Annotated in this window: 40 protein-coding genes (1 of these 40 only partly in view); 13 read left to right on the top strand and 27 right to left on the bottom strand. The window is 30.2% G+C overall.

The genetic code is table 11. The annotated features are described in order from the left end of the window. From ACH5TW_RS09645 to ACH5TW_RS09630, 4 genes are all read right to left on the bottom strand, one after another. A protein-coding gene (locus tag ACH5TW_RS09645; protein WP_439336290.1) for a SusC/RagA family TonB-linked outer membrane protein crosses the window boundary here: on the bottom strand, positions 1–1,180 show its beginning. Its footprint begins 1,847 nt before the window's first position; 1,180 of the gene's 3,027 nt are visible here — the first part of the coding sequence; its start codon is at positions 1,178–1,180; its stop codon lies off the left edge, out of view. 229 nt (positions 1,181–1,409) lie between these two features. Beyond that, complete coding sequence (locus ACH5TW_RS09640; protein ID WP_439336289.1) at positions 1,410–4,193, bottom strand: helix-turn-helix and ligand-binding sensor domain-containing protein; 2,784 nt, start codon at positions 4,191–4,193, stop codon at positions 1,410–1,412. A 252-nt stretch (positions 4,194–4,445) separates the two neighbouring features. Beyond that, positions 4,446–5,120, bottom strand: coding sequence for a head GIN domain-containing protein (locus ACH5TW_RS09635; protein ID WP_439336288.1), 675 nt, complete (start codon positions 5,118–5,120; stop codon positions 4,446–4,448). A gap of 94 nt (positions 5,121–5,214) precedes the next feature. After that, the gene (locus ACH5TW_RS09630) at positions 5,215–5,514 is read right to left on the bottom strand and encodes a heavy metal-binding domain-containing protein (RefSeq protein WP_439336287.1); all 300 of its coding nucleotides are present in this window, start codon (positions 5,512–5,514) and stop codon (positions 5,215–5,217) included. 172 nt (positions 5,515–5,686) lie between these two features. Between ACH5TW_RS09630 and ACH5TW_RS09625 the strand changes: the two genes are divergently transcribed. Beyond that, entirely contained in the window at positions 5,687–6,229 is a 543-nt protein-coding gene (locus ACH5TW_RS09625; RefSeq protein WP_439336286.1) for an ester cyclase, read from the top strand. 78 nt (positions 6,230–6,307) lie between these two features. Here ACH5TW_RS09625 and rnr read toward each other — a convergent pair whose 3' ends face one another. Beyond that, complete coding sequence (gene rnr / locus ACH5TW_RS09620) at positions 6,308–8,503, bottom strand: ribonuclease R (protein WP_439336285.1); 2,196 nt, start codon at positions 8,501–8,503, stop codon at positions 6,308–6,310. 878 nt (positions 8,504–9,381) lie between these two features. Here rnr and ACH5TW_RS09615 point away from each other — a divergent pair. The 3 genes from ACH5TW_RS09615 to ACH5TW_RS09605 are packed head-to-tail and all read left to right on the top strand — an operon-like array spanning position 9,382 to position 11,242. After that, positions 9,382–9,816 (top strand): RpiB/LacA/LacB family sugar-phosphate isomerase, encoded by a 435-nt coding sequence (locus ACH5TW_RS09615; RefSeq protein ID WP_439336284.1) that lies wholly within the window; start codon positions 9,382–9,384, stop codon positions 9,814–9,816. An 11-nt stretch (positions 9,817–9,827) separates the two neighbouring features. Then, on the top strand, positions 9,828–10,745 hold the full coding sequence (locus tag ACH5TW_RS09610; protein ID WP_439336283.1) for a cation diffusion facilitator family transporter: 918 nt from the start codon (positions 9,828–9,830) through the stop codon (positions 10,743–10,745). A 53-nt stretch (positions 10,746–10,798) separates the two neighbouring features. Then, a complete protein-coding gene (locus ACH5TW_RS09605; protein WP_439336282.1) occupies positions 10,799–11,242 on the top strand; it encodes a GNAT family N-acetyltransferase in 444 nt (147 codons plus the stop codon). Here ACH5TW_RS09605 and ACH5TW_RS09600 read toward each other — a convergent pair whose 3' ends face one another. From ACH5TW_RS09600 to rnpA, 4 genes are all read right to left on the bottom strand, one after another. Then, a complete protein-coding gene (locus ACH5TW_RS09600; protein ID WP_439336281.1) occupies positions 11,243–12,649 on the bottom strand; it encodes a T9SS type B sorting domain-containing protein in 1,407 nt (468 codons plus the stop codon). Then, positions 12,639–13,484, bottom strand: a complete 846-nt coding sequence (locus ACH5TW_RS09595; RefSeq protein ID WP_439336280.1) for an OmpA family protein — start codon at positions 13,482–13,484, stop codon at positions 12,639–12,641. Before ACH5TW_RS09595 ends, ACH5TW_RS09600 begins: the two co-directional genes overlap by 11 nt. Before the next feature lie 65 nt (positions 13,485–13,549). Then, positions 13,550–15,184 carry a S41 family peptidase gene (locus tag ACH5TW_RS09590; protein WP_439336279.1) on the bottom strand — a complete coding sequence of 545 codons (1,635 nt, stop codon included), beginning with the start codon at positions 15,182–15,184 and terminating at the stop codon, positions 13,550–13,552. Between the two features lie 5 nt (positions 15,185–15,189). After that, positions 15,190–15,567, bottom strand: coding sequence for a ribonuclease P protein component (gene rnpA, locus ACH5TW_RS09585; protein WP_439336278.1), 378 nt, complete (start codon positions 15,565–15,567; stop codon positions 15,190–15,192). A gap of 185 nt (positions 15,568–15,752) precedes the next feature. Between rnpA and ACH5TW_RS09580 the strand changes: the two genes are divergently transcribed. Next, the gene (locus ACH5TW_RS09580; RefSeq protein ID WP_439336277.1) at positions 15,753–17,612 is read left to right on the top strand and encodes a glutamate-cysteine ligase family protein; all 1,860 of its coding nucleotides are present in this window, start codon (positions 15,753–15,755) and stop codon (positions 17,610–17,612) included. After that, on the top strand, positions 17,609–18,799 hold the full coding sequence (locus tag ACH5TW_RS09575; protein ID WP_439336276.1) for a succinylglutamate desuccinylase/aspartoacylase family protein: 1,191 nt from the start codon (positions 17,609–17,611) through the stop codon (positions 18,797–18,799). Before ACH5TW_RS09580 ends, ACH5TW_RS09575 begins: the two co-directional genes overlap by 4 nt. Before the next feature lie 53 nt (positions 18,800–18,852). Here ACH5TW_RS09575 and ACH5TW_RS09570 read toward each other — a convergent pair whose 3' ends face one another. The 13 genes from ACH5TW_RS09570 to ACH5TW_RS09510 all read right to left on the bottom strand — a co-directional run bounded on the left by ACH5TW_RS09570 (position 18,853) and on the right by ACH5TW_RS09510 (position 36,791). After that, positions 18,853–19,305 (bottom strand): DoxX family protein, encoded by a 453-nt coding sequence (locus ACH5TW_RS09570; RefSeq protein ID WP_439336275.1) that lies wholly within the window; start codon positions 19,303–19,305, stop codon positions 18,853–18,855. A gap of 62 nt (positions 19,306–19,367) precedes the next feature. Then, entirely contained in the window at positions 19,368–19,934 is a 567-nt protein-coding gene (locus ACH5TW_RS09565; RefSeq protein WP_439336274.1) for a Crp/Fnr family transcriptional regulator, read from the bottom strand. Positions 19,935–20,090: 156 nt separating this feature from the next. Then, a complete protein-coding gene (locus ACH5TW_RS09560; protein ID WP_439336273.1) occupies positions 20,091–20,738 on the bottom strand; it encodes a DUF3826 domain-containing protein in 648 nt (215 codons plus the stop codon). A 141-nt stretch (positions 20,739–20,879) separates the two neighbouring features. After that, on the bottom strand, positions 20,880–22,190 hold the full coding sequence (locus tag ACH5TW_RS09555) for an alpha/beta hydrolase (protein WP_439336272.1): 1,311 nt from the start codon (positions 22,188–22,190) through the stop codon (positions 20,880–20,882). Positions 22,191–22,245: 55 nt separating this feature from the next. Beyond that, positions 22,246–23,700, bottom strand: a complete 1,455-nt coding sequence (locus ACH5TW_RS09550; protein ID WP_439336271.1) for a DUF1593 domain-containing protein — start codon at positions 23,698–23,700, stop codon at positions 22,246–22,248. Positions 23,701–23,715: 15 nt separating this feature from the next. Then, positions 23,716–26,466: a nucleoside hydrolase-like domain-containing protein gene (locus ACH5TW_RS09545; protein ID WP_439336270.1), complete on the bottom strand. Its 2,751-nt coding sequence runs from the start codon at positions 26,464–26,466 to the stop codon at positions 23,716–23,718. Between the two features lie 73 nt (positions 26,467–26,539). Further along, entirely contained in the window at positions 26,540–27,787 is a 1,248-nt protein-coding gene (locus ACH5TW_RS09540; protein ID WP_439336269.1) for a PA14 domain-containing protein, read from the bottom strand. Positions 27,788–28,010: 223 nt separating this feature from the next. After that, positions 28,011–28,994 (bottom strand): hypothetical protein, encoded by a 984-nt coding sequence (locus tag ACH5TW_RS09535; protein ID WP_439336268.1) that lies wholly within the window; start codon positions 28,992–28,994, stop codon positions 28,011–28,013. A 183-nt stretch (positions 28,995–29,177) separates the two neighbouring features. Then, a complete protein-coding gene (locus ACH5TW_RS09530) occupies positions 29,178–31,037 on the bottom strand; it encodes a M1 family metallopeptidase (RefSeq protein WP_439336267.1) in 1,860 nt (619 codons plus the stop codon). 58 nt (positions 31,038–31,095) lie between these two features. Further along, positions 31,096–32,706 (bottom strand): S8 family serine peptidase, encoded by a 1,611-nt coding sequence (locus ACH5TW_RS09525; protein WP_439336266.1) that lies wholly within the window; start codon positions 32,704–32,706, stop codon positions 31,096–31,098. Between the two features lie 28 nt (positions 32,707–32,734). Then, a complete protein-coding gene (locus tag ACH5TW_RS09520; protein ID WP_439336265.1) occupies positions 32,735–33,595 on the bottom strand; it encodes an MBL fold metallo-hydrolase in 861 nt (286 codons plus the stop codon). A 155-nt stretch (positions 33,596–33,750) separates the two neighbouring features. Next, complete coding sequence (locus tag ACH5TW_RS09515; RefSeq protein WP_439336264.1) at positions 33,751–35,946, bottom strand: SulP family inorganic anion transporter; 2,196 nt, start codon at positions 35,944–35,946, stop codon at positions 33,751–33,753. Then, positions 35,943–36,791: a universal stress protein gene (locus ACH5TW_RS09510; RefSeq protein WP_439336263.1), complete on the bottom strand. Its 849-nt coding sequence runs from the start codon at positions 36,789–36,791 to the stop codon at positions 35,943–35,945. Before ACH5TW_RS09510 ends, ACH5TW_RS09515 begins: the two co-directional genes overlap by 4 nt. A 103-nt stretch (positions 36,792–36,894) precedes the next feature. Between ACH5TW_RS09510 and ACH5TW_RS09505 the strand changes: the two genes are divergently transcribed. Beyond that, positions 36,895–38,718, top strand: a complete 1,824-nt coding sequence (locus tag ACH5TW_RS09505; protein WP_439336262.1) for a cation:proton antiporter — start codon at positions 36,895–36,897, stop codon at positions 38,716–38,718. 52 nt (positions 38,719–38,770) lie between these two features. On the opposite strand, the gene ACH5TW_RS09500 is transcribed toward ACH5TW_RS09505, so the two are convergent. The 4 genes from ACH5TW_RS09500 to ACH5TW_RS09485 all read right to left on the bottom strand — a co-directional run bounded on the left by ACH5TW_RS09500 (position 38,771) and on the right by ACH5TW_RS09485 (position 45,887). Next, entirely contained in the window at positions 38,771–41,167 is a 2,397-nt protein-coding gene (locus ACH5TW_RS09500; RefSeq protein WP_439336261.1) for a glycoside hydrolase family 31 protein, read from the bottom strand. Between the two features lie 125 nt (positions 41,168–41,292). Then, the gene (glgB, locus tag ACH5TW_RS09495; RefSeq protein ID WP_439336260.1) at positions 41,293–43,203 is read right to left on the bottom strand and encodes a 1,4-alpha-glucan branching protein GlgB; all 1,911 of its coding nucleotides are present in this window, start codon (positions 43,201–43,203) and stop codon (positions 41,293–41,295) included. 3 nt (positions 43,204–43,206) lie between these two features. Next, entirely contained in the window at positions 43,207–44,472 is a 1,266-nt protein-coding gene (locus tag ACH5TW_RS09490) for a glucose-1-phosphate adenylyltransferase (protein ID WP_439336259.1), read from the bottom strand. A gap of 2 nt (positions 44,473–44,474) precedes the next feature. Beyond that, positions 44,475–45,887 carry a glycogen synthase gene (locus ACH5TW_RS09485; protein WP_439336258.1) on the bottom strand — a complete coding sequence of 471 codons (1,413 nt, stop codon included), beginning with the start codon at positions 45,885–45,887 and terminating at the stop codon, positions 44,475–44,477. Positions 45,888–46,321: 434 nt separating this feature from the next. Here ACH5TW_RS09485 and ACH5TW_RS09480 point away from each other — a divergent pair, with 434 nt between their 5' ends. After that, complete coding sequence (locus ACH5TW_RS09480) at positions 46,322–48,385, top strand: tetratricopeptide repeat-containing sensor histidine kinase (protein ID WP_439336257.1); 2,064 nt, start codon at positions 46,322–46,324, stop codon at positions 48,383–48,385. Between the two features lie 2 nt (positions 48,386–48,387). Further along, positions 48,388–49,065, top strand: a complete 678-nt coding sequence (locus ACH5TW_RS09475) for a response regulator (protein WP_439336256.1) — start codon at positions 48,388–48,390, stop codon at positions 49,063–49,065. A 194-nt stretch (positions 49,066–49,259) separates the two neighbouring features. Here the strand turns inward: ACH5TW_RS09475 and lepA are convergent, their stop codons facing one another. Next, positions 49,260–51,056, bottom strand: coding sequence for a translation elongation factor 4 (lepA, locus tag ACH5TW_RS09470; RefSeq protein WP_439336255.1), 1,797 nt, complete (start codon positions 51,054–51,056; stop codon positions 49,260–49,262). A gap of 244 nt (positions 51,057–51,300) precedes the next feature. Between lepA and ACH5TW_RS09465 the strand changes: the two genes are divergently transcribed. The 4 genes from ACH5TW_RS09465 (at position 51,301) to dusB (ending at position 57,574) form a co-directional block, all read left to right on the top strand. Further along, a complete protein-coding gene (locus ACH5TW_RS09465; protein ID WP_439336254.1) occupies positions 51,301–53,760 on the top strand; it encodes a TonB-dependent receptor in 2,460 nt (819 codons plus the stop codon). A gap of 114 nt (positions 53,761–53,874) precedes the next feature. After that, positions 53,875–55,731 carry a sensor histidine kinase gene (locus tag ACH5TW_RS09460; RefSeq protein WP_439336253.1) on the top strand — a complete coding sequence of 619 codons (1,857 nt, stop codon included), beginning with the start codon at positions 53,875–53,877 and terminating at the stop codon, positions 55,729–55,731. A gap of 2 nt (positions 55,732–55,733) precedes the next feature. Then, the gene (locus ACH5TW_RS09455) at positions 55,734–56,495 is read left to right on the top strand and encodes a LytR/AlgR family response regulator transcription factor (protein ID WP_439336252.1); all 762 of its coding nucleotides are present in this window, start codon (positions 55,734–55,736) and stop codon (positions 56,493–56,495) included. 83 nt (positions 56,496–56,578) lie between these two features. Continuing rightward, positions 56,579–57,574, top strand: a complete 996-nt coding sequence (gene dusB / locus ACH5TW_RS09450) for a tRNA dihydrouridine synthase DusB (protein WP_439336251.1) — start codon at positions 56,579–56,581, stop codon at positions 57,572–57,574. Positions 57,575–57,671: the final 97 nt, after the last annotated feature.

The following is a 57,671-nucleotide window of genomic DNA, read 5'->3' as shown; positions in this document are numbered from 1 at the left end:
TTGTATAATCGCCATTTTCATCATATACCGAAAACGTTGGCGCCATATTTAGCGCATTAAATAGTACCGATGCATTGGAGTTTTCTGGAAGGTTTCTTTTACTTGTTCTAGTTAATGTAATTCCCGTCTTGAATTTAAAATTATCTAGAAAATCTAAATTATAATTTAAAGTATTTGTAAAACGGGTGAAATTTGATTTTGGCCCACCAACAATACCATCTTGAGTTAAAAATGAACCACTATAGGAATATGAAGATTTTTCTTTACCTGCTCTAAATGAAATATTATGGCTATTTATCTGAGCTGTTTGAAATATTTCATCTTGCCAATCTGTACCAACACCTAAAACAGATAAATTATCATATGGTGGTGTATTGCCACCAGCAGCAAAGGCTTCATTTATAATAGCACCATATTCCGAAGCATTCAATACAGGCATTTTACGTGTTGTTTCCTGAAAACCAGTGTAGGCATCATATTGAACAGTAAGTGGCATTTCTTTTCTACCTGTTTTTGTAGTAATAAGAATGACACCGTTTGCAGCTCTTACACCATAAATACCAGCTGTTGCATCTTTAAGTATATTCATACTTTCAATGTCATTTGGATTTATTACACTAAGGTCTTCAACAACATTACCATCAACTAATATTAAAGGCCTACTATCACCATTTGTAGATACACCACGAATACTAATGGTAGAAGCTCCTCCAGGAGACCCTGTATTAGTTGTGATATTAACCCCAGCAACTTGACCTTGTAATGCTTGTTCAATTCGTGTTGGCTTTAAAGCTTCAATGCTTTCACTAGAAACCACACTTACCGCTCCGGTAATTTCCTTTTTGGTTTGAGTTCCATATCCAATTACAATAACCTCGTCTAATTGAGCGAGATCTTCTTCTAATTGAATCGTTAATTTAGTATAATCAGTTATAACAATTTCTTTTGTTATATACCCGATGTAACTAAATGATAGAGTTGTACCTACTTCGACATTGGTAATTATAAAATTACCATCAAAATCTGATACCGCTCCTTTACTTGTGTCCTTTACTAATACATTAACTCCTGGTATAGGGAATCCTGTATTGTCTTGAACATTTCCACTTATATCTTTACTCTGCCCACTAGCGTATGCAAAAAAGAATAAGGTTAAAATTTTTAAGAGTGTTTGCCTCATTTTAATATAGTTTGTTTAGTTTCCATAAAACTAATCCTACTAATTGTTAATTTATAAATTTTTACCTCAACAAAAAACATACATGATAAAAAAAACATATAAATTTTATTAAAATACTAACAATTACAAGGGTTTTTAAGAATACTGCATTTAAAGAAATAACCTTTAAAACAAAAAAACACAACAATGTTGTGCTTTTGTATAGGTAAAAATTAAATGTGTTATATGTCTAAATTTCCAAAATATAATCTGTTAGGCTTGACTCATGGGCTAAATTCATTTTTTTACGTAATCTGTAACGTTTAACCTCTACACTTCTTGGTGATATATTAAGCAAAGGCGCAATTTCTTTTGAAGATAAATTTAAACGTAAATAAGCACATAATCTTAAATCGTTTGAGGTAAGCGATGGATGTTCTGCTTTAATTATTTTAAGAAAATCTTTATCGGCATTATTAAAGGCTTCTTGAAACAAATTCCAATCATCTGTATTATTTAAATTTTTATCAATTATTTTAATAACATACTTTATTGTATTATTAGTATCATCGGCATTTTTAAGCTCCTTTTTAATATTATTTAAAAACTCATTCTTTTTAATTAAACTCATTGTTGAAATACCAAGTTCACGGTTTTTATTTTCTATGTTTTTTCTTAAATTATCATTATTAAAACGCATTAACTGTTGCTTATTTTCAAGTTCTTTTAACTCTAAATCTCGCATTGCTTTTTGTAATAACTTTTCTCTTTGTTTTCTGTAATAGCGTTTGTACACATTGTGCATAAATAATGAAAACAACAAAACAATAAGAATATAAATTGTAATAAATAAGTTTGATAAAAACCATGGTCTTTCAATATTAAAACTATAAGACGCTACATTAGTACTAACGTTATTACCTGTTTTAGCCCGAACATTAAAAATATAATCGCCATGCGGAAGGTTTTTAAAATAAACTTTAGATTCTTGAGACCACTCACTCCATTTAGGATACATGCCTAATAATTTATATTGATACTTAGTACCTAAAGATTTTTCAAACTCAGGAACACTGTAACTAAACTGAAAATTATTCTCATTATTTTTAAAAAATCCTTCACTTTCTTTATTAATAATTTTAGGAGGAGAATTTAAATCTGTTTCAATAATTGAATTAATAGAAATATTATAATTTTTATTAGGTATTTTATTTAAGTCTAATAGTAAATAACCTGAAGACGTTCCTATTAAATATGTTTCATCATTTATATAAGTAATATTTTCATATCCTGTTTGACCTACAGGAAAAGATTCAGAAAAAGATATTTTATTAAATTTTAGCTTGTCACTTAATTTACTTGTAATTACATAGTTTAAATTGTTTTTAGAAAAACCCCATAATGTATTTGCTTGTTTACTAAAAACAAGTTTTCCTGACGTGTAATTTTCTTTATCTAAAATAGTGCTTAAAAGAGAATCTTTTACAAAAGAATTAAAGTTACTATCATATTTAAAAACACCTTTACTATAGCTATAATAAATATTATTATTATAGTTAGCTAAACTAGAATTTAGTTCTTTATCAACATTTAAATTTTTATTGGTTTTAATAATTTTTGTAAAATCATTATTTACTTCAAGAATAAAAACACCTTTATATTCATGACTTACCAAAATTTTATTTCCAGTAATTTCAAAAAACTTACTAGAAAAATTAAACCCTTCAATTTTATTTTTTAAAATCCAGCTATTATTCTTTCTTTCAATTATATACAAGCCATCATAATTACCTTGTAATAATAAATTTTTACTTATTGGCTTAATACTCCAAGTACCTTGTATGTCTGCAATTTTTTCAATTTTGTCGTTATTAATAATAAATGTTCCTGAATCGTGACCGCAAAACAATTGATTATTAATTTCATTTAAACTCCAAACAGCTCCTTGAGAATTTTTAATAAATTTAAACTCATCTTTGGAATCTAAAATTTTATAAAATAAACCTTGGTTAGTGCCTAAATATATATTGTTATTAAAAACAATAGACGTATAAACGGTACCAATTTTTCCATCTTTATCATTGTAAATGGTAAAAGGAGATTTAATATTTACACAGTTAATTCCATTATTTAAAGCGAGCCATATGTTATTATCAAAATCTTCAAATACATAATGAATGGAATTATTACTTAAACCATTGGTAATATTAGTTTGATAATCTATCTCTCCGTTAACAGTTATATGAATAATACCATTAGATCGTGTACCTAGTAAAAAACTCTTATCTTTTAGTTGTGTACTTCTATAAACACTAACTTTAGAAAGTAAGGGGTTCGCTTCTATATTCCATTTTAAAAGTGTATTGTTTTCTTCCAGAATATAAAATCCATTAGATTCTGTTTCTATTAATAGTTTATTATCATGAAAAAACATGTTAACCATCAAATTATCATTAATTATATCATGATTAGAAACTAATTTAGCCTGTCCTTTTTCTATAGTATATAAACCATCTTTAGCCTTTTGAAAATATATAGCATCTGAAACTTTAAATATTTTATGAATTAAAGTTTCAGATGCTATAACATCAAAAGACTGATCGTTTTTGTGATAAATATAAATTCTGTTTAAAGATTGAAATAAAATAGAATCATCTAAACTAATGATGTTCCAAAATTCTTCATCCTCAATAAATTCTATATTTAATTCTTTTGATAATGAAGTATAAAATAATACACCTAAATCGTTCTTTTGCCAATAACCAAACTCTTGATTACAACCTGTATAAATAATATCGTCTATAATATTTACTGAGCGTATTATAGATTGATTGGGTGAATTATATAATTGCCATTCTGAACCATTAAATTCTAATAAACCTTTATTATTGGCAACATAAATATATTTATCTTTAGATTGGGTTATAGACCAATTTTGTGTTTCAGCACCATAATCATTTGGATAATAAATTTGAATTGGAGGTTGCTCTTGAGCTTTCAAACTAATAAAAGCTAAAAAACACACTAACCTCATGAATAGAATAGCATTTTTCATTTAAATAAAAATAAATGTTATGCTACTAATATAGATTAAAACCTTTTAAAATAAGGGATTAAATATAAATTGTATGGTTTTTGTATGGGTAAATGTGAAGTTTATAAGTAATATTTAATAACAATACATAAAAAAACCAATACTTACAGTATTGGCATTTTTATAAGAAAGATTCTACTTTAATAAATAATTGGTGTTTAAATACTTTGTGAATTTATTTAAGGTTATTTATTAATCCATTCGTTTAATTCTACCACCTAAAACTTTACTTTCATTAACAGTTTCTGGATCACCATAAATAAATACATCACCTCCAACTCTAATTTTAACATCTACTAATTTTGATGCATTTACATAAGCTTCTCCAGCTGCTTTAATATTTACTTCTGTTTTATCGGTTTTAAGTTCTTTTCCTTCATAAACACCGCCAGTAGAAATTGAAATATTTTGACTTTTAGACTTACCTGTAACTGAAATTACGCCTCCTGTATCTGCTTTAATGTTTGCATAAGTAACATTTACCGGAACATTAATTTTACCACCTTCTTGAGCCTTTAAATCTATTTCAAATTGTTTTATAGTATCATCAGAATGTACTTTAGCTCCTTCATTAACATCTATAATATCAATAGTATTGTAATGTAAAATAACTTTTGTTTTATTACCGTCAAAAGATTCTTCAAGCTTCATTTTAATTTTTAAAGTGCCATTTTTATTATTTATTATAACATCTTCCTTATTATCTCCAGTTATAATGGCTTTATTTTCGTTAGATTTTACTAATTCAACTTCTATTAAATCGTAAACTTTAAGTTCGCTAAAATCTCCAACATTTTTCTCTATTGGGTTTTGAGCAAAAATGACTGTAGTAATAAAAAGAATAAATACTTTAACTAAGGTTTTCATTGAATTTATATTTTTTTGATATAACGCAAAACTATCAATAATTATTCCGTTGTTAATTCACTTTATGAAAACTTTATAAGAAACTTAAAATATTTTAAGAAACCTTTACTGCTGTACCTGTTATAGAAACCATAATTAAACCAGTAGTAGTTGAAGTTTCAATATCTAGGTTAATACCAACAACTGCATTTGCATGTAACTTAACAGCATTGTCTTTTAATTTTTGAAAAGCAGCTTCTTTAACTTCGTTAATCTTATTTTCATACGAATCGTAATATTTTTTCATATTAAAACTTAGTGTTGCTTTTGGTATATCTACATCTACACCTGTTACAATACCTAAGTAATCTTGAATAACATGGTTTTCTATGGAATTGGTTGTTGTTAGTATCATTGTGTTTTATATTTTACTTATTAGTGTTTAAATTGATGGGAATGTTACATTTTGTTAATTAATAAAATGATAATAACTTCGTTTAAAATTATATAAAAATAATACATGCTATATTTATTTTAGCATTAAAACTATTTTATATAAAACAATTAATAACTGAAACCTATAAATTATGAAAAACCAACTAACTTATTTCTATCCAATTTTAATGCTAATTATTTTAATTACTTCTTGTAATACAGAAAAGGTAGATATTGAAAAAGAAAGACAAAATGCTGTAGAAGAATATCTATCTAATTTAAAAACAGAAAGACAGCAAAAATTAGATGTAATAAAAAAATTTTATAGAGTATTTGAAAATGGAGATATGTCTGTTTTGTCTGAAATTTTAGCTCCAAACTACACACAATATCCATCAGATCCAGGGCAAACTCCAGATATTAAAGGATTTATAAAACATGCTAAAGACTTTGCTAGTATGTTTTCAAATTTAGAACAATCTTCATCACATATTTTAGTAGATGGAGACCTTGTATTTGTACGTAGTGATATTGAAATGAAAAATTCTGGTCCTGTTTTTGGAATTCCAGCAACAAATAAAATTATTAAAATTAATGCTTTCGATTTACACCATTTCAATAAGGAAGGTAAGATTGATAAGACTTGGCATTTAGAGGACTTTGCAGGTGTTATGGCTCAAATAAAATCGAAATAATAACTAACTATTATTAAAACAAAAAGCCTCAAATTATAATATAATCTGAGGCTTTTATTTTTACTTAAATCTTATAAATTATTCTTCAGGTTTACCTATTAAGTTAAAATCGAGATGTTTTTTAACTAAATCGGTGTTTTTAACTTTTACAATAACTTCATCACCAAGTTGATACATAACTTTAGAGTTTTTACCAACCATAGCATAAGTGTCTTGATCGAAGGCATAATGATCGTCTTTCATATCACGAACACTTACCATACCTTCACATTTATTAGAAATGATTTCTACATAAATTCCCCAATCGGTTACTCCAGAAATAACACCTACAAATTCTTCATCTTTATGATCTTGCATAAATTTAATTTGCATGTATTTTATAGAATCACGCTCTGCTTTAGTAGCCAAGTTTTCCATGTTACTGGAATGGTTACATTTATCTTCGTAAGCATCTTCGTTGGCCGATTTTCCGCCATCTAAATACTGTTGCAATAAACGATGTGCCATCACATCTGGATACCTACGAATAGGCGATGTAAAATGACTATAATAATCGAAAGCTAAACCGTAATGTCCAATATTTTTGGTAGTATATTCGGCTTTACTCATGGTTCTAATAGTTAAAGTATCTACTAGATTTTGTTCTTTTTTTCCGTTTACTTCTTTTAATAAATTATTTAAAGAATTAGATACCGTTTTTCGGTCTTTAAAATTTAATTTATAACCAAATTTACCAACTACATTTTGTAAAGACGCTAATTTACTATCGTCTGGCTCGTCATGAACACGATATACAAAGGTTTTTTTAGGATCTTTTTTACCAATAAATTCCGATACTTTTCTATTAGCAAGTAACATAAACTCTTCAATAAGCTTATTAGCATCTTTACTGGTTTTAAAGAACACGCCTATTGGATTCGCCGCTTCGTCTAAATTGAATTTTACTTCTACTTTATCAAACGAAATTGCACCAGAACTCATACGCTTATTACGCATTTTTTTAGCTAGCTCATCCATTTTTAAAATAGCATCTGCAATTTCTTGCGATGTATTATAAGTTTCTCCTGTAAGAGATACTTCTTTAGGAATTGTATTTGTTTTATATTCTATAACTGCTTGCGCTTCTTCGTATGCAAAACGTGCATCACTATAAGTTACTGTACGTCCAAACCATTCGTTTTTTATTTCACATTTATCATTCATTTGAAACACAGCAGAAAAGGTTAGTTTTTCTTCATGCGGACGTAATGAACAGGCATTGTTTGATAAAACTTCTGGTAGCATTGGCACCACACGATCTACTAAATATACCGATGTGGCACGTTCGTAAGCTTCATCGTCTAATACAGTACCTTCTTGTAAATAATGCGATACATCGGCTATATGAATACCTATTTCATATAATCCATTTTCTAAAACTGTAAATGATAAAGCATCATCAAAATCTTTAGCATCTTTCGGGTCGATGGTAAAGGTTAAATCTTTACGCATATCGCGACGTTTACTAATTTCTTCTTCAGTAATAGACGTATCTAAATTATTAGCAAATGCTTCTACTTCGTGTGGAAATTCGTGTGGTAAACCATATTCTGCTAAAATAGCGTGAATCTCTGTGTTATGATCGCCTGGTTTTCCTAAAACTTGCACCACTTTACCATAAGGAGAATCGGCTTTTTCTGGCCAATCTTCAAGTTTTACAAGTACTTTATCGCCATCTTCGGCTTTGTTAATTTTATTAATAGGAACAAAAATGTCTTTATACATTTTATTACTATCAGCTATTACAAAGGCAAAATTCTTCTTTTCATGAATTTGAATAACACCAACGTATTCGCTTTTTTCACGTTTTAAAATCTGTGTTATTTCGCCTTCTAATTTTCCTCTATGGCGACGTTTGTAAACGTAAAATTCTACTTCATCGCCATTTAAAGCTTTATTTATATTATTAGATGCAATAAATACATCGTCTTCAAATTCGTCGCAAATAATATAACCGTTTCCTTTGGCAGCTAAATCTAATCTACCTGTATAATACTCAGCATTAACAATGGCTTTAAATTTACCACGTTCTACTTGTTCTATCTCTTGTTTAGCAGCTAATTTTGCTAAAGTTTTTATAATTTGATTTCTACTGCTAGCATCATTAACTCCTAACTTAGCAGCTATTTGTTTGTAGTTAAAACTTTGGTTTCTGTCTTTTTTTAAAATACCTAAGATTGTATTTGTAAGGTTGGAAATACCTTTTTTGGATTTCCCTTTTTTCTTTCTTGTCATTTAATTTTTGTAATCATATTCATTTCCTAAGATACTGGAAATTCTGTTATTAAATAGCTTTAATTTAGGAGAAGGTTTGCTATTTATTTTATTCAAAGTTACAACTAAATTATTTAATGATATTTTCTTAGTGTTAAATTGAAGTTATCAACTATATATATATTATAATTCTTTTTCTTTTAAAATTTAAAAAAATAATAGTGGTTATTATAGCTTGTTAATATCTGGTATAACTTTTTTAAATTTTATTTTGATTACAATAAATTTACATTCTGTTAATAGGTAATTAACAATAGAAATTATATTAATAGGTTCATTTTTAATGATTTTAATTTTTCTATGAACAGTTGTTAACAACTAAAAAGTACTGTTAATTATTAATAAATATTTATTTTTTCATGTTTATATCTATCAATTTTTAGTCTAATAACATTGCTAAAAAAAAGTGCTTAAATTTTAGGTTATTTGATTGTGATTTTTGATTCGAAAAATAAATGGATATTCAATATTTTTCTTTTAAAAACTAATCAACAGTTATTAACAAGTAATGAGTACTAAAACGATGAGTAATGAACAGTGCTCTATTTTAGATTAAGAAATAAAATTAAAAACTTTAAAAATAATGGAGTAACATATTGATTATTAGTTATAAATATTTAATAATAGCACTTATTAACATTTAAAATTAACTAAACTAATTTTTTAAAATTTCTATTGAAATAGTTATTCTGAAAAGCATGAGAATTTATAATTAGGTATTTTGATATTATAGAATGAAATAATGATTGATTAAAAGGTATTCTTTATTTGTAACTTATTAAGTTATAATAAATAGAGTTTCATTAACTTTGAAGCTTAAATTATATTTTACTTTTATTATGACAATTTCTATAGGAAACGATCACGCAGGAACCGATTATAAATTTGCTATCATAAAGCATTTAGAAGCTAAAGGGTATATTGTTAATAACTACGGAACCGATGCAAATGATAGTGTAGATTATGCTGATTTTGTACATCCTGTTGCTGAAGATGTTGAAACTAAAAAAGCCGATTTTGGTATTTTAATTTGCGGTAGTGCAAACGGTGTTGCTATGACGGCTAACAAACATCAAGGTATTCGCGCTGGTTTATGTTGGACAAAAGAAATTGTACATCTTATACGTAGTCATAATAATGCGAATATATTATGTATTCCTGCAAGGTTTACAGCCATTAAACAAGTTATAGAAATGGTAGATGTATTTTTTAATACCGAATTTGAAGGTGGACGTCATCAAAATAGAATAGATAAAATTCCTTTATCTTGTTAATAACATTGTAAATGGGACATCATCATGCTCATAATAACAATCATGATTACCCCGATTTAAAAGGACGCAATCTTTTTATATCTATATTATTAAACATTCTTATTACTGTATCACAAGTTATAGGTGGTATAATATCTGGTAGTTTAGCGCTTTTAAGTGATGCCCTTCATAATTTTAGCGATGTACTTTCTTTAGTTGTTAGTTATATAGCTAATAAACTTTCGAAAAAAGAAGCCTCTATTTATAGAACTTTTGGTTATAAACGTGCCGAAATTTTAGCTGCTTTTATAAATGCTTCTACTTTATTAATTGTTGCTATATTATTAATAATTGAAGCTATTAAACGGTTTCAAAATCCAGAAGAAATAAAATCTAATTTAGTTATTTGGTTGTCTCTTTTAGGTATTATTGCTAATGGTATTAGTGTGCTTTTACTTAAAAAAGATTCAGAGGCAAATATGAATATGCGTAGTGCTTATCTACATTTATTTACCGATATGATGGCGAGTGTTGCAGTACTTATTGGTGGTTTATTAATGAAGTTTTATCATATTTATTGGGTAGATAGTGCTTTAACTTTAGTTATTGCTATTTATTTAATTTGGATGGGTTTCGATTTATTAAAAACATCTACCAAAGTACTTATGTTGTTTACTCCAGATAACATTCCTATAAAACAAATAGTTGAAGAAATAAATGCTTTTGAATCTATTAAAAACTTTCATCATGTACATGTGTGGCAGTTAAATGAAGATGAAGTACATTTAGAAGCGCATATAGATTTTAATGAAGATATTACATTATCAGAATTTGATACTGTTTTAAATGAAATAGAAAACTTAGTGTATAATAAATACCATATAAATCATGTAAATATTCAACCAGAATATAGAAAACCAGATGTTAAAGACATTATTGTACAAGACTAGATTAATTTTTTTATTTCCGATAAAACGGAAACCTTTTTTGAGTAAATAGAAAGATGATAGAAATTCAAGTAAAAACCTTTTCAGAATTAACCAAACAAGAACTTTATAATTTACTACAATTACGTAGTGAAGTATTTGTTGTTGAGCAAGATTGTGTATATCAAGATATTGATGGAAAAGATGAAAAAGCACTACATATTTTAGGTTTTAAAAACGAAAAAATTATTGCTTATACTCGAATTTTTAAACCAGGCGATTATTTTGAAGATGCTAGTATTGGTAGGGTAGTGGTTGCAAAAAACGAACGTACTTTTAAATATGGTTATGATATTATGAAAGCTTCAATTGAAGCTATAAAAAATCATTTTAAAGAGAAAAAAATAAAAATTTCCGCGCAAGCGCATTTAAAATCATTTTATAATAATTGTGGGTTTAAAGAAATTGGAGAAGAATATTTGGAAGATGATATTCCACATATAGCGATGATAAAAAATTAATTATCGTTTTAAAGCAAAGTGTCCTTTTATAGCTTCGCCTGTATTTAATACAACTACATACCAATAACTATCGCTAGGTAGCAGAGATCCTTTATAAGTACCATCCCAACCAGGAGTATTAGGTAATAAAAACTTTAAAAGTTTACCATATCTATTATAAATAGTAATATTATTAATACTGTTATTGTTATCAATTACTTTCCATAAATCGTGACTTCCATCATTATTAGGCGTAAAGTATTTTGGTATATAATATTCTGCATCAGTAATTAACACATTAAAACTAGATTCATTATTGTTACAAACCGTTTCATTATAAATATAAATAGTTTGTCGAGTAGTAATTATATCTCCAGCATTAAGTTGCGTACCCTTACCTCCAGTTGCTGTATAATAATTTCCGTTGTTAAGTATTGGTAAGTTGTAAGAAGGCCCAATAAAATCATCTAAAGTATCAACCAAAACAAAATTACTACATGCATCTTCTGTGTTTACATAATTAGAAAAAGAAGCGGGTTGCCAAGTGCTATGATCTTGATTTATATTATCAACAACAACACAGTTTAAATCTGGGTTTAAATTAAAATCCATGAAAACTATATTATTATTATTTCCATTATTGATATTTAAATAACATAATTGATTATTTCTACAGTTTAAACTTGTTAAAGAATTATTTTGAGTAAGATTTAATTCTGTTAATTGATTACTAAAGCAAGTTAATGTGATTAAGCGGTTATTATTAGTAACATCTAAAATACTTAATGAGTTTTGATTACAGGATAAAGTTGTTAAGTTTGTATTATTAGTAACATCTAAATTTGACAATAAATTATTACCACATCTAAATTCGTTTAAGGAACTAATATTAGAAACGTCTAGGCTTATTATTTGATTGTTTTCACAAACAAAATCAACTAAGCTACTGTTATTTGAAACATTTAAATTTATTAAATTATTGTTTTCACAACGCAATGCTCTTAAATTAATGTTTTGAGAGATATTTAATGTAGATAATTGATTATTAAAACACCATAAAACTTCTAAGTTATCGTGTAAAGTAACATCTAAATTTGTTATTAGATTATCGTTACAAAACAATTGTAAAAGATTAGTATTGTTTGTAATATTTAAAAAAATTAATTGATTTTCTTCACAATTTAGAATTTCTAGTGCTATAAAATCTTCAATACCAGTAAGGTCTGAAATATTAGAATTTGAAACATCTAAATTGGTTAAGCCACTTATATTTGAGGTTAATACAGAACCGTTAATAATTCCAGAATCTATTCCAGAATCTATTAAAGTTTGTTCAAAATTAGCATCAGGAATAGCTGTGGTTTGTGCTATACCAATAAAACTTATAAGTATAAATAAAACAGAAAATGTTATCTTTTTAATTGCCACCAACATAGGTAATTAAAATTTCGACACGTCTATCAAATTTTGGGTCGCCACCAAGTGGAAATTTTCTTCGCATTCCTAAATGACGCATGCGTTTTTTACTCACTCCTTTTTTTACAAAATAATCGTATACATATTTTGCTCTGGTTTCAGATAGGTTACGAAGTTTTGTTTTTCTATCTACAGCATCTCTACTATTTTGTGTACAACATACATGCCCTTGAATAGTAAAATAAATATCTTCTCGTTCTGCAAGTACTTCTGCAATTTCGGTTAATATTTTTTTAGAATCTGGTGTTACTGTACTATAACCTGTTTTAAATAAAATATTTTTAAAAATGATTTTATCACCTTTTGTACTTTCTTTTATTAAGTCTACAACATTTTTTTCTTTAGCTATAGGTTCTTTTTTTACAATTACAGGCTTAGGGGTTTTAGGTTTTACAATTATTTCAACTTTTCTATTTAGTCCTCTTATTTTTAAAAGGTTTTTTTCTTCAATAATTTTTAGAAGTATTTCACCTTTACCATCTACATTGCTTATTAAATTTTCGCTAATTTCATTATTAGAAAATATAGTTTTTATAGCATCAGCTCGTTGTTGAGACAGTCTTAAATTATAAGTGTCTGCACCAATATCATCACAAAAACCATAAATAGAAATAGATTCAATATCAACATTATTTAGTGTAGAAATAAAAAGAAGTAATCGGTTTTCTTCAGTAGAAGGAACGGTATATTTATCGGTATCAAAATAAACTTCGTGGGTTAATTTATTTTGAGAAAATCCAAATTGGCAACAGTATGTAATTAATATTAATACAAATAGTTTATTCATAGTAGGAATATAGAATAAGATTATAAATATACTATTTTAATTTTCGATAAATAAACTTACTCGTTTTATCGTAAATAATCCATATAAGTTGTGATGCTACCTAGTATTTCGTTAGCCTTTTTTATTTTAGAATCATGAATTTTATAGTATTCATATAAGCCTTCTCTATAAGTATAACGTTTTACAATTTCTTCGGTTAATAATTCTAATAAATAGTCTTTATTTTCATCAATCACATCAGATTTAGAATTATTTAAATTAGAAATTAATGTGTTGAAATCTTTTTCAATATTATCATTTAATTCTTCTTTTTGAGAGGCTTCAAAAGCTTTATAAAGTGCTTTTTCTGTTTCTGTTTCAAAAGAAAAATTATTTGTTTTTAGGTAGTTTTTAAAATCTTTAAAATCTGCTTCTGTTAATTTTAACGTATTCACATCTTTTAAATTATGCTTGTAATAATAGTTTGTAGCATAATTAAAAACAAGGTCGTTATTTACTATAGCATTTGTAATTGCAGAGTTTTTTGAAGCGCTAAAAATAGCGTCAGGAAATACGCCACCACCATCAAAAACTTTACGTCCGTTTTTGGTTTTAAATTCGTTGTAATTTTCTTGTTTAACACGAACGGCTTCTCCTTTTTCGTTTCTATGCCAATAATCTAAAGCTTGAATACAACGTCCAGAAGGTGTGTAATATCTAGAAATAGTAATTTTAATTTGTGTACCATAGGTTAGTTTTTTCGGGCGTTGCACTAAACCTTTTCCAAAGCTTCTAGACCCAACAATAACTGCACGATCTAAATCTTGTAAAGAACCGGAAACAATTTCACTTGCCGAAGCACTACCACCATCTATTAAAACAACCAAAGGTATTTCTGTATCTATTGGGTCGTTTTGTGTATAGTAAGTTTTATTGTATTTTTTTACTTTAGATCTTGTGGTTACTACTAATTGCCCTTTTGGAACAAATAAGTTTACAATTTTAATAGCTTCGTTTAATAAACCACCAGGGTTACCACGTAAATCTAGAATAATTCGTTCTGCACCTTGCGCTTTTAAATCGCGTAACGCATAATTGGTTTCGGCAGCAGCTTTTTTATTAAATTTACTTAAAACAATATAGCCTGTTTTATTGTTAACCAGAGAAAAGTGAGGTACTGCACTAATTTCAATTTCAGCTCTTTTTATAGTGGCTGTTTGTGTTTTACCTTGGCGTTTATAAGTAACTTCTACTGATGAACCTGGAGCGCCTTTTAATAAATCGCCGGCATGTTCTTTATAGGTTTCAATTAATGTATTTTCTACTTTAATAATTTCGTCGCCCGCTTTTAAACCTGCTTTGTCAGCTGGATAATCTTTGTAGGGTTCTACAATAATTAGCTTATCTTTTAATGTTTTTACTTTAGCGCCAATACCAGTATAATCGCCTGTATTATTAATTCTAGCCGCTTCTACATCTTGTTCATTATAAAAATTGGTGTACGGATCTAAATCAGCCAACATGCTTTTTATAGCAGTATCCATTAAATCGCCAGGGTTTGTTTCATCAACATAATTCATGTTAATTTCTTTAAACAATGTTGTGAAGATTTCTATTTGCTTTGCTATTTCAAAAAAATCGTTTTTAAAAGCGGTTCCTGTTAAGAATATGATGCAGGCAATAACAGGAATTATAATTTTCTTTTTAAGTAAGTATTTCATTAGAATTATTTTTTAGAAACGTTGTCTTGAAATTTTTCAAATAAAAGTTTCATTCTGTTTTCAACTTGGTCTAAAGTGGGTTTGTCTTTGCCAATGTACAAAATCATAAACGCATGCTGTGTTGTTAAATTGTTAAAATAAGTGACTTTGTTTAATCGGTAAGATTCTCTTAACAAACGTTTTATGCGGTTTCTGTCTATAGCTGTTTTAAAATTTCGTTTACTTACTGAAATACCAGTTTTAGCCATAATATCTTCATCAAAAGATGTAGACATATAAACTAACCGCAACGGATATGCAGAAACCGATTGACCTTCAGTAAACAATAGATCAATGAGCTTTTTGCTTTTTAGTTTTTCTTTTTTATTGAAGGAGAATTTCAAATAGTTTCTTTTAATTTCCAAAGGTAATGAAATAAAAAAATCACTTGGTTTTAATGTTGGTTTTTGGCTATAATCTTTAATTATGGTGCTATTATTTCTTATAAATTTTAAGTCTTTTACATGATATAAATCATAGTTAAAACATTTGAATACTAGTAATTTAACTACTTATAAAAAGAGGTGGTATGGGCGACTTAAATGTTACTAAACTAAGCACAAAAAAGGATAGAGCAAATTATATTCATCACTTATTAAACGATATAAAGGCTCTTGATTTATTGATTGAAAAAGGTTTAATAGAAGATAACCCTATTAGAATTGGTGCGGAACAAGAATTTTTTTTAGTCAACAATCAATTTTTACCAGAAAGTAAATCGTTAGAACTTTTAAAGGATATTAGCGACACTCATTTTACTACAGAAATTAGCAATTACAATCTTGAAATAAATTTAGATGTTTTAGAACTTAAAAAAGAAAGCTTTTCTCAATTACATAAACAATTAGATGCTTTGCTTAAAAAAGCTAAAAAAGTAGTTGGTAAAAAAGGTGTTAAAATTATTCTATCAGGCATTCTACCCTCATTGTCTGTAAATAATGTTGATGAACAAAGTATGACGAATGTTGAACGGTATTCTCATTTAAATGATGCTATTAAACAATGGAGAAGAAAGCAAAGTTTTGATATTCATATTAAAGGTGTAGACGAAATAAATTTATTGCACGATTCCGTAATGTTAGAAGGCTGTAATACCAGTTTTCAAATGCATTTACAACTAAGTCCAAAAATGTTTGTAGATAATTATAATTGGGCACAAGCTATTTCTGGTCCTGTGTTAAGTGCTTGTACCAATTCGCCTATTTTATTTGGCAAGGAACTTTGGAGCGAAACAAGAATAGCTTTGTTTACACAAAGTATAGATACTCGTGCTAATTCATATTTATTAAACGAAAAACTATCTAGAGTTAGTTTTGGTAGTAATTGGCAAACAGGTTCTATTACCGATATATTTAAAGATAATATTTCTAGGTTTAGAAGTTTTTTAACAACAGGTTTTACACGTGATAGTGTAGATATGATACATAGTGGTGAAACACCTAAATTAAGAGCCTTACGTTTACATAATGGTACTGTATATCCATGGAATAGAGTGTGTTATGGTGAAACTAATGGAAAACCAAATTTAAGAATTGAAAACCGATACATACCTTCTGGACCCACAACAACTGATGAAATTGCTAATATGGTGTTTTGGGTAGGTATTATGTTAGGTAAACCTAAAGCGTATAATAATATTCATGAGCAATGGGATTTTAAAGATGTAAAAACTAATTTTTTTAATGCAGCGCGTTATGGAATGGCAACTCAGTTTTATTGGAATGGCAAATATGTTTCTAGTTACGATTTAATTTTAAATGAGCTCCTTCCCATGGCTTATAAAGGTCTGTATGCAGCAGGGATATCGCCAAAAGATGCAGAATATTATTTAAAAGTTATTAAGGATAGAATAAAAGCCTATAATGGTTCAGAATGGCTTGTTAGAAATTATCGAAGCTTGTTAAAAAATCATAAACGTTTTGAATCCATGCAATTATTAACAGCAAAGTTATATGAAAAACAAGAAACTGGATATCCTGTTTCTACATGGAGGATGCTGGATCATTCAGAAGATGTTCATTTTCTAAAAAACCGGTTTGTAAAGCATATTATGAGTTACGATATTTTTTCAGTAGATAAAAAAGACAGTATTGACCTTGTTTTAAATATAATGAAATGGAAAAACATTCATCACATGCCTGTTATAAACAACAATAGAGAGTTGATTGGCTTAATAACATGGAAAGATGTAGAAGCATATATAGATGCCACAAAGCAGAAACATAATAGTGTTGATAAATTAATGAAAACAGACATTGTAACTATTGATGAATATACAGCTATTGAAACAGCTAAAAAACTTATGAAAGACCGTGCTATTGGATGTCTTCCAGTAATTAAAAATAATAAATTAATAGGTTTAATTACTTTAAACGATTTTAATACATGACTGAAGTATATAGCAAAGCGTTAGAAAATAAACTAACTGTTAACAGAATACTCGGAAAAATAGAAGGTTCTCTGCCTGGGCCAACAGTTGTTTTTTTTGGAGGTATTCATGGTAACGAAACGGCTGGTGTTTTTGCGATTAAAGATGCCTTTGCAGGGATAAATGAGTCCTATGTAAAGGGAACCATTTTTGGTGTTTCGGGAAATTTAGAAGCTCTTAAAAAAAACCTGAGATATATTGAAAAAGATTTAAATAGGTTGTGGACAAAAGAAAGTATTGAAGCTATAAAAAATAAGGCAGACTTAAATGCTGATGAAAATGAATTAAAAGAATTATTAGATGTTTTAAATGATATTTTAAAAACCAATAACCCACCATTTTATTTTATCGATTTACATACTACATCTAGTCAAACATTACCCTTTATTACTATTAATGATGCTTTAATAAACAGGAAGTTTTCTAAACAATTTCCTGTACCTATTGTTTTAGGTATAGAGGAATATTTGCAAGGACCTTTATTAAGTTATATAAACGAATTGGGTTATGTATCGTTAGGTTTTGAATCTGGTCAGCATGACGATTTGCGCTCTATAACCAATGGCATAGCCTTTATATATTTAACCTTAGTTTATTCTGGAGTTTTAAAGAAAAAAGGACTTTTAGGGTTTTCTGGTTTTTACAAACAACTCCAAACTCAAGCCATTAATATTATAGATTTTTTTGAAATTATTCATCTTCATAAAATACAGCAACATGATGTTTTTAAAATGTTAAATGGTTTTAAAAGTTTTCAAAGTATTCATAAAGGAACGAAACTGGCAATTAATAATCAAATTGAAATAACATCACCATATAGCGGTCGTATTTTTATGCCTTTATACCAAAAAAGAGGCGCCGAAGGTTATTTTATTATAAAACCGATTAAACCTTTTTTATTAAAATTGTCAATATTTTTAAGAGGCATTAAAACGGATAGTTTTTTGGCCTTTTTACCAGGTATACATTGGTTAAATAAACAAGAGGGTATTTTACAGGTAAACTTAAGAATAGCTAAGTTTTTTGCTAAATCATTTTTTCATTTGTTAGGTTATAGAAATAGGCAAATAACAAACACGCATTTAAGACTAAATAATCGCGAACGAGTTGCTAAAACCAGTATGTATAAAAAAGAACCTTGGTATTAAATTAAGGGTTTTTAGGTGTGTTTTGTTGTAAAGTTACGTACAAACTTTTTTAATCAGATTCGTACTGTACTTATATAAGTCCAAATAACAAATAAAATTTGTAAGGGAATCCTAAACCATAAATATGAAAGACCGTTGCCATCAAATGTTCCTTTTTGATAGTTTATATTATTTATAGAAGCATAAATATTTGCTGGTAACATTAAAAGAAGGAAAATAATTAATGTCCATCCAGATATAACTTTTATTTTAGGAATTAAAATACCTATTGCAAGTAAAACCTCAAAGACTCCTGTTAGGTAAACAAAATTTTCTTTAAATGGAATGAATTCAGGTATCATCATAGACATTCCTTTTGTAAATACAAAATGTCCAATAGCAGTAAATACAAGCATTATCGACATTGCAATTCTTGCAGATAAGGCAAAATCATATTCCTTTTTTATTACTTTAATTGCAAAAAGTGAGATGATAAACGTTACTAAAAGTATAATTAAAGGTTTCATATTGTTCTACATTTGTGAAATACAAAGATCAGAAAAGTAGAAATAAATTAAATGAACCCAAGTTAATTAATCCGTTTTCTTATTCTACTCAAAGCTTGTGGCGTAATTCCAATATATGAGGCAATATATTTCAAAGGAATCTGCTGTAATAGTTTGGGTCTATATGTAAACAAGTCTAAATATCGTTCTTCAGCAGTTTTATTTAATAACGAAATTTCTCTTTTTGATTTAATTAGAAACATTTTTTCAGCCATTTTTCTTCCTATAACATTTCCATTGTTTGTTCTTTGATAGACTTTTTGTAAATCATTGTTTGAAATTTGCCACAAGATTGTTTCTGTCAATGTTTCAATTTGATATTCGGAAGGGCTTTGGGCTAAAAAAGAATCATAGGCGGTAACAAATTCATTTTCAAATAAAAAACCGAAAGTTAAATCAGATTCTTCTTTTGGAATATAAAGTCGTATTATTCCTTTTGAAATAAAGGATAAATAATTTTCAGTTTTACCAATTTCTAATATTGTAGTATTTTTTTCAAGTTCCACTTTTTGTAGTTTAGAAGAGAAAAATTTCCAGTCAGAATCGTTCATTGGAGATATATTATCAATAAACTTTCTGATTTCGTCCATTTTGTTTTTTATTTGTGGTTAACTAGGTTGATATGAAATCGTTTTAATACTGAAATAAATTTATTATAAATGTTTTATATCATACATTAAACAAAGTTATAATTTTTTTATAGCAATGCCAGGTAATTGGATTATTATAAAAAGCGCTTATTTTTCTTATTTCATTGCTTTTTCAGCTTTTCTGCGCTTAACATAGTCTTTGTATAGTTGTCTCCAACTTCTGCCGTTTGAGTTTAAGTATTGCTCATTTTTAGTTTTATAAATTTCAAAAATAGCTGAGATTTGTCTCATACTTTTATAGTCTACAGCCATTTCGCGGGCCTCTTTCAGGTTTTTCAGTATTACAGTTTCTTCTTCTGCTGTAAGATCTGTAACGATGGCATGATATGCTTTTAAAGTAAAAGCTACTTTTCCAATGGTATATTTATCAAGAATTTTTTCAACGTGAGATTCATCAAGATCAGCTCTAAGTCCTGCCATAAGTGCTTCATGCACAGAAAGAGGTATTGCAGAATCTGCAATAATAGAACGATCTAAATCGGTTAGTTTATTTCCTGTTCTTGGGTTGATTCCTGCAGGAACAGCATCAAATGGATGGCTATTGTGCCAATTAACTACTGCAGTACGATGTTTAGCAATGACTTCTGTAATTCTAGCTTCTTTTTTTTCGTCACCTAAGTTAAGCTCTTTAACCCAGTTTTCAGATTTTTCCCATATTTTAGAATCTTTATTTACTTGAGCTAAACAGATGTTTGTTGTAAATAAAAAGGTAGCGACTAGTATTCCTAAATTTTTAAAATTCATAAGTTTTGCATTAGTCCTAAATTGGAATTTTACTTCCGTGATTTAAGAAATTTATTGGTTTATTCTTTAAAAATAAAAAGAGTAGAACTAATAAAAACACAAAATTCATCTTAGTTTTTTTTTATAAAGAGTCGTTATTGGTTACTTACTAAATATTTCTATATTAAGCTCCATACCTTCTTTTATATGGACACTATATTCCTTTTTGTCATTAGGATGTTGATGGGTAAAAACACGCTGGTTGTAGATACTAGGAGAGAGGTCACGTGCTCGGTGATATACCGTCCATTTTTCAATGTCTTCTTTGGTGAGTTCTCCTTTGCGTTGTTTGTCCATCATTTCTATTATAAATGGATCTCTAGAATTGCTAGTCCATCGTGTGGCTCCTTGCCGTACTTCTATTTTGTATGTACCTGCTACTGGACCTTCGTTTTTAGGCACCGAATAAAGTCCAAGTTTTCCTGTGCCACTGTTATTTTGATAAATAATAACTGGTGGTGCATTAGGGTCATCAATAGAGGTCATAATTACAGAACCTCTAACTAAGGGTTTTCCATCAAGTAAAATAGAGCCAGATAATGACGTTCTTGGTTTGTCTGTTAAAAGTCCGTTTGCCCATAACCAGTTTTTAGCTAAGTATGGCCACTGACCTAAAATGGGATCTCCAATAGCAAAACCAGTTCCATGATTACCCGTTTGAAAGAAGTGTGTTTCAACAGGTATTTTAGCATGAAGTAAATTGGAATGCATTTTTACCATGCCTTTGTAACTTCCTGAATCTTCAGCAGTACCATACATAAATATTGGGGGCATATTAGCTTTTGGAAATGATTCCAATGTCGCAGGCAATTCGCCATATCCATACGCCAACATAATGAAGTTAGGATTTGTAGGTTGTCTGTCTAATGCATCTGTTGATTTCGAGTTTCCTGGAAACGAACTAAAAGCTAAATCGGCACAGAGGTTTGCTCCAGCAGAAAAACCTACAGCTCCCAATCTTTCTGTAGAAATATTATATTTAGAAGCATGTGCACGGATATACTGTAAAGCTCTTTGTCCATCCATGAGCCATTCTGTTCGTCTATAAATAGGTCTCAATCTATACCTGAGTAAAAAGGCTGTGAAGCCTTGTTCTTTTAGCCATTGAGCAACCAAAACTCCTTCATGATCTTTGGCACGTAGAACAAATCCACCACCAGGAATCACCAAAACTGCTGTACCATTGCGTTTAGATACTTCTGGTATAAAAGGGGTGATTGCAGGTTTATCTTCATCGCTTGTGCCTGTAGCGTTTGGTGCGCCATTGGGCCATAACAGAATAGGGTCTTCAAGGTTTTGCTCATCAAAAGCCAAAGCTGTTGAATCTTTTATTGTTAATGTTTGAGCTTGTATCTCAATAAAAATATTAAGAAAAGTAAATACTATTATGAATGTATTAAATGATTTTTTCATTTGTTTATCATATATAGTTGTTGAGTTTATTTATTTACGTAATCGTATGAGTAGATTACTTAACATCTATTATAACTCTTTGATATCTTGTTAAAGTAGGTGAATTATTATCTGATACTTCACAAACCACATGTATTGATTTTCCTTTAGAATTTGTTTTAGGTACTACAAAAGAAGCTTGTTGTTTCCCTGAATTTTCTATGGTAATTGTTCCTTCATAAGTATCAGCTTCCTCATATTGCCACCATTTGTAAGTTAGTTCGTCTCCATCTGGATCTGTTGTTCCTAAAGCGCTTAGATTTATTTTTTCACCGGGTTTAACAATAAGATCGATGGCATGATCAATAACAACTATTGGAGCATGATTTACTTCTTCATATGGTTTTACACTCCAGTCTGCACGAGCTGCCCATTCATTTTGTTGAGCTACAGCCCAACGCCATGCGGGTTTAAAAAATTTCATCATACGTTCATCATTATGAGAAGTACCGCCTTCGTTTATTCTTATTCTTCCCCAACAAGTTTCTCTAAAATATCTGCCTTCAGGATATTCGTAGCCTTCATATGGAGCAGGATCCATCCAAGTATTATCGCGAATCCAAACAAAGCGACCGCCCCAGCCACCCATATCTGGAGATTCCATGCTACGTAAACCAGTAACAATATTGTGTAAAAATGCAGGTGAATCTCCTTCTGAACGAAAATCGTTTTCTACAAACCCATCATCTGTTTCTTTATGCGATTTATATAAGGCACATAATGGCCCATGATCTTTCAGAATGTTTTTACGCATCCAAGTTCCGTCAAAATATTGGTGTTGTTCTTTTGGAAGAATCTTTTTCCAACGATAGGCAATGGCTTCAAATTGATCTGAAATGATGGTGGTAATTTTATATTTTCCCCAATGCGGTAAAATATACCTTTGATACGTATCATCTTGTTCAAAGATACAGTATAGCCTTATTTTATTAGCCACTTCTGCCATTCTTTCTGGGTGCTCTTCTTCAATTGTTTTTAATGCTCTGGCTATGGTATTTATGCCACCCCAAGCTTGAAGCCATATCGGCCTTGAATCAGTCTCGTCTAACAATACGTCAACAATTAGTTGAGATCCATCTGTTACTATTTCCATTTCTCCTTCTGCACTCATATTACCCATACGTGTTTTACTTCTCAGGTAAGATGGTGTTGGAAAATTAGGATCATGCTTTATAAGGTTTGGGTAAATCTTTTTATAAGCTGCTAAATACGGGTCAATCCAAGTATCGCCCGCCCATTCGAATCCTTGCCAGTGGTATTGAGAACTTGTAGTTACAATACCTTCTATATCAAATTCATTTGCATAAAGAAGGAACCGAACCATGGAGCATTCATCATCAATTTCACCATCACTGGTTACTATAATACGAGGTTTATCTCTTTTATTTTGAGCAATTATATAGTTACTGCCGAAAATTAATAATCCCAAAAATAGTACGGAATAATATTTAATGTTAAGTAGCTTTTTCATTGTTTTATATTTAGTTTATTCAAATTGGTTTTTAAGGGTCGATTTAATGAATCTTGATATTTTTTTATGTGAGGTTTTATCATAAAAACCAAAAACACATACAGCATCGGTTCCAGTATATGCTCGTTTGTCTTCATCTCTACCAAAACTAAAAATCACCATATTATCTCCTTGTCTCCAACCTTCATCACCAGCCGAATCTGGTCCAACGTTTTTAACTGCTGCATAAAAAACTTGAGCATCTTTAGGGTCGCTATCTACTAAATAGAAGAATGACGAAGGGAATTTATTGCCAAATTCTGGTTCAAGATATCCTAGACCACCAGATTTTACTTCTCTATGCACACCATCTTTTAATACATAATAATCTTTGTCTATTTGTGATTCTTGTTCGCCTCCAATAGGGCCTTCAAAAAGGAATGCATACTTATCATCGGCTCTTATTATTTTAATAGCAGCATGCGTTGTGAAAAAATGATATTCTAATTCATAGGTAGCGTTAGATGCTATCATGATTAAATGATCACCTTCTAATTTATCTTTGAACTCTATATTATTACCATTTTCATCAATCCAACGTGAAGTAGAATTACTTTTTCTTTGCGGATGATTAAAATTACCTTCTCCAAAATTTGGCCAACCTCGGTATTCATGTCGCCCGCCTTTATTTGGCGATTTATTATAGCCTCTATCTGCATCATTTCCTATCCAATCGTTTCCTGCTTTATCAAAGGCGCTACTAAAACCTGATTTACCATCGGTTTCTCCGTTTTCAAAATACCAAGTACCTCCAGCTGCTGCAATTTTCCAGCATATATTATCAAAATGACGAACTTTGGTAACCACTACTTTATTTTGAAAAGTAACGTAAGGCATTCCAGAAAGAGGTTCTTCATTATTTAAACTTGTTTTTTTAGAAGGTTGCACATTTACTATTAAACGGCGATACGCATATAAATTTGGACTACCATCATCATAAACTTCTAGTATGATATGAATATTTTTATTAGCGGCATCTTCAGGAATTTTTAATTTAGTTGAATAAGACGTGTTATTCGGAATTGTTATATCTCCATTATAACTACTTGGCTCGTTATAAAAAGACCATGCGTAAGACAGGTTATTTCCATCAGGATCAGATGAACCATTTGCATTTAGTTCAATATTTGAACCCGCCGTAGCATTTATAGTTAAAACGTTTCTGGTTTTATCACCATTTAATATAGCTATAGGATGGTGGTTGGCTTCTTCATAATTACTTGTGATACTCCAATCCATTCTGGCGGCAAAATCGTTATTATAACCTTTGTTCCATTTTTTTATGGCTTTGGATTTTTCAGGTGTGTTACCGTACATGTAGTATGGATCGTATTTACTTTCACCTTTTTCTTCAATTTTTTTTACTCCAGACATACTTCTGATACCTGCCTGTTTTTCAAAGCTGAAGCGACCACCCCAACCTCCTTGATCAATTTGTTCAGGGTCATTTAACCCATTAGGATATACATGCATAAATGCAGGAGTATCACCTTCGGTAGCCCATTTTGTATCTGGATATACAGCGCCTAACGGACCATGACTTTGAATGTCATCACGTTGATAGGTGCCATTTTTTGGTGGTGCCCAACCATAAACACCTGTTGCACGAATGTAAAATACATCTGGAAATGTTTTAGCAATCCAAGCTCCAGCATCGTCTTGCCCAAGTATATCAAATAAGCGTAGTTTACTCAAAAATTCTTTTAATTCTTCTGGTGAGCGGGTTTCTCTAACTTTCCATATAGCTTGAGCAGCATTATTCATACCTCCCCATCCCATTACCCATACAGGTCGCGGATCATCTTTATCTACAGATGCTATAATGAGTTCTGAACCAGCACTGTCTTTTCCTGTACCAACATCACTCATACCATAACCTGTTTGCCCCATTACAGATATTGATTTTAAATATTCAGGCGTTGGAAATCCATTAGCATGAACAGATAAATTGGGGTAAGATTCTTCATAAGCATTAACAAGTTTGTCTAACATAGTTGTATTACTTTGAGTCTTTCTCCAACAACCAGTTGCGACAATTAATCCTTCAATATCAAATTCGTTTGCGCTCACCAATTGTCTTACCATAGACTGCTTATCGTCTGGATCTGCTCCTAAATCTGTAGTGTTAATGACGCGTGGCTTATAGTTTTTGTTTTTTGCTGTTAAAGATGCTAATTGCCACTCTTTAATCATTTTATCAACAAATTTTCTTGTATTGCCACCTCTAAATTGTAAGACAGAAAGTTTCGCTACTTCTAAATTTCCCATACTAGAAGATGAATAACTTGGAAGGTAATAACCTGCTCCTTTTGTATATTCTAGGTTAGAAATGTTAGTCCAATTTTCTTTAGCAGGTTCGCTAATAAACATCGATTTTCCTTCATAATGGCCATGAACATCTTTCAATGCTAATTTTTCTTGAGGTAAAAAAGCCCAACTAATGGTGAGTTCTAATTCAGGAATAATTGCTTGATACCAATCTTTGTTATCAATAATTTTAACTCCTTGGTATTCAGCTGGAATATATTTTTTTAGCCAGTTTGTGTAACTTAAGCCAGTTGGAACTATAAACTTATTGGTTAATTCTTCCTGTGATTTATTATTGCTATAAGAAAACGATGAATTAGCAACTATTAACAATACTGCAATTAGAAAGGGTAGATTAGTAAATAGTCTCCTTTTTTGTTGAGAATGATTATTTCCGTTCTTCTTTTTTAGATGATTCATAATTAACTAATTACCTTTTTAGAATTCAATTTATTTGTTGGTTTTTTTCTTTTTTAATGTTGAATGACTAATACTAGTTACTAACCGATACCGGATATAGCGTTGTTGGATCTACATTGTTTCCATTTATAGAAAACCTCATAATACCTTCTCCTCGAGTACCTGCTGCTTCATCTTTGTAGGCGCCGTTATAATATAAAAGTTCGATTGGGTAAAGACCTGCTTTCAAGAATACCGCTGTTCCTTTAGGAGATTCACCAGGGGCTTTTCTATAACCATCATTTACAATAACTTTTTGACCACCAATTAATAAAATGGTTCCATCATCTGAGGAAATATTGAAGTTTACTTCACCTTTTTCTGGAATAGCAATGTACCCATTGAAGCTAAACAGACATTCATCTATATTTCCTAGTTCCGTTTCATAATACATAGCTAAACTATCACCATCTTCTTTTAACCAGTCTATCATAGGTGTTAGCTCGTTTCCTGAGTAGTTTAACCTTGTTGCATTGAAAAGTCCGTGAGATGGAGTCGTTTTCATTATATGAATTCCTTCTCCTGCCAAACCGGATAGAGGGCCACCTGATCTTTTCCAAAGTCGACCCACAAGTCCAGTACCTTTTTCAGTAGGTATTTTTTCTGCTGTAGAAGGAAAAATTAATGTTTTATTAATTGTGTTTGCCGAATAAAGAGTTTCTGTTTTAACAGGAGATCCGTTTATTTCAAAATTAAAAACACCTTCTCCGTATCGATTTAAGTAATCCCTCCAGCTGCCATTGTAATAAACAATTTCAATTGGATAAAGTCCTGGAGATTTGAAAGATATTTTACCTTCAGGATTTTTTCCTGGAGCATTTCCGTGTCCATCATTATTGATAACCTTTTGGCCACCTATCCAAACCATACAACCATCATCTGATGAACCAGTAAATGTCACTTCTCCTGCTTCTGGAATGGCAATAAGACCTGTAAAACTAAAAATACTGCCATCAACATCAGGACTTTCAGGCTTATTTGAGAAAACTACGCTTGCACCATCATCTCCTAGCCAATCTACCAATAGCGAAATATCATTTCTTTGGTATTTCAGTTTTGTTGCTTTGAAAGTAGCATCAGCTGGTCTTTCATTAATAGTGGCTATAACATCGCCAGCAAGTTTAACCATTGGACCTTTTGTGTACTTCCAGTAGCGTCCGTCTAATCCATTTCCTGCTTTATCGAGGATACCCGAAATTGGGTTAATTTGTGCATAAGATGAAGTAGTAAACATTCCTATAATCATCATTAATAAGCATGTTCTTTTATGTAATAAAGTCATTTTTTAATTTTTAGTTAGTATTTAATTTTTACAGTTTTATGATTTTACTTTATGTTTTTGTCATAATTAATATTAGATATAGATACTCAATAAAAGGTATTGGTATAAATTCATAAAATATAAACAATGAGAAATAAGAATATTCCAAGTATGACGGCTATTAATACCACCTCTTTAAATACTCTCCATTTAATAAATTTAATTCTCATTAGGCTTTCTTAATTTATTGATAATCTTTCCAAGCTTTGGTCATTTTATTAACAAAGGCTTTAGCATCACCATTGAATTGTATGACACAAATACTACCTACTTCAAAATTACTCATACTTGAAGCATTATATTTTGAAATAAAATAGCCTACGCCTTTTGTAAAATGGACATTAGGAAGTTTTTCCCAGCCTTCACTAGCTTTTTTTTCAATGAAAAACGACTTATTATTATCTTCTCTTACTCCGTGCAGATCTTTTAATTGCATTTGAGATTTGTCCATGGTTCCCCAAGTAACAGTTAAGTCTATTTTAGGAATTACAGACTGATACCAAGCACCGTGATAATCAATTATAAGTTTAGGGTGTTCTGTATTGATATATTCTTTTACCCAAATAGAAAATCCTTCTTCTGATTTATATAGTTTCTTATCGTAGGTATTAACCATATTATTTACAAATTTCTTTGCATCATTATCGCTGAATTGAATTATTGAGACTGGACGAACTTTAAAATGCCCCATGGTTGATGATGAATATTTTGAAACATAATATCCGATCCCTGGGAAATATTTCACACCTAGAAGGTTATCCCAATTTTCTTTAGTCTGTTTAGCGATGAAAAGAGATTCATTTTCACTAAGTCCTTCAACCTCTTTAAGTTCTGTTTGTGTTGAAGTTACTGGTCCCCAGCTAAGTGTTAATTCATATTCTGGAATATAAACCTGATACCAATCATTGTGATGATCATATGTTGTATTTTTGTAATTACCTGGGACATGTTTTTTTAACCAGTTTGAAAATTTGGTTTCAGTTTTATTAGGTTTGTTTGTTTCTTTTAAACTGTCTTTGTTTTGAATTATTTTAACCTCTGGAGATATATATTCTTTTATCGAATAATCTAATTTTACTTCATTTTTTTTTGGTGCTGCATGAAGTTTTTTATAAGGTGTTATAAATACAAATAAGGTTATTAAAATCAATAAAAATTGAGTTTTCATGGCTGTTTTTACAAATTAAATTTCATTATTAAACGTAAATAAAGAAAAATAAAAGCAAACAAAAAAGAAAACAAAAGAAAAAAACAATCGATTGCGCAAAAAAAGTATGTTTAGTGTAGATTCTTAAAAAAAATAGTGGCTTGTTTATTACAACAAGCCACTATTTTTTATTTTTAAGTTATATTACTTTTTGTTATTACTTTTATCTATATCAGCCATCATTTCTTTAGGATCAATTTGTACAGATTTTACATTTTTTGAAGTTTTAAATGTGTAGCTTGGATAAGCCCAAGCCCAGTCTTTTATAATGGTTGCTGAGGTTGGTTTTTCGCCACGCATCATTTGTAATGGAATATAAAAATCTTCGCTTGTACCATCGGTATAAGTAACGGTTAAATCTATAGGCATTGGCATGATGCCAATACGTTCTAGAGTTACAGTATTATCTTCAACGGTTTTTACTCCATAATCAATAGTATTTGTGGTTTGTGTCCAATCCATTAAATACCAATCTAATTCTAATCCAGAGATTTTTTCTGCGGTTCTAATAAAATCTATTGGTCTTGGATGTTTAAAAGCAAAGTCGTTGAAATATTGTTTTATGGTTTTTTCTTGATTATCCTTACCAATAACATAGGCTAATTGATTTAAAAATAAATAACCTTTATAATAAGCAGATATCGAATATGATTGATTATAGTTGTACCTATCTGAATGTGTTGATTGTGGCTGTTCTTTTCCAGATTTTGCTAAATAAGTATAAACATCATAAATACGTTTTGATAGGTTTGTAAAATCTTTATTATAAATTTGGCTTTCAGCAAGTGTGCAAATATATTCTGTAAAACCTTCATCCAACCATGAGTGTTTAGCTTCGTTATTTGCTAAAATAAATTGAAACCAAGAGTGTCCCATTTCGTGTGCCGTTACACCAAATAAACCTTCAAAAGTTCCTTCTCCTAAAATTAGTGTACACATGCCATATTCCATTCCTCCATCTCCACCTTGAATTACCGAATATTGTTTATATGGATACTGGCCAACATTATTGCTATAGAACTGCATTAATTCTACAGCTTTTGGTTGCAAGTTTTTCCAGTTTTTAAGCTTTTGATTTGGCATAGTACTTTTGTATAAAAAGTGAAGTAGTGGACCGTTTGGTACCTGCATGGTATCATGAATATAATCTGGATCGGCAGCCCACGTAAAATCATGCACATTTGGTGCTACAAAATGCCATGTAAGTTTATTGCCTTTTGGTTTTTTTACAATTCCAGTTTCGTAACCATATCCTATTTCGTTTGGGTTTTGAAGATAGCCAGTACCACCAACAACATAATCTTTATCAATAGTTAATTTTACATCAAAATTGCCCCAAACACCATGAAATTCTCGCCCTATATATGGGTCGGCATGCCAACCTTCAAAATCATATTCTGCTAGCTTTGGGTACCATTGTGCCATTGATAAGGCAATGCCTTCTTTATTATTTCTTCCTGAACGACGTATTTGTAAAGGAACTTGCGCATCAAAATCCATGTTAAAAGTGACGCTTTCTCCTGGTTGTATAGGTTTTGCTAAATCTACTTCTAAAACGGTGCCAATTGTTTCGTATTTTAAGGCTGTACCATTTTGATTTAATGCGTTTACTTTTATATATCCAATTTCATCAGGTTTAAGTTTACTAATGCGATTACCAACTCTTGAATCTGGATCTGCAATAGTAAGAGAACGGACATCCATTTCACTACCTGGTTGAAATGCGTTAATGTATAAATGGTAATATACGCGGTTTAATACATCGGGGGAATTATTGGTGTATACTAAAGTTTGTTTTCCTTTATATTGATACGTATTTACATTCATATCAATCTCCATTTTATAATCAACATGTTGTTGCCAATAAGTAGACGTTGCCTTAGCATGAGATGCCATTGGAGTCACAGGAGTTAAAGGAGTTGATGGTGTAGATATTATTTCTTTAGTACTATTACAAGAGGAGAAAACAAGTAAACCTAAAATAGAAATGAATAAATGTTTCATAGTATTTGAAATTTAAAAAGAGGCTTGAGAGCCTCTTTTTTATTATAAAATAAGTTTTTTAATTAGCTATTTTAGCTGCCATTATTAAAGCATTATAAGCATTAACCATTTTAGACGATTTTACTAAATCTCCAAACGGTTTTACATCATTTGTATCTCCACCAACAATTACTTTTGTATTAATAGCTAGACCAGAGTTTAGTATAATTTGTTTTACTTGAGCAGCACTTAATTTAGGGAAATATGAACGAATTAAAGCAGCAACACCTGCTACTGCTGGTGCAGCCATAGAAGTGCCTCCTTTTGTGTCGTATTCATTTTCTGGTGTTGTAGAATATACTTTTGCTCCTGGTGCAAAAACATCAACATTTACTTTACCATAATTTGAAAAACCAGCTATCATATTAGAGCCGTATTTAGGTTCTAAAGCACCTACCGTTATAAATGTATTTGAAACTTCTGGACCTACACCAACAGAGTCATTTGGGTATACATTTATAGTATCTATGTTTTCTCCTTCATTTCCGGCAGCATTAATAAAAAGCACATCATTTTCTCCTGCATAAGTAATAGCTTCTCGAACCCAATCGCTATGAGGAGAATAGTATTTACCAAAACTTCCGTTAATTACTTTTGCTCCATTATCAACAGCATATCTAATAGCAAAAGCAATGTCTTTATCATATTCATCACCATTTGGAACTGCTCTAATACTCATAATCTCAACATTGTTTGCAACACCATTTGCTCCTTTTCCATTATTGCGTTCTGCAGCAATAATACCAGCAACATGTGTTCCATGGCTTTCAGATTTCTTAATAGGTTTTATGTTTCCATTTCCGTAAAATTTGGTTGATATATCGTCTGGATTATCACCATTGACACGTCCTTTAAAGGTTTTGTTTAGGTTATAATTTAAACGGTCATTTATACTTTCTAAACCTTTTTCTATTTCTTTTTTCGCATCACTTAAAGAATCCATATCATTGCTGTACATATATTTAGCAACTTGGATGGCTTGAGTAAGTGCTTCATCATCTGTTTTAATAGCATTTACTTCTGCTTTTGTATAATCTGATTTACCTAAATGTTTTGTAAGAACATCATCGGCACTTTTAATTTGCTGAAAAATTTGTTCATAATTAGTTTTATAACCAGTGTATTTTTGGTATTCTTTATCGTATTCTGCTTGAGCTCTAGAATATTCAGGGTTACTAGTATCTCCAGAAGCAAGAATGCGTACAAATTCTAATTGTTCGTTATAGCCATCACCTAAAAAATTCCAACCGTGTATATCATCAATATAACCGTTATTATCATCATCTTTTCCGTTGTTAGCAATTTCTTTTTTATTAGTCCATATAACATCATTTAAATCTTCATGATCGATATCAATTCCAGTATCAATTACGGCAACAATAACTTTTTTTCCCTTTCTATTTTTAATGATATCTGTATAAGCTTTATCAACACTCATTCCAGGAATAGTATCTTTTATTAAATCTAAGTGTCCCCAAGTATGTTTTTCATTTTCGGTTAATTCGGTTACTTTTAATGGTGACGTGTCTATGTTTTCAACAGGTGTTGATAGAATATCAGCCGTACCACCACAGCCATAAAATAAAGCAGTAGCAAGTACTGAAATTGATAAAAATTTAATTGTTTTCATTTATTAATATTTGAGTTAGTCTATTTTTTTAATTAAATATTTCTTGAGTTGAAAAGGTTTTTTTTAATCTGACCCCTTTTTCAGTTTTAGTCACTGTAATAATTTCGTTATGAGCATCATGTTCTAAAAACAAATAATAGTTATTATCTGCTGCCATATTCAGGAATTTTTCTTTTTCGCTAAGCGTTAATAATGGTCTGGTGTCGTATCCCATGATAAAAGGAAGCGGTAAATGTCCAACTGTTGGTAGTAAATCTGCCATAAAACAAATGGTTTTTCCATTGTAATGTATCATAGGAATCATTTGTTTTTCGGTATGTCCATCGGCAAAAAAGATATCGAAATCTAGTTCAGATTTTTTTTGCAAATCATCTTTAGGTAAAGATGTAAATTTTAACTGACCGCTTTCTTCCATAGGTAGAATGTTTTCTTTTAAAAAAGATGCTTTTTCTCTTCTATTGGGTTGTGTTGCCCATTGCCAATGATCTTTATTACTCCAAAACGTAGCATTTTTAAAAGCGGATTCGTAACCTGTTTTATCTTTATTCCATTGAATACTTCCTCCGCAATGATCAAAATGTAAATGTGTTAGAAAAACGTCTGTAATATCATCACTATGAAACCCTTGTTTTTTTAAAGAACTATCTAAATTAAAATCACCCCAAGGAAAGTAATAATTAAAAAATTTATCTGATTGTTTATTACCCATACCATTATCAATTAATGTAAGCCTATTACCATCTTCAATAAGTAAGCACCTAGATGTTAAATTAATCATATTATTAGTATCTGCAGGGTTGGTGCGTTGCCATAAAGATTTTGGAACAACACCAAACATAGCACCGCCATCGAGCTTAAAGTTACCAGCATTTATTGGGTATAAATTCATATAATCGTAAAATTAATAAAACTATTGTTAATGGTTATAAATGTTAAGAATATATTAAGAATAAAACATAAAATTTGTTGCTTATTGAGGTTAAACCGTAATATTTATGTCTTAATTATTCGTTTTATGTTATAAATTGAAAGCGTTTTAAAAATTTAGTTTATTACTTCTTTTAAACGTTTTCCATAGTCGAATAGAGCTTTAATTTCTTTTATACTCGATAAGCGTTCTTTTCCGAAAATGAGTAATGCTTTTCCATTAGATTCTACGTGGTAATAGGGGTTACTCTCAAAAAAATGTGTAACATCATCATTAAAAAAATTACTAATCGCTTTTTCATTATCTCCTAATAAATGAAAACGATGAGAGAAATCGTCATGGTTTTTAATATTGATGTCTTTAAAGCCTGCAAAGGCAGATACCTTTTCTAAGAACCCTTCTTTATCTAATGTGAATTCTGGGATAATATGCTCTAAATTTATATGAAGCATGGTTTTTCTAATTACTTCTTTCGCTATAAATTCGCCTTCAGAAAATTCAATATCAAATAATTTGATGGCTTTGTCTTCATGTGAAAGTTTATTATAAATATGGTTGACGTGTTTTGTCTTGAAAAATAAAAAATTGTTTAAAAAATTGACTTCTTTTATTTTTTTAGAAGAGTAGTTGTAGTGATACCCTTTAGCCAAGTTTTCCATACTAGTTTGACGTCTTGTTAAATTGTTTTTTATAATTTTTGGTACCGGAAGCATGCGTCTTAAAGCAAAGGGGTGTTTAGAATCGGTATCATGCATATCTAAACCAATAACATCAAAATTACCACCACGTTTATTAAATAACTCTTGATAACTGTGCATATTTTCCATCACGGTATGATCTACAAATTCACATAGTGAAAAATCAACAATAACATCTTGGTCTTCTGGTACAGCATCTAATTGTTTTTTAAGTTTGTAATAATTTAAAAAGCTACAAAAGTGTTTTACACTTACGTATAAATTGTTTTGATCTTCTGCTTCTTTGTACATTAAAACATTAGGCTTCAATAGGTTTCTTAAAAATAAACCAACACTTTTATTGATTATTATATGAATAATTAAGGTTGTAACAACACCTGCAATTATACCCGTAATTAATCCTACTTTTAGAGTAATAATTAAGGTGGCAAAGAAAATAATAAGTTGCTCTTTTCCTATAGAAAATATTTTAGTGATAATTTTAGGAGATGCCAGCTTGTAGCCAGTGTATACTAATATAGCCATTAAAGCAGGTAATGGAATTCTAGTTAATTGAGTACTAAATAACACAATAAATAACACTAAAAATAAGGCGTGAAAAAAGTTTGCAGACCTATTGCTAGCACCATTGTTAACATTTACCGAGCTGCGTGCAATAACAGTTACAACATTTAAACCTCCTAAAAGACCACTACCAATGGTTGCTATTCCTAATGCTTTTAAATCTTTGTTAACATTAGAACGTCTTTTTTCAGGGTCTAATTTATCTACAGCTTTAATACTTAATAGAGACTCTATACTTGAAATAAGTGTAAGTGCTAATACACTACTCCAAAAAGATAGGTTCCAAATACCACTAAAATTTGGGCGAGGTATATCAGCTATGATGGTTTGAATGCTTGGAATACCAGAAATCATATATTCATTATCAATAGGGTTAGGTTCGTGTAAACCAAATTCAAAATAGTAACTAAACCCAATAGACAGAATAACAATCCACATAGGCGCAGGTATCAATTGTAAATATTTATTTCTAATTTTTGAGTAAAAAAGCATGATAGTTAAACTTAAAATACCTGCTAGAGCTGCATAAATTAAACCTTTGTTTTCGTAATGAATGGCATCATTAATTGTATAGGGAATTTCAAAAAGATAATCTATAGTATCGTTTCGTTTTATTTTATGAGCAAACATAATATGAAATTGTTTACCTAAAATAATAAGCCCGATAGCTGCTAACATCCCTTGAATTGCAGATGATGGAAAAAAATCGGCGAGCGTACCCATTCTGAAAAAGCCTAAACTGAGTAGTAATACTCCAGAGCACATAATAGCAACATAGGCACTTTCTATTCCTAACGTTGTTATGGCAACTAAAAGGACACCTACTAAACCATTTCCAGGACCAACAATAGTAACATGGCTGCCACCAAGTATAGATACTACGACACCTCCTACTACTGCAGCTATAATACCTGCTATTGGAGGTGCATCACTAGCCATGGCTAAACCTAAACCTAAAGGTAAGGCAATAAGACTAACCACAAAACCGGAAAATATGTTTTTAGGTAAGGTTTTAAAAAAGTCTTTTATGTTATTTTTTTTTGAACTCATTGCAAGATTAAAACATCAGTTGGTAGTTCGGTTAAAATATGTTCAATATCATGTGGAAATAAGCGATCCCAAAAAGTCATTTTTGAAGGCGCATTCATAACTAATAAATCGGCTCGAGAAATTTGAGCATAATGACCAATAGAGTAGCCCTTTTTACCAAATATGGGTTGAGATTTTATAATAATATCGTTAGTATATGTTTCAGGAATATGCTCTATAATTTCTTTAATTCTAGAGTTTTCTCTTAGTTTAATACGTTCTTTTATAATAGAGGCTCTTCTAAGAGATTTATCATCATCAACTTTAACAGCAACTTGCTCCTGATTAATTTCTTCTACAATTGTAATTTTTTTAGCTTTTAGTTGCTTTGCAACATAAAAAGAAGTTGTTATTGTTTGTTCTGTTTTTGGGTCTTTTAATCCATTAACCACAATATGTTCACAAGCAACACGATTTACAGAAGGTTTAATTAATAATAGAATAGAACATTTTGCTTGTCGTGTAATTTTTCTAGCAATAGAGCCTACATAATACTTTACAAATCGTTCGCGTTGAACGGCTCCAAGAACTAATAAATCAATGTTTTTTTCTTCAGAAACCGATAAAATGACATCAACAGGGTCTCCTTTTTTAAAAACAACTTCGTAATCTAATTTGTCTTTTTCAAAAGATTTAAGAATAACTTTTAGCATGTTTATTTTATCTTCAGAAGCACCTCCAACATGTATTAAAAATAATTTCGAATTAAAAAATACCGATAATCTGGCTGCCTCAAAAAGGTTTGCTTTTAAGTTGGGAGAATAAGCTATCCCAATTCCAATACTTTTAAAAGGTTTTAAAGTCACTCTTTAGCTATTAATTATTCCGTAAGTTCGTAAGATAGTATTTTTTTAAAAAAATAAATCATCTGTTTTTACTTAAATTAGTAATTTAAAAAGAAAATAAAATATGTTAGAATTAGCGGGGATAATTATTTTAGGAATATTGGCTCAATGGTTTGCATGGAAATTTAAAATTCCAGCTATTTTACCTTTAATTCTTATTGGTTTATTAGTAGGACCTATAGCTTCAGAATTTTTATCGGATGATGGTTCTAAATGGATAGAACCTATTTGGAATGGAGAAAAAGGCTTATTTCCTGGAGACGGCTTGTATTATTTTGTGTCTCTAGCTATAAGTATTATTCTTTTTGAAGGCGGTTTAACTTTAAAGCGTTCTGAAATTGAAAATGTTGGACCAGTTATAACAAAATTAATTACGCTTGGTTCTGCTATTACTTTTTTTGGAGCAGGTATTATTGCGTATCTTATTTTTGAGTTGAGTTGGGAGTTATCATTTTTGTTTTCTGGATTAATAATTGTTACAGGACCCACAGTAATTACACCTATTTTAAGAAATATTCCGCTTAAAAAAGATATATCAACCGTATTAAAATGGGAAGGTATTTTAATTGATCCAATTGGTGCCTTGGTTGCGGTATTGGTGTTTGAATTTATTAGTGTTGAAGGTGATAGTGGTTTTACAAAAACTGCTTTAATTGAGTTTGGTAAAATTATTTTATTCGGAACGACCTTTGGTTTTACTTTTGCACATGGTTTAGCTTTTGCTATAAATAAAAAATTGATTCCACATTATTTATTAAATGTAGTATCGCTTTCTACTGTATTGTTGGTTTTTGTTGAATCTGAAATTTTTGCTCATGAATCTGGGCTTTTAGCTGTTGTGGTTATGGGTATGGTTTTAGGAAACGGAAAATTAGAGAATATTAAAGAATTATTATATTTTAAAGAATCGTTGAGTGTTTTATTAATTTCTATTCTTTTTATTTTATTGGCAGCTAATATTAATATTGAAGACTTAATGCTTCTTTACACATGGAAAACAGCAGTGCTTTTTGCCATTGTTGTTTTTGTTATTAGGCCTCTAGCTGTTTTTTTAAGTACCTCAGGCTCTAATTTAAATGCTAATGAAAAGCTTTTTATTAGTTGGGTAGGACCTCGTGGTATTGTAGCAGCAGGAATTGCTTCATTATTTGGAAGTAAACTTCTTAAACAAGGTGTTGAAGGTGCAGAATATATTACACCTTTAGTTTTTATGATTGTTTTAGGAACCGTTTTACTTAATGCTACTACAGCGCGTTTATTTGCAAAAATGGTAGGTGTTTTTCTTGAAAAATCTGAAGGTATTTTAATTGTTGGAGCTTCTCAAGTTTCAAGAATAATTGGAAAATATTTAGAAGATAATGACAGACATGTTGTTTTGATTGATAGTAATCAAACCAATATTAAATTGGCAAAAAAACTAGGTTTAGAGGCAATTAATACAAATATTTATTCTGAGAATTTAGAAGATAATGTAGAATTAAATGATGTAGGTTTTTTAATGGCTTTAACAGGAAGTAAAGATATTAATCAATTTGCTATTAATAAATTTAGCAAACAATTTGGAGAAAATGGTGCTTTTAGACTAATAAGTGTAGATGAAATGACTAGCACTGACACGATTCCAAAAGAGGGTTTATTTTCTCAAACAGACGATTATGAAACACTTTTTAAAGTAGCTAAGAAGTTTCCTAAAATAAATGAAATAGAAATTAAAGATCGTTCGCATTTTGAAGAGCTTATTGAAATAACAAATGAGGATGAAAATATTATTCCTTTATTGGTTAAAGATAAGCGTGGTGTTTTTGAAATTATATCATCACAAAATAAGGCTATTGAAAAAATCGAGAAGGGATATAAATTAATATATTTAGGAAAACTTATTAAATAAAAAAGCTTCTAGATAATACTAGAAGCTCTTTTTTTAAACTCAGTAATAACTTTTATCCTTTTATCTGAAGGTTTGTAAATTCTTTATTCACTATAAGTGAATTGTCTTTAAATTGAACATCTTTCAAATCAACATATTCGTTATCTACTTTAATAGATTTTACTTTAAATGGCAATCCAAATAAGTTAATCTTAAAAGTACTGTAAGAGGTCATGTATTTTCCTCTTTTATGAATTCTTATAATTAATTTATCATCTGTTCCTGCTAAATTAAATTTCTTTAAACTATAGCGCCCTTTTGTGTAATCGTAACCATCATCAGCATCTTCAAATAACTCAGAATCTTCTTTACCGTTTTTGTAATAAACATCTAAGTTTAATTCTTCTATTACTTTTTCACCAACATATTGTTGTATTGGGTATTTAGGAATAATTGCACCGGCTTTAACAAAAATTGGCATGCTATCAATATCAGCATCAACCCAAGTTTCTTTTCCTCCAGAAATTAATTCTTTTGTCCAGAAATTATACCATTCACCTCTAGGAATATACATGCGTCTTCCTTTGGCGTTTGGTTCGTTTATTGGGCAAATTAATATTTGATTACCACAAATAAATTCGTCTGTTCTATAATGTGTTTGTGTATCCTCTTGGTCGAATAATACTAACGACTTTAGCATAGGTACATTATCATGCGAATACTGGTAGAAAGAGGTATATAAATATGGTAATAACTCATACCTAATTTCAATAAATTTTCTAACTACATCTGTAATCTCTTCATCGAAAGCCCAAGGTTCTTGATCGCCATGGTCTCCAGAAGAGTGTGTTCTACAAAATGGGTGAAAAGCCCCTAGTTGTATCCAACGTGCGTATAATTCTCCGTTAGGTTGTTCAGCAAAACCACCAATATCAGATCCTGCAAAAGAGAATCCAGATAATGCTAATCGTTGTGCTTGTATGTTTGCTATTTGTAAGTGTTCCCAAGTAGCAACATTATCTCCCATCCAAGTTGATGTATAACGTTGTGTTCCAGAGTAAGCCGAACGTGTAATTACAAATGGTCTTTTAGGGTAGTTAAATCGTTTTAAACCATGGTAGGTAGCACGTGCCATTTGCATACCATAAATGTTGTGTGCTTTATTGTGGCTACAAGGGTTTCCATCGTAATCGTGACGTACATCAGACGGGAATGTTTTTCCTGGAACGTCCATTACAGCTGGTTCGTTCATATCATTCCATACACCTTTTACGCCTATATCTTCTATAAGTTCTTTAAACAAGCCAGCCCACCATTCTCTTACTTCTGGTCTTGTAAAATCTGGGAAATAACATTCTCCAGGCCAAACTTTACCTTTCATGTAAGGGCCGTCTGCACGTTTACAGAAATAATCCTTATCTAGTCCTTCTTTAAAAACACTGTATTCGTTATCTATTTTAATACCTGGATCAATAATTACAACGGTTTTAAAACCATCGTCGGCTAATTCTTTTACCATCCTTTTAGGATCTGGGAAATAATCTTTACTCCAAGTAAAACAACGGAAACCTTCCATATAATCGATATCTAAATAAATAGCATCACACGGAATTTGTAATTCTCTAAATTTGGCTGTAATTTCTTTTACATTAGATTCTGGATAGTAACTCCATTTACATTGGTGGTATCCTAGAGCCCATAATGGCGGCAATTCTGGTGTTCCTGTTAAATCTGTATAACTTGTTACTACATCTTGCATTTTAGGGCCGTAAAAGAAGTAATAATTCATTTCACCTCCTTGCGCCCAAAAACTAGTAACATTTCTTCTTTCATGGCAAAAGTCAAAATACGTTCTAAAGGTATTATCAAAGAAAATACCATAAGATTTTCCGTTATGTAAACCTGTATAAAATGGTATGGCTTTATAAATAGGATCGGTGTCTTTTCCGAAAGCATATGAATCTGTTGCCCAATTTTCAAAACGACGTCCTTTTAGGTTTATATGTTGGGGTTTATCACCTAAGCCATAATAACTTTCTCCATTTTGTGCAGCTTTACTCATTTTAACAATATCGCCACCTAATTCGTAACTTTCTTCCCAGTGAAAACCTAATTCATCTTCACAAATAACCGAATTGTCTTTAGCATCATAAATAGATTTTCTTAAATCAGATTTATGGATGTGGCAAATAAGTTTTGAAGTGGTAATAATGTATTTTTCATTATCATCAGAAATCTCTAAATGATTATACCCTCTACTAGCATCTTCATCAATGGCATAAGAGAAATCATTATCAAATTTTCCTACAGTGGTGTATCTAAATCTAAGAACACTGTCTCTTAAAACTGTAAGTTGAAGAATAACGTTATTGGCTGAGGTAAAGTGTAGAACATCTACATCTTTTGAATATCCTGTTATGGTAGTAGGAAACTGGTTTCCTTTATATTCTAATTCTGTATTTAATATCATAATTTGGACAATTATTTAATTGCCCAAATTACTAAATATTATAAGTTTAAAAAGCGTTTTTTTGCTAAAAAAACATTAATTTATTTGTTAATACACAAATTATCAGAGTGATAATTGTAAATGTATCAAGATTTGAATTGAAACACTATAATGGCTAGTGGTGCTAATGTAATTTCAGCGGAATAATCTTTACCATTCCAAGGTGTCTTTTTTATAGTTATTGCTTTTTTGTTAGAAACGCCACTACCACCAAAAGCTTCAGAATCACTATTAAATAACTCTGAAATTTTACCGTTAATAGGCACGCCTATTCTATATTTTTTTCTAATATCTGGTGTTAAATTACAAACGATTATCACATCATTTTTTTCAATTTTACCTTTTCTTATGTACGAAATAACGCAGTTCTCATGGTCGTCATAACTTATCCATTCAAAGCCTTCTCCAGAAAATCCTTTTTCATATAAAGCAGGTGTTGTTTTGTAGAGTAAGTTTAATGCTTTAAAATAGTTTTGAAAGTTTTTGTGTGGTTCAAATTCTAATAAATTCCAGTCTAAACTTCCTTGAAAATCCCATTCGTTATACTGTCCAAATTCACCACCCATAAACAATAATTTGGTACCTGGATGCGTAAACATATAACCGTATAACAAGCGAAGGTTCGCAAAACGTTGCCACTCATCTCCAGGCATTCTGCCTAAAATAGAATTTTTGCCGTAAACGACTTCGTCATGTGAAAGTGGTAGCATAAAATTTTCAGTAAAAGCATAAGCTAAACTAAAGGTGATATCGTTTTGATGGTATTTTCTATAAATAGGATCTTTTGCAAAATATTCTAAAGTATCGTGCATCCAGCCCATCATCCATTTCATACCAAAACCTAAACCGCCTAAAAATACAGGTTTTGAAACACCTGGAAATGCGGTAGATTCTTCGGCAATGGTTTGTGTGTCTGGAAAGGAAGCATAAATTTCTTGATTTAATTCTTTAAGAAACTCAATAGCTGCCAAGTTTTCTCTGCCTCCATAAATATTAGGTTCCCATTCGCCATCTTCTCTAGAATAATCTAAAAACAACATGGAAGCTACAGCATCAACGCGTAAGGCGTCTGCATGATATTGCTCCATCCAGAAAGCTGCATTACTTATTAAAAACGATTTTACTTCGTTTCTTTCGTAGTTAAAAATTAAGCTTTTCCAATCTTGGTGATAACCTTTTCTTTTATCTGGGTGTTCGTATAAACATGAGCCATCAAAAAAGCCTAAACCGTGTGCATCTTCAGGAAAATGAGATGGTACCCAATCTAAAATAATACCAATATCATTTTGATGAAGTTTATCTACTAAATATTTAAATTCTTCTGGATAGCCAAAACGTGATGATGGCGCAAAATAACCTGTTAGTTGATAGCCCCATGATGGGTCGTATGGATACTCCATAATAGGCATAAGTTCTACATGTGTAAAATTCATGTCTTTTACATAAGTAACTAACTCATCAGCTAATTCAAAATAAGATAAAAATCGGTTTTCTTCAATTTGTTTTTTCCAAGAACCTAAATGGACTTCATATACCGAATAAGGAGCGTCTAACGCATTATGGCTTTTACGTTTTTTCATCCAGTTGGTATCTTTCCATTTGTAACTATCGTCCCAAATTATGGATGCTGTTTTTGGAGGATGCTCACAACGTCTTGCGTATGGATCTGCCTTTTCGGTTTTTATACCGTTGTTATGACTTTCAATTTTATATTTATAAATATTGCCTTTACCAACTAGCGGAATAAAGCCTTCCCAAATACCACTACTATCCCAACGAACATTTAATTGATGCTCGCTTTCTGTCCAGAAATTAAAGTCGCCAATTACCGAAACTTGTTTGGCACTGGGTGCCCAAACTGCAAAATAAGTACCTTCTATACCATCTACAGTTGTAATATGAGATCCGAATTTTTCGTAAAGCCTATAGTGTTTCCCTGCTTTAAAAAGGTTGATGTCGAAGTCTGTAAATAGACTATAAACTTTTACTTGTGCCATATATTATATTACAAATCCGTTAGGAATAGTCGCCCCATTTTTAATTACTACAATACCTTCTTTAATAGCGTAGGTGTCTGTTTCTGTGTCTTCTAAATGAGGACCTCCGTTTATTCTTACATCATCACCAATACGACAGTTTTTATCGAGAATAGCGTTTTTAATAAAGCAACGTTCGCCTATTCCCATTAATACTTTTATTTGTTTGTCTTCTATTTCTTTTAGTGTTTCGTAATAGTCGCTACCCATCATATAGGTTTTTATGACTGTAGATTCGTCTCCAATTCTAGAACGAATACCGATAACAGATTTTTCTATTTTGGCGGCGCTAATAATACATCCATCTGCAATAACAGCTTTGTCTAAAGTTGTTCCTGCTACTTTTGTAGTTGGTAGCATTCTGGCGTGTGTATAAATACGTTTTGCTTTGTCGTATAAATCAAACTGAGGAATATCGTCTGTTAATCCAATATTAGCTTCAAAAAAGGAATCTATATTACCAATATCTGTCCAATACCCTTCATATTGAAAACTTAATGTTTTGTGTTTATCAATAGATTGTGGAATGATTTCTTTACCAAAATCGATGGTAGATTCATCGTTCATTAAACTTACTAAAAGGTCTCTATTAAATATATAAATACCCATTGAGGCTAAATAATTTCGACCTTGACCTTTCATTTCGTCACTAACTTCTGAGGTCCAATCTGGTAATAAACTGGCGTCAGGTTTTTCAATAAAAGATGTTACTACACTCTCGTCATTTGCTTTTAAAATACCAAAAGAAGTGGCATCTTTTGCATTAACAGGAATTGTTGCAATTGAAATTTCAGCATTACTTGCTTCGTGGGCAGCAATCATTTTATCATAATCCATTTGATAAAGTTGATCTCCAGAAAGTATTAATGCATATTCAAAATCGTGTCTTAAAAAGTGATGCATGCTTTGTCTTACAGCATCTGCTGTTCCTTGAAACCATCCTTTATTATGTGGCGTTTGTTCAGCTGCAAGTACATCAACAAAAGCACTACTAAAAAAACTAAAATGATAGGTGTCTTTAATATGGCGGTTTAAAGAAGCAGAATTAAATTGTGTTAAAACAAACATACGCTTAATGTCTGCATTAATACAATTTGATATGGGAATATCAACCAATCTATATTTACCTGCAATGGGTACTGCAGGTTTAGATCTTTGTTCTGTTAATGGATGTAGCCTCGAACCTTGTCCTCCACCTAAAATAATGGATAAAACCTTGTTATTAATCATATTCAGTCAGTTTTTATAGTGTTATATAAATGTATGTACTCTTTAGCAGAAACATCCCATGAATGGTCTATTTCCATGATATTGTTTCTTATCGTTTTGTATTTTGATTGATCATTATAAAGGATTACTCCTCTGTCAATAGCTTTTGTAATTTCTTCAACTGTTACGTTTTCATGACAAATACCAAAACCATTTTCTTCTGTAATATCAATAACGGTATCTTTTAAACCACCAATACTTCTTACAATAGGAATGGTTCCGTATCGTAAAGCGTACATTTGATTTAAACCACAAGGTTCTACACGAGAAGGCATTAGTAAAAAATCTGCCCCTGCATATATGATATGAGAAAGCTTTTCGTCATATCCTATATAGGCATTGTATGTACCAATATAATCTTTTTTTAATAATTCTAATTGCTTTTCAACTAAATCATTACCAGAGCCTAATAATAATATGGTGGCGTTATTTTTTTCTAGTGCAATATTAAAAGCTTCAGGAAATAAATCAGATCCTTTTTCATCTACTAAACGACCAATAAATGCAAAAAGGGGTTTTGTAAAATCTAATTTAAAAGTATCGCACAAGTATTTTTTGTTTGCTTCGGCTCCAACTTTTACTGTTTTAGAATTATAATTTTTAATGATGTATTGATCTGTTTCTGGGTTCCAAACCTTCCAATCAATACCATTTAATATACCTATACATTTTTCACTTTCGGCACTTAATAAATCTTCTAAACCGTTTGCTGCTCCTTTTAATTCTTCCATATAGCTAGGCGAAACGGTGGTAACACTCCAAGCACATTTAATTGCTGAAGCTAAAGGGTTAATTGAGCCTCCCCAGTCTAATAAACCTACTTTTTCAAAATTAAAAGGAGGAATTAAACCTACTTTTTCATGTGAAAACCAACCTTGATATTGTGCATTATGTATGGTTAATATATTAGGAATCTTTCTAAAAGCTTCATACTTATAGCTTTCTTGAAGCATAAACGGAATTAAACCAGTATGATGGTCATGGCAATGAATAATATCAGGGTAATTATCCCAAGTTAATAACCAATCTAAAGCTGCAATTTGGAACGATAAAAACCGTTCGGTATCATCCATTGAATAAACATAATCTTTAAAAAGTAATTCAGGAACATCAATAAAAAACACATCAAAATCTAAAGTGTTTTCTGTTAAAGTTAAAACACGAAAATCAAAAGGTTCTACACCTAAATTTAATACACCATTATATATGGTATGAAAATTATTTTCTTTAGTAAACTTATTGTCGTAAAAAGGCATGATAACCTGAGAGGATGTATTAGAGCCTTTTTGATATTTAGGTAATGCTCCAACAACATCTGCAAGCCCACCAACTTTTGCAACCGGATAGCATTCTGCGCTTATATGTATAATATTCATTTGTAATATTTACGAATTTTATAAACTTACAAAATAAATAGAAACCATTTTTGCAGAATTTTATTTTTAAAGAAAAAATTGTAGAATTGGAATTAATCAAAATTATCAATAACGAAAATGAAAAAAAGTTAAAAAATAATGCTAATCATTCAATCAAAAATTGGAACAAAATGCAAAGTTAAGCTTTAGTCTTTTTGTTAATTGATTAAAGAATTAACAAAATTTCTAATCATCTAATCATCTAATTATATAAAAAATAAATACTTTATAATAGATTTCAATTTTGCCAACATGATAAATACTTTTTTTATCATTTTTCTGTTTTATCAAACAATTTATGTATTCTATAAATTTTACTTTTAAGAATTTTAATTGAATTTTCTTTCAAGATAAAAGTAAAATGAATATATATTTGTCTTTACAGTATTTATTATATGTATAAAAATTACTTCGTTATAGTATTCCTTACTTTTTTTTGTTTAAAAACAAGCGGGCAAACCAAAACCTTTAAAAAGCAATTAGATAGTATACAAGTATTAAGACAATTATCTAAAAACACAGATTTCGATTTAGAAACGAGAATACAATATGCTAAAAAAGCAAGTGAGTTATCTTATAAAACAGAAGTAGATTCTGTTATTTTAAATTCGACTTCATATTTAACTTTGGTTTATTCATGGAATAAAAAGTATTCTAGAGTATCCATAAACATAGGTTTAGAGAATTTAAAATTAGCGAATAAGCATAATGATTCTTTAAACATAGCATATATAAACTCGGATTTAGGATATGCATACCATAATTTAGAAAAAAAAGATAGTGCTTATTATTATTATTACAATTCATTAAAAATGTTTGAAAATTTTCAATCTTTGAATATTAATAAGAATTTAATAAATCAATCTAGAATACTTTCAAATATTTCTAATTTACAGCTAGATGAACGTGATTATATAGGAGCTCAAGCCAATGTAATAAAAGCAATAAATTTATTGTTAAAAATCCCTAAAACAGAAAAGAGTCAACAAATTTTATGGGGTTTGTATAATAATTTAGCTTTAAATTTAGATGAGCTTAAAGAATATGAAAAAGCTTTAGAGTATTTCTATAAAGCCCTAGATGTTACTGATAAAATGGAAAGTAATTATCAATCGCATTTGCATACTAAAATTAATATTGCGGAACTATATAAAGAAATTAAAAACTACAACAAGTCAATTAAAATTTATAACCAACTCCTGAAAGATGAGACAATTGAAGAAAAAGCCCCAATTTCTTATGGAGTAATATTAAACAATATGGCTTATACCATGTTTTTGGAAAAAGATAAGGATTATAACAAAATAGACTCTTTATTTATCAAAGCCTATAATATTTTCTGTGATTTAGATTTGTTTTATGAAATCTCTTCAAGCGGAAATGACATAGCAGAGTTTTACTATGGGACGAATCAAAAAGACAAAGCATTATTTTATTCTAAAAGATCCTATGAATATGGAAAAAAGGCAAAAGATTATATAGAAGTATTAAGAGCATTAAAAATGCTTTCAAAGCTTTATGAAGGTAATAAGGGAAAAGCATATTTATACGAACATATAAAACTTAACGATAGTTTAATTGATGCCGAACGCGCTAATAGAAATAAATATGCTAGAATACAATTTGAGACCGACCAATATATAAAAGAAACAAAGCGTTTAAGCACTCAAAATATATTAATATTGGTTATTGCAGGCATTGTTATATTAAGTTTGTGTTTACTATATTTTATTAACTTACAAAGAGATAAAAATAAAACGCTTCTTTTTGAAAAAGAACAACAACAAGCCAGTCAAGAAATTTACGGGTTAATGCTTAAGCAACAAGCCAAATTAGAAGAGGCTAGATTACAAGAACGCAATAGAATTTCAGAAGATTTACATGACGGTATTTTACCAAGGTTATTTGGTACCAGAATGGGAATGGGTTTTTTAGAATTAAAAGGAGACGAAAGTACTTTAAAACAATATAATGCGTTTATAGATGAGCTGCAAAAAATAGAAAAAGAAGTAAGGGAAGTATCTCATGAGTTAAAAATAGATAATATTGGTTTAGAAACTAATTTTGAGTCTATTATAGAAGTGTATATTAAAACTCAAAGCGTAGCAGGAAATTTTAAATATAAAATTGTAAATGAAGATGAAGTAAAATTCGAATTATTTAATGAATTCTTAAGGGTTGAAATTTATCGAATACTTCAAGAAGCTATACAAAATATAGTAAAGCATGCAAAAGCTAAGAGTATTTCAGTTTCTTTTACTTTTAAAGAAGGAGTCTTAAGTATTAAAATAATAGATGATGGTATTGGATTTGATACAGAAAAAATGCATAAAGGAATAGGCTTGAAAAATATAGCTTCAAGGCTTCTTAAATTAGATGGAAAGCTTAAAATAAAATCGTTACTAAATAATAAAGGAACAGAAATTGATATAGAGATACCTGTAAAAAAAGATTTTTAAGTATGACTGAATTAATAAATGTTTTAATTATAGAGGACCACCCGTTAATTGTTAGTGCTTATGAAAATGCACTTAAACTTATAAGTAAAAAGAATAGCAGGTTAGAATTTGAAATTGATGTTGCAACAAATTGCGATATTGCCTATAAAAAAATTAAGGAAGCATCAAATACTAAAAAAGCATATTTTATTTTTCTAGATATTAAGTTGCCGCCATCTAAAAACGGAAAAATAATTTCAGGCGAAGATTTAGGTGTTAAAATAAAAATGCTTTTACCAAATGCTAAAATAATAGTTGCCACGACGTACAATGATAATTATAGAATTAATTCAATTTTTAAAAGTATTAATCCAGATGGACTATTAATAAAAAATGATTTGTGCCCTAAAGAGCTTGTTAATGCTATAGAAAGTGTTATAGGAAACACACCCTATTATAGTAAATCTGTAGTTCAATTAATGAGAAAGCAAGTGTCTAATGACTTAGTAATAGATGAATTGGACAGAAAAATACTTTACGAATTATCTAGAGGAACAAAAATGAATGAATTACCAGAGATAGTTACGCTTTCAATTTCTGCCATAGAAAAAAGAAAACGTACACTAAAAGAGCTTTTTAATTTAGATAAAAAAGATGATAGAGGATTAATAAAAATAGCCGAGGAAAAAGGGTTTATTTAGTCTTTAAAAACGAGAAAAATCAATTCCTTAAAAACCTTACTTATTTTGAGGTGAAACCTTTTTTTTTATACTGCTAGCTTCTCTACATTTGAAATGCTATTAGTAAATTATCAACAAGAATTTATTTCTTAAGGATAATCTTAAGAAACGGCATGATATTTTTATCATGCCGTTTTTATTTTCAAAAAATTAATTTAATCATTTAACTTTAAAACAGCCATAAACGCTTGCTGTGGTATTTCTACATTACCAACTTGACGCATACGTTTTTTACCTTTTTTCTGTTTTTCAAGTAATTTACGCTTACGCGAAATATCACCACCGTAACACTTAGCAGTTACATCTTTACGAAGTGCTTTAATAGTTTCACGAGAAATAATTTTGGCACCAATAGCTGCTTGAATAGGAATATCGAATTGCTGACGTGGAATTAATTCTCTTAATTTTTCACACATTTTTCTACCAATGCTTTGTGCATTATCGGCATGTATTAATGCAGAAAGCGCATCAACAGGTAGTGCATTTAATAATATATCTAAGCGCACAAGTTTTGATACTTTCATACCAATTGGATGGTAATCAAAAGATGCGTATCCTTTTGAAACTGTTTTTAAACGATCATAAAAATCGAAAACAATTTCGGCTAAAGGCATTTCAAAAGTTAACTCAACACGCTCTGTGGTTAAATAGGTCTGATTTAATACAAGACCTCTTTTTTCAATACAAAGCGACATCACATTACCAACAAAATCGGCTTTTGTAATAATGGTAGCTTTTATATAAGGCTCTTCAACACGGTTAACGGTTGAAGGATCTGGTAAATCTGACGGGTTATTTACAATAAAAGCCTCATCTGGGTTTTTATTGGTAAAGGCATGGTAGGATACATTGGGAACCGTTGTAATCACCGTCATATCAAATTCACGTTCTAAACGTTCTTGAATAATTTCCATGTGCAGCATCCCTAAGAATCCACAACGGAAACCAAAACCTAAAGCTGCCGAACTTTCTGGAGCAAAAACTAACGACGCATCGTTTAGTTGTAATTTTTCCATAGAGTTGCGAAGTTCTTCATAATCTTCGGTATCAACAGGGTAAATACCAGCAAATACCATAGGTTTTACATCTTCAAAACCTTCAACAATATTGGTTGTTGGGTTGTCAAAATCTGTTATTGTATCACCAACTTTTACTTCTTTAGCTGTTTTAATACCCGTAATTAAATAACCAACATCACCTGTTTTTACAGATTTTTTTACAACTTGATTTAGTTTTAATGTACCAACTTCATCGGCATAATATTCTTTATCTGTAGCAACGAATTTTATTTTTTGACCTTTTTTAATTTCACCATTAAAGACTCTAAAATAGGTTTCAATACCTCTAAAGGTATTGTAAACAGAGTCAAAAATTAAAGCTTGTAATGGTGCATCAGGATCTCCTTTAGGAGCTGGAACACGATCGATTATAGCAGTTAAAATATTTTCGACTCCAAAACCTGTTTTTCCACTAGCGTGAATAACTTCATCAGGATCGCAACCTAATAGATCAACAATATCATCGGTTACTTCTTCTGGGTTGGCACTTGGTAAATCTACTTTATTAAGTACCGGAATAATTTCCAAGTCGTTTTCTAAAGCTAAATATAAATTAGAAATAGTTTGTGCTTGTATGCTTTGTGCAGCATCTACAATAAGTAAAGCACCTTCACAAGCAGCAATAGATCGAGAAACCTCATAAGAGAAATCTACGTGACCCGGTGTGTCTATTAAGTTTAGAATATATTTTTCACCATTATGCTCATAATCCATTTGTATGGCGTGCGATTTTATGGTAATACCACGTTCACGCTCTAAATCCATACTATCTAATAGTTGGGCCTGTTGCTCCCTAGCGGTTACCGATCCTGTAAAATCCAACAAACGGTCGGCAAGTGTACTCTTACCGTGATCTATATGTGCAATGATGCAAAAATTTCTAATATTCTTCATAGTCAACAATCTTCGTAAAAAAAAGATGCTGCAAATATAGATGTTTTTTAAATGAGCGTGAAACATTGCATAGATGTAATTTATACATGCTATTTGCAATTCTTTTATTGTAAGTATTTTTTATAATATAAAATATAAGTTATTTATAGTCAAAAAAATGTAAGATAATTACACTTGTTTTAGTAATTAAAAGTGTAATTTACACGTTTAAAATTTGTTGTAAAAAAACAAACTCAAATTAAAAATGCAAAGATCTAGACTAAGCTTAGGCGGAAATCAGTTATTAGGTTGTTTAATAATTTTCATTTCAATCTGTTTTAAAACCTACTCTCAAGTAAAAGTTACAGTACCAGATATTGAAAAAACATATTTACACACAGATCGAAATTATTATAACATAGGTGAGTCATTATGGTATAAAGTTTATTCGGTTTACGCTTATAATAATTTGCTTTTTAATAATAGTAATGTTTTATACGTAGAGCTAATTTCTCCCGATTCAAAAATAATTGCAAGAAATAAAATAAATATAGAACAAGGTTTAGGACATGGCGATTTTAAATTAACAGATTCAACTGGAGTTAAAAAAGCAGGTATTTATCAATTAAGAGCTTATACTAATTGGAATCGGAATTTTGATAACGATTTTGTTTTTAAAAAGGAAATTGAAATTATGGATGCTTTTAAAGCGCATTCAGATAACTTAAAAAAACCTACAAAAAGTATTTTAAACGAAAATTCATCTATAGAAGAACGGAATACTATTAAGATTGATTTTTTCCCAGAAGGTGGATCACTTTTACAAAATGTTGCAAATTTAGTCGCTTTTAAAGCGGTAGATGTAAACGGTAAACCAATAAAGGTTACAGGCGAAGTTTTTGATAATGAAGATAATTTAGTTTCACTATTTTTAAGTACTCATGATGGCATGGGTAAGTTTCAATTTATACCCATTTCTGGGAAGCAATATTACGCAAAAATTAAAACGGTTAACGGACAAGAATTAAAACAAGAATTACCAAAGGCAGATACGGAAGGCTATTTGTTAAGCTGTAAAACTGTTAAAGGGAGAACCTTTGTAGTTATTAAAACAAATCAAGAAACGTTTATAAAAAAAACAAACGAGGAATTAACGGTTAATTTTAAAACGCGTGGCATCTCCTATTTAAAAATAAACCCAGTATTAACTAAATTAATACTTTCTTTCGAGTTGCCAAAAGCTGATATTCCTGAAGGTATTTGTCAAATAACATTATATGATAGTAGTTCTAAACCACAAAGTGAAAGGTTAGTATACATTGAAAAAGAACACGATTTGAATGTTAAAGTTACCACAGATAAGATTACTTATAAACCAAATGAAAAAGTAGTATTAAATATTTCTTCAAAGTCGAAAGCTGGAGATGTTAAATCGGCAAGTTATTCTTTAAGTGTAACCGATTTGAATGGTGTCACAGATGAAAAAACATTGAATACAAATATTAGTTCTTATTTTTTAATGGAGTCGGATATAAGAGGCAAGGTGCATAATCCAGGATATTATTTCAATTCTAATAATCCTAAAAGATTAGAGCACTTAGACGCGCTACTCTTAACCCAAGGATGGCGTAATTTTTTATGGAAAACAACTCGTAAATTAAAAGATAGTATTCCTTTTAAGGTAGAAAATGGTATTAATATAACAGGAAGAGTTGAGCAGCTTTTTGGAGAGAAACCTAAACCCAATATGAATGTATCTTTAGCTTTAATGAATAAAACAGGAATGAATGTTTTTAGTGATATTACCGATTCATTAGGGAACTTTAAGTTTGAAAAATTAATGCTGTCAGGAAAAACAAATATGTTTTTAAACTCAAGAAATGAAAAAGGAAAGAACAAAGGCGAAATTGTTTTAAACCCAATTGGGCAAAAACCAATACCTGTATATTTTAAAGATTTAACTGGTAGTTTTATTGAAACAACAAACAAAAATAGCATAGTAGAACATGTGTATAGAAAGCATATAAATTTTGGTGTAGCTCCTGAAAATATTTTAGATGAAGTTGAAATTATTGGAAAAAAGAAAAAGCAAACTATTAGTCTGCATGGAATTCCAGATTTAAGTTATGTGGTTGATGAAAATACCCCTGTAGTAAATGATGTTCTTGAACTTGTTCAACTCACTATTTCGGGAGTAATAATTGAACGAGGAGATGTTAATGGAGATTATCTTCGATTTATGAGATATGATAAGGACAAGCCAGCACTTATTTTAATTAATGATTTTCCAATATATGACATTTCAGAGTTAGATTTTATTCAACCCGATAATGTGGAAAAAATTGAAGCTATTAGAGGAGCTACTGCTGCCATATATGGAACAGAAGGAGCTAATGGCGTTATTGCTATTTACACCAAAAAACTTTCTGGAAACCAAGCTTCAAAAGAAGACTTTCATACCATAAAAAAAGAAATAGAAGGGTTTTATGAAGCACGTGTTTTTTACACACCAGATTTAAATAAACCGTCTACAGACATGTATAATAAAGAAGCTATAAGAAACACCATTTATTGGAACCCTTATGTACATCCAGATGCTAATGGAAATGTAAGTACAACATATTACAATAGTTCTGTAGAAACCAAAGTGAAAGTAACCTTAGAAGGAATCACAGCTACCGGTATTCCTGTGGTTAAGCATATGTATTATACAATTGAAGAATAAGAAGATATTTTTTAAAGCGTAACTTAATTTCAAATAATGCAGTTCGTCAGAAAAGTATTTTATCTCACACCCTTATCAAGTTTATTTGTGGTATAAATATTTAAATTTACTTTGATGAAAAAATTATGCTACGCTTTATTGTTTCTATTAATTGCCATCAAGAGTTATGCTCAAGAAACTGAAAAATTACCAAAAGTTCCTTGGGAGGATATTGTTGAAATAAACAATAATAGACATATGCAGATGTCAAAATGGGAAAATGACATTAAAGTCAAATTAGAAGGTAATTACACAGCAATAGACTCTCTAAGAGTTGCGGAAATTTTAGCCAAATTAAATGCGGTAACAGAAAGTATTAGTATTGGGTTTTCAAAAAATGAAAAATCTAATTTTAAGCTTGTTTTTTCAGACTCTCTTTTTTTTGAAAAGGGGTACACTTATAAAAAAAACCAAAAGTTCGTATTTACAAAGGGATTTGAAGGATACAAAGAAGTTGAGTTATATATTTACAATAATCAAGAATACAACTATGCTCTAGAATCAAGAATAGCAAAAACTTTAGTTGATGGCTATTTTATATATAGAACTGCAAGAAAAAAAAGACTTAGTATTTTTAACCCTCAAAAAGATCTTAATAACACTTTAAAACCACTTAATACTAAAGACATTGTTATAATAAAAGAAGTTTATAAACCAGATTTCAAAAAAAAACTTAAAATTGCTGAAAAACAATTTAAATATGTATTAGATAATATTTATGCAGAAAGAGTAAAATCAAGAGATCGTGATTTATGGTGGGTTAAAAACCCTATAGCTCTTATGTTTTTACCAGTTTTATTTTTATCATTATTCTTTATATTTCTTATTAGTAAAATTAAAAAATCAATACATGTAAAAATTAAAAGAGATTGGCTAAGGTTTGGAGTAATTGCTCCTGTAAGTTTATTTTTTATGAGCATTGTTGTCATACTTAGTGTGTCTTTTTATGATTTCTTAACAATACCTGATGATTATGACAAAGCACCAATAATAAGGTTAGATACAATTTTATCAACAACATTATCATTATATTTAGTTTTATTTCCACTTCTTTATTTGTTTCGTTTTATAGAACTAAAAATTCAAAAAACATTAAAAAGTATATTTACAAAAACAGCCTTAATTTTTTTATCAACAGGTTTTTTACCGTTTATATGTATAGTGTTGCTATTTGTTATAGTAATGAGTCATAAAGGAAGCTCTGTTAATATTCAAAGTGATTATTTAACATTATCTAAAATATTTTTATTTTTAATGGCAATCGCTTCTATAAGAGCATTAATAAGCTTTTTCATTTTTAAAGAACGAAATTTAATTATCGAGAACGAAACGAAACTTTCCAATTTACGAGAGCTAAAAACTAAAGCCGAATTAAAATCGTTACAATCTCAAATAAACCCACATTTTTTATACAATGCTTTAAATTCTATAGCGAGTTTAGCGCATACCAATGCCGATAAAACAGAAAAAATGGCACTTTCGTTATCAGATTTGTTTAAATACACCATCAACCGAAAAGGAAAAGAAACAAGTACTGTAAACGATGAATTAGAAATGGTACGTAGTTATTTAGAAATTGAACAAACTCGTTTTGGAGATCGTTTAGAATTTGTTATCAATGCAAAATACGATGTTTTAAATGAAGAAATACCCATGTATATTTTACAACCTTTGGTAGAAAATGCAGTAAAACACGGCATTTCTAAAATTGAAGATAAAGGTATTATAGAATTAAATATTTTAAAAACAGAAAAAGGTATTGAAATTGAAGTAATAGATAACGGTCCCAATTTCCCTGAAGGATTGGTTAGCGGTCATGGTTTGCAAACAGTGTACGATTTATTGCGCTTAAGTTATGGAGCTAAAGCCGAATTAAAATGGCAAAACACACCGCAGAAAAGTATTGGTATTTCAATTGATAAAACAGCCTAAAAATGAGTACAAAATACAGCACCATTGTTATAGACGATGAGCCACTAGCAAGAGAGCGTTTGGTAAAATTATTAGGTAATTTCCCAGAAACCTTTCGTGTTTTAGATACGGCTAAAAACGGACGAGAAGCCAAACAAAAAATAGAAGCCTTAAAACCCGATCTTATTTTTTTAGACATTGAAATGCCAGGGCTTACAGGTTTTGAATTGTTAGAAGCGCTAGAAACGATTCCCATAGTTATCTTTTGTACGGCTTACGATCAATATTCGTTAAAAGCCTTTGAAACTAATAGTATCGATTATTTGGTAAAGCCTGTGCGTTTAGAACGTTTAGAAAAAACCATTGAAAAATTAAAGTTGTTAGATAGACGTTTTTCTACTCAAAATTTTTCTAGTCTTTTAAAAGAAATAGCGTTACAAAAAGAAGCTAAAAAAATGACGTCTATTACCGTTAAAAAAGGTGATAAACTTGTTTTTGTAAAATTAGAAGACGTTTCGCATTTTGAAGCTGGCGATAAATATGTAAATATCTATGCAAAAAACGAGATTCATTTAAGCGAGCAATCTTTAATTCAATTAGAACAAAAATTACCACCTAACTTTTTAAGAGTGCATCGTTCTGTAATTATAAATACAGATTATATTAAAGAAGTCCAGAAATATTTTAATAGTCGATTCATCATCACTTTAAACAACAATAAAAAGAGTAGTATTACAACAGGTAGAAGTTATAACGATGCAATTAAAACTTGGATGGGAGTTTAGTAAATACATTAAAAAAACAAACGATAAGCCATCTAATTTTTTAGCATAACACAAAAAACACTAATTTTGCCCAAAAATAAAACGTGGTAAAAATAGACAACATAGAACTTCCCGATTTCCCATTGCTTTTAGCACCTATGGAAGATGTAAGCGATCCGCCTTTTCGTGCGTTGTGTAAAGAACAAGGAGCCGATGTTGTGTATACCGAGTTTGTATCTAGTGAAGGCCTTATACGTAATGCCCAAAAAAGCGTTATGAAGCTTGATATCTACGAAAAAGAACGTCCCGTAGGCATTCAAATATTCGGTGCTAATTTAGATAGCATGTTGCAAACTATTGATATTGTATCGGCTTCAAAACCCGATATTATTGATATTAACTTTGGTTGTCCCGTAAAAAAAGTAGTAAGTAAAGGTGCTGGCGCAGGCATTTTAAAAGATGTGTGCCTTATGGAACAACTCACTGCCGAAATGGTCAAACGTACCAATATACCTATTACCGTAAAAACCCGTTTAGGTTGGGATCATGATTCTATCAGGATTGTTGAGGTTGCCGAACGTTTGCAAGATGTAGGCTGTAAAGCCATTGCCATTCATGGCAGAACGCGTGCCCAAATGTATAAAGGCGATGCCGATTGGAAACCCATTGCCGAAGTAAAAAACAATCCACGCATGCACATCCCTATATTTGGAAATGGCGATGTTACCTCTCCAGAACGCGCCATGGAAATGCGCGACGCATATGGATTAGATGGCTGTATGATAGGGCGTGCCAGTATTGGCAATCCGTGGTTTTTTAAGCAAGTAAAACACTTTTTTGAAACCGGTGAGCATTACCGACCAATTACCATGCAAGAGCGCGTAGAAGCGGCTCGCCGTCATTTACAAATGTCTATCGATTGGAAAGGCGAAATTCTAGGCGTTTTCGAAACCCGCCGTCATTACACCAATTATTTTAAAGGCATTCCGCATTTTAAAGATTACCGAATGAAAATGGTAACTAGCGATGCCTCAGCCGATGTGTTTGCAGCCTTCGATGAGGTACTAGAAAAGTTTGGCGATTTTCAGTTTACTGAGTAAATGGATATCTGGTATATTAAAAAACGGTCCTATTAATCTACTAGAAATATAAATAAGGTTTTGTCATTTCGACTTTAGGAGAAATCACACGAGTAGC

This window comes from Thalassobellus sediminis (genome assembly GCF_044386045.1).
Taxonomy (GTDB): Bacteria; Bacteroidota; Bacteroidia; order Flavobacteriales; family Flavobacteriaceae; genus Thalassobellus; species Thalassobellus sediminis.
The sequence above is the reverse complement of the archived record's forward strand: the minus strand, read 5'-3'. Positions and strand labels throughout refer to the sequence as shown.

Excerpts from the sequence above, each read along its gene's own strand:
- ACH5TW_RS09640 (WP_439336289.1), bottom strand. The coding sequence starts at position 4,193 with ATGAGGTTAGTGTGTTTTTTAGCTTTTATTAGTTTGAAAGCTCAAGAG.
- ACH5TW_RS09635 (WP_439336288.1), bottom strand. The coding sequence starts at position 5,120 with ATGAAAACCTTAGTTAAAGTATTTATTCTTTTTATTACTACAGTCATT.
- ACH5TW_RS09630 (WP_439336287.1), bottom strand. The coding sequence starts at position 5,514 with ATGATACTAACAACAACCAATTCCATAGAAAACCATGTTATTCAAGAT.
- ACH5TW_RS09625 (WP_439336286.1), top strand. The coding sequence starts at position 5,687 with ATGAAAAACCAACTAACTTATTTCTATCCAATTTTAATGCTAATTATT.
- rnr (WP_439336285.1), bottom strand. The coding sequence starts at position 8,503 with ATGACAAGAAAGAAAAAAGGGAAATCCAAAAAAGGTATTTCCAACCTT.
- ACH5TW_RS09615 (WP_439336284.1), top strand. The coding sequence starts at position 9,382 with ATGACAATTTCTATAGGAAACGATCACGCAGGAACCGATTATAAATTT.
- ACH5TW_RS09610 (WP_439336283.1), top strand. The coding sequence starts at position 9,828 with ATGGGACATCATCATGCTCATAATAACAATCATGATTACCCCGATTTA.
- ACH5TW_RS09605 (WP_439336282.1), top strand. The coding sequence starts at position 10,799 with ATGATAGAAATTCAAGTAAAAACCTTTTCAGAATTAACCAAACAAGAA.
- ACH5TW_RS09595 (WP_439336280.1), bottom strand. The coding sequence starts at position 13,484 with ATGAATAAACTATTTGTATTAATATTAATTACATACTGTTGCCAATTT.
- ACH5TW_RS09590 (WP_439336279.1), bottom strand. The coding sequence starts at position 15,184 with ATGAAATACTTACTTAAAAAGAAAATTATAATTCCTGTTATTGCCTGC.
- ACH5TW_RS09580 (WP_439336277.1), top strand. The coding sequence starts at position 15,753 with ATGGGCGACTTAAATGTTACTAAACTAAGCACAAAAAAGGATAGAGCA.
- ACH5TW_RS09575 (WP_439336276.1), top strand. The coding sequence starts at position 17,609 with ATGACTGAAGTATATAGCAAAGCGTTAGAAAATAAACTAACTGTTAAC.
- ACH5TW_RS09570 (WP_439336275.1), bottom strand. The coding sequence starts at position 19,305 with ATGAAACCTTTAATTATACTTTTAGTAACGTTTATCATCTCACTTTTT.
- ACH5TW_RS09565 (WP_439336274.1), bottom strand. The coding sequence starts at position 19,934 with ATGGACGAAATCAGAAAGTTTATTGATAATATATCTCCAATGAACGAT.
- ACH5TW_RS09560 (WP_439336273.1), bottom strand. The coding sequence starts at position 20,738 with ATGAATTTTAAAAATTTAGGAATACTAGTCGCTACCTTTTTATTTACA.
- ACH5TW_RS09555 (WP_439336272.1), bottom strand. The coding sequence starts at position 22,190 with ATGAAAAAATCATTTAATACATTCATAATAGTATTTACTTTTCTTAAT.
- ACH5TW_RS09550 (WP_439336271.1), bottom strand. The coding sequence starts at position 23,700 with ATGAAAAAGCTACTTAACATTAAATATTATTCCGTACTATTTTTGGGA.
- ACH5TW_RS09545 (WP_439336270.1), bottom strand. The coding sequence starts at position 26,466 with ATGAATCATCTAAAAAAGAAGAACGGAAATAATCATTCTCAACAAAAA.
- ACH5TW_RS09540 (WP_439336269.1), bottom strand. The coding sequence starts at position 27,787 with ATGACTTTATTACATAAAAGAACATGCTTATTAATGATGATTATAGGA.
- ACH5TW_RS09535 (WP_439336268.1), bottom strand. The coding sequence starts at position 28,994 with ATGAAAACTCAATTTTTATTGATTTTAATAACCTTATTTGTATTTATA.
- ACH5TW_RS09530 (WP_439336267.1), bottom strand. The coding sequence starts at position 31,037 with ATGAAACATTTATTCATTTCTATTTTAGGTTTACTTGTTTTCTCCTCT.
- ACH5TW_RS09525 (WP_439336266.1), bottom strand. The coding sequence starts at position 32,706 with ATGAAAACAATTAAATTTTTATCAATTTCAGTACTTGCTACTGCTTTA.
- ACH5TW_RS09520 (WP_439336265.1), bottom strand. The coding sequence starts at position 33,595 with ATGAATTTATACCCAATAAATGCTGGTAACTTTAAGCTCGATGGCGGT.
- ACH5TW_RS09515 (WP_439336264.1), bottom strand. The coding sequence starts at position 35,946 with ATGAGTTCAAAAAAAAATAACATAAAAGACTTTTTTAAAACCTTACCT.
- ACH5TW_RS09505 (WP_439336262.1), top strand. The coding sequence starts at position 36,895 with ATGTTAGAATTAGCGGGGATAATTATTTTAGGAATATTGGCTCAATGG.
- ACH5TW_RS09500 (WP_439336261.1), bottom strand. The coding sequence starts at position 41,167 with ATGATATTAAATACAGAATTAGAATATAAAGGAAACCAGTTTCCTACT.
- glgB (WP_439336260.1), bottom strand. The coding sequence starts at position 43,203 with ATGGCACAAGTAAAAGTTTATAGTCTATTTACAGACTTCGACATCAAC.
- ACH5TW_RS09490 (WP_439336259.1), bottom strand. The coding sequence starts at position 44,472 with ATGATTAATAACAAGGTTTTATCCATTATTTTAGGTGGAGGACAAGGT.
- ACH5TW_RS09485 (WP_439336258.1), bottom strand. The coding sequence starts at position 45,887 with ATGAATATTATACATATAAGCGCAGAATGCTATCCGGTTGCAAAAGTT.
- ACH5TW_RS09480 (WP_439336257.1), top strand. The coding sequence starts at position 46,322 with ATGTATAAAAATTACTTCGTTATAGTATTCCTTACTTTTTTTTGTTTA.
- ACH5TW_RS09475 (WP_439336256.1), top strand. The coding sequence starts at position 48,388 with ATGACTGAATTAATAAATGTTTTAATTATAGAGGACCACCCGTTAATT.
- lepA (WP_439336255.1), bottom strand. The coding sequence starts at position 51,056 with ATGAAGAATATTAGAAATTTTTGCATCATTGCACATATAGATCACGGT.
- ACH5TW_RS09465 (WP_439336254.1), top strand. The coding sequence starts at position 51,301 with ATGCAAAGATCTAGACTAAGCTTAGGCGGAAATCAGTTATTAGGTTGT.
- ACH5TW_RS09460 (WP_439336253.1), top strand. The coding sequence starts at position 53,875 with ATGAAAAAATTATGCTACGCTTTATTGTTTCTATTAATTGCCATCAAG.
- ACH5TW_RS09455 (WP_439336252.1), top strand. The coding sequence starts at position 55,734 with ATGAGTACAAAATACAGCACCATTGTTATAGACGATGAGCCACTAGCA.